At 61.1% G+C, this 55,359-nt stretch carries 55 protein-coding genes and 1 pseudogene (1 of these 56 running past the window's edge); 26 read left to right on the forward strand and 30 right to left on the reverse strand.

Annotation, left to right across the window (positions count from 1 at the left end):
• The first annotated feature begins 2 nt into the window (after window positions 1-2).
• Window positions 3-1,301: an NRAMP family divalent metal transporter gene (locus tag GR212_RS19260; RefSeq protein WP_163988358.1), complete on the forward strand. Its 1,299-nt coding sequence runs from the start codon at window positions 3-5 to the stop codon at window positions 1,299-1,301.
• Window positions 1,302-1,476: 175 nt separating this feature from the next.
• Here GR212_RS19260 and GR212_RS19265 read toward each other — a convergent pair whose 3' ends face one another.
• On the reverse strand, window positions 1,477-1,875 hold the full coding sequence (locus GR212_RS19265) for a RidA family protein (RefSeq protein WP_163988359.1): 399 nt from the start codon (window positions 1,873-1,875) through the stop codon (window positions 1,477-1,479).
• 310 nt (window positions 1,876-2,185) lie between these two features.
• Here GR212_RS19265 and GR212_RS37730 point away from each other — a divergent pair.
• Both GR212_RS37730 and GR212_RS19270 read left to right on the forward strand, forming a co-directional pair.
• A pseudogene (locus tag GR212_RS37730) lies at window positions 2,186-2,302 on the forward strand (glutathionylspermidine synthase family protein); the annotation flags it as partial.
• A gap of 198 nt (window positions 2,303-2,500) precedes the next feature.
• Window positions 2,501-5,302, forward strand: a complete 2,802-nt coding sequence (locus GR212_RS19270; protein WP_163988361.1) for a DEAD/DEAH box helicase family protein — start codon at window positions 2,501-2,503, stop codon at window positions 5,300-5,302.
• Between the two features lie 190 nt (window positions 5,303-5,492).
• On the opposite strand, the gene GR212_RS19275 is transcribed toward GR212_RS19270, so the two are convergent.
• The 8 genes from GR212_RS19275 to GR212_RS19305 form a co-directional block, all read right to left on the reverse strand.
• The gene (locus GR212_RS19275) at window positions 5,493-5,777 is read right to left on the reverse strand and encodes a copper-binding protein (protein WP_163988363.1); all 285 of its coding nucleotides are present in this window, start codon (window positions 5,775-5,777) and stop codon (window positions 5,493-5,495) included.
• A gap of 26 nt (window positions 5,778-5,803) precedes the next feature.
• Window positions 5,804-6,283 carry a cupredoxin domain-containing protein gene (locus GR212_RS19280; RefSeq protein ID WP_163988365.1) on the reverse strand — a complete coding sequence of 160 codons (480 nt, stop codon included), beginning with the start codon at window positions 6,281-6,283 and terminating at the stop codon, window positions 5,804-5,806.
• A gap of 28 nt (window positions 6,284-6,311) precedes the next feature.
• Window positions 6,312-7,658 carry a multicopper oxidase family protein gene (locus GR212_RS19285; protein WP_163988367.1) on the reverse strand — a complete coding sequence of 449 codons (1,347 nt, stop codon included), beginning with the start codon at window positions 7,656-7,658 and terminating at the stop codon, window positions 6,312-6,314.
• A 13-nt stretch (window positions 7,659-7,671) separates the two neighbouring features.
• The gene (locus GR212_RS19290; protein ID WP_163988368.1) at window positions 7,672-9,114 is read right to left on the reverse strand and encodes a TolC family protein; all 1,443 of its coding nucleotides are present in this window, start codon (window positions 9,112-9,114) and stop codon (window positions 7,672-7,674) included.
• Window positions 9,111-9,338 (reverse strand): hypothetical protein, encoded by a 228-nt coding sequence (locus GR212_RS37125; RefSeq protein WP_246725820.1) that lies wholly within the window; start codon window positions 9,336-9,338, stop codon window positions 9,111-9,113. Before GR212_RS37125 ends, GR212_RS19290 begins: the two co-directional genes overlap by 4 nt.
• A 93-nt stretch (window positions 9,339-9,431) precedes the next feature.
• Window positions 9,432-9,824: a hypothetical protein gene (locus GR212_RS19295; RefSeq protein WP_163988370.1), complete on the reverse strand. Its 393-nt coding sequence runs from the start codon at window positions 9,822-9,824 to the stop codon at window positions 9,432-9,434.
• Window positions 9,825-9,963: 139 nt separating this feature from the next.
• Complete coding sequence (locus GR212_RS19300) at window positions 9,964-10,548, reverse strand: tyrosine phosphatase family protein (RefSeq protein WP_163988372.1); 585 nt, start codon at window positions 10,546-10,548, stop codon at window positions 9,964-9,966.
• 105 nt (window positions 10,549-10,653) lie between these two features.
• Entirely contained in the window at window positions 10,654-11,442 is a 789-nt protein-coding gene (locus tag GR212_RS19305) for a metallophosphoesterase family protein (RefSeq protein WP_163988374.1), read from the reverse strand.
• Window positions 11,443-11,642: 200 nt separating this feature from the next.
• Here GR212_RS19305 and GR212_RS19310 point away from each other — a divergent pair, with 200 nt between their 5' ends.
• The gene (locus GR212_RS19310) at window positions 11,643-12,371 is read left to right on the forward strand and encodes an MgtC/SapB family protein (RefSeq protein ID WP_163988375.1); all 729 of its coding nucleotides are present in this window, start codon (window positions 11,643-11,645) and stop codon (window positions 12,369-12,371) included.
• 120 nt (window positions 12,372-12,491) lie between these two features.
• Here the strand turns inward: GR212_RS19310 and GR212_RS19315 are convergent, their stop codons facing one another.
• The gene (locus GR212_RS19315; protein WP_246725821.1) at window positions 12,492-12,767 is read right to left on the reverse strand and encodes a hypothetical protein; all 276 of its coding nucleotides are present in this window, start codon (window positions 12,765-12,767) and stop codon (window positions 12,492-12,494) included.
• A 76-nt stretch (window positions 12,768-12,843) separates the two neighbouring features.
• Window positions 12,844-13,167, reverse strand: coding sequence for a hypothetical protein (locus GR212_RS19320; RefSeq protein WP_163988377.1), 324 nt, complete (start codon window positions 13,165-13,167; stop codon window positions 12,844-12,846).
• Between the two features lie 271 nt (window positions 13,168-13,438).
• Here GR212_RS19320 and GR212_RS19325 point away from each other — a divergent pair, with 271 nt between their 5' ends.
• Window positions 13,439-13,777, forward strand: a complete 339-nt coding sequence (locus GR212_RS19325) for a hypothetical protein (RefSeq protein WP_163988379.1) — start codon at window positions 13,439-13,441, stop codon at window positions 13,775-13,777.
• A gap of 94 nt (window positions 13,778-13,871) precedes the next feature.
• On the opposite strand, the gene GR212_RS19330 is transcribed toward GR212_RS19325, so the two are convergent.
• Window positions 13,872-14,129 (reverse strand): DUF2934 domain-containing protein, encoded by a 258-nt coding sequence (locus GR212_RS19330; protein ID WP_163988381.1) that lies wholly within the window; start codon window positions 14,127-14,129, stop codon window positions 13,872-13,874.
• Window positions 14,130-14,267: 138 nt separating this feature from the next.
• On the opposite strand from GR212_RS19330, the gene GR212_RS19335 reads away from it, so the two are divergent.
• Complete coding sequence (locus GR212_RS19335; RefSeq protein ID WP_163988383.1) at window positions 14,268-14,729, forward strand: YbhB/YbcL family Raf kinase inhibitor-like protein; 462 nt, start codon at window positions 14,268-14,270, stop codon at window positions 14,727-14,729.
• A 98-nt stretch (window positions 14,730-14,827) separates the two neighbouring features.
• On the opposite strand, the gene GR212_RS19340 is transcribed toward GR212_RS19335, so the two are convergent.
• Complete coding sequence (locus GR212_RS19340) at window positions 14,828-17,203, reverse strand: phosphoketolase family protein (RefSeq protein ID WP_163988385.1); 2,376 nt, start codon at window positions 17,201-17,203, stop codon at window positions 14,828-14,830.
• Between the two features lie 19 nt (window positions 17,204-17,222).
• On the reverse strand, window positions 17,223-18,395 hold the full coding sequence (locus GR212_RS19345; protein WP_163988387.1) for an acetate/propionate family kinase: 1,173 nt from the start codon (window positions 18,393-18,395) through the stop codon (window positions 17,223-17,225).
• 454 nt (window positions 18,396-18,849) lie between these two features.
• Between GR212_RS19345 and GR212_RS19350 the strand changes: the two genes are divergently transcribed.
• Window positions 18,850-19,344, forward strand: coding sequence for a sigma-70 family RNA polymerase sigma factor (locus tag GR212_RS19350; RefSeq protein WP_163988507.1), 495 nt, complete (start codon window positions 18,850-18,852; stop codon window positions 19,342-19,344).
• A 36-nt stretch (window positions 19,345-19,380) separates the two neighbouring features.
• Here the strand turns inward: GR212_RS19350 and GR212_RS19355 are convergent, their stop codons facing one another.
• The gene (locus tag GR212_RS19355; RefSeq protein ID WP_163988389.1) at window positions 19,381-19,773 is read right to left on the reverse strand and encodes a response regulator; all 393 of its coding nucleotides are present in this window, start codon (window positions 19,771-19,773) and stop codon (window positions 19,381-19,383) included.
• Between the two features lie 173 nt (window positions 19,774-19,946).
• Between GR212_RS19355 and GR212_RS19360 the strand changes: the two genes are divergently transcribed.
• Window positions 19,947-20,219, forward strand: coding sequence for a DUF982 domain-containing protein (locus tag GR212_RS19360; RefSeq protein ID WP_163988390.1), 273 nt, complete (start codon window positions 19,947-19,949; stop codon window positions 20,217-20,219).
• 86 nt (window positions 20,220-20,305) lie between these two features.
• Here the strand turns inward: GR212_RS19360 and GR212_RS19365 are convergent, their stop codons facing one another.
• A complete protein-coding gene (locus GR212_RS19365; RefSeq protein WP_163988392.1) occupies window positions 20,306-20,653 on the reverse strand; it encodes a hypothetical protein in 348 nt (115 codons plus the stop codon).
• A 144-nt stretch (window positions 20,654-20,797) separates the two neighbouring features.
• Here GR212_RS19365 and GR212_RS19370 point away from each other — a divergent pair, with 144 nt between their 5' ends.
• From GR212_RS19370 to GR212_RS19380, 3 genes are read left to right on the forward strand one after another with little or no spacing between them, the layout of a single operon-like run.
• Window positions 20,798-21,448, forward strand: coding sequence for a UdgX family uracil-DNA binding protein (locus GR212_RS19370; protein ID WP_163988394.1), 651 nt, complete (start codon window positions 20,798-20,800; stop codon window positions 21,446-21,448).
• 57 nt (window positions 21,449-21,505) lie between these two features.
• The gene (locus tag GR212_RS19375; RefSeq protein WP_163988396.1) at window positions 21,506-22,651 is read left to right on the forward strand and encodes an HlyD family secretion protein; all 1,146 of its coding nucleotides are present in this window, start codon (window positions 21,506-21,508) and stop codon (window positions 22,649-22,651) included.
• Window position 22,652: 1 nt separating this feature from the next.
• Window positions 22,653-24,260, forward strand: coding sequence for a DHA2 family efflux MFS transporter permease subunit (locus GR212_RS19380; RefSeq protein ID WP_163988398.1), 1,608 nt, complete (start codon window positions 22,653-22,655; stop codon window positions 24,258-24,260).
• Between the two features lie 16 nt (window positions 24,261-24,276).
• On the opposite strand, the gene GR212_RS19385 is transcribed toward GR212_RS19380, so the two are convergent.
• From GR212_RS19385 to GR212_RS19395, 3 genes are all read right to left on the reverse strand, one after another.
• A complete protein-coding gene (locus GR212_RS19385; protein WP_163988400.1) occupies window positions 24,277-25,149 on the reverse strand; it encodes an NmrA family NAD(P)-binding protein in 873 nt (290 codons plus the stop codon).
• A 206-nt stretch (window positions 25,150-25,355) separates the two neighbouring features.
• Window positions 25,356-26,213 (reverse strand): helix-turn-helix transcriptional regulator, encoded by an 858-nt coding sequence (locus GR212_RS19390; protein ID WP_163988402.1) that lies wholly within the window; start codon window positions 26,211-26,213, stop codon window positions 25,356-25,358.
• Window positions 26,214-26,427: 214 nt separating this feature from the next.
• Entirely contained in the window at window positions 26,428-27,111 is a 684-nt protein-coding gene (locus GR212_RS19395) for an FCD domain-containing protein (protein WP_163988404.1), read from the reverse strand.
• Window positions 27,112-27,252: 141 nt separating this feature from the next.
• Between GR212_RS19395 and GR212_RS19400 the strand changes: the two genes are divergently transcribed.
• From GR212_RS19400 to GR212_RS19445, 10 genes are all read left to right on the forward strand, one after another.
• A complete protein-coding gene (locus tag GR212_RS19400) occupies window positions 27,253-28,389 on the forward strand; it encodes a cupin domain-containing protein (RefSeq protein ID WP_163988406.1) in 1,137 nt (378 codons plus the stop codon).
• Window positions 28,386-29,330 carry a fumarylacetoacetate hydrolase family protein gene (locus tag GR212_RS19405; RefSeq protein WP_163988408.1) on the forward strand — a complete coding sequence of 315 codons (945 nt, stop codon included), beginning with the start codon at window positions 28,386-28,388 and terminating at the stop codon, window positions 29,328-29,330. The genes GR212_RS19400 and GR212_RS19405 overlap by 4 nt, the downstream gene beginning before the upstream one ends.
• A gap of 22 nt (window positions 29,331-29,352) precedes the next feature.
• On the forward strand, window positions 29,353-29,988 hold the full coding sequence (locus GR212_RS19410; protein WP_163988410.1) for a flavin reductase family protein: 636 nt from the start codon (window positions 29,353-29,355) through the stop codon (window positions 29,986-29,988).
• 221 nt (window positions 29,989-30,209) lie between these two features.
• Window positions 30,210-31,262: a peptidase M29 gene (locus tag GR212_RS19415; protein WP_163988412.1), complete on the forward strand. Its 1,053-nt coding sequence runs from the start codon at window positions 30,210-30,212 to the stop codon at window positions 31,260-31,262.
• A 22-nt stretch (window positions 31,263-31,284) separates the two neighbouring features.
• The gene (locus GR212_RS19420) at window positions 31,285-32,595 is read left to right on the forward strand and encodes an acyl-CoA dehydrogenase family protein (protein ID WP_163988413.1); all 1,311 of its coding nucleotides are present in this window, start codon (window positions 31,285-31,287) and stop codon (window positions 32,593-32,595) included.
• A 5-nt stretch (window positions 32,596-32,600) separates the two neighbouring features.
• A complete protein-coding gene (locus GR212_RS19425; protein ID WP_163988415.1) occupies window positions 32,601-33,896 on the forward strand; it encodes an alpha/beta fold hydrolase in 1,296 nt (431 codons plus the stop codon).
• Entirely contained in the window at window positions 33,893-34,582 is a 690-nt protein-coding gene (locus GR212_RS19430; protein WP_163988417.1) for a TetR/AcrR family transcriptional regulator, read from the forward strand. The genes GR212_RS19425 and GR212_RS19430 overlap by 4 nt, the downstream gene beginning before the upstream one ends.
• Window positions 34,572-35,912: a glutamine synthetase family protein gene (locus GR212_RS19435; protein WP_163988419.1), complete on the forward strand. Its 1,341-nt coding sequence runs from the start codon at window positions 34,572-34,574 to the stop codon at window positions 35,910-35,912. Before GR212_RS19430 ends, GR212_RS19435 begins: the two co-directional genes overlap by 11 nt.
• Before the next feature lie 42 nt (window positions 35,913-35,954).
• Window positions 35,955-37,070 carry a LysR substrate-binding domain-containing protein gene (locus GR212_RS19440; RefSeq protein ID WP_163988421.1) on the forward strand — a complete coding sequence of 372 codons (1,116 nt, stop codon included), beginning with the start codon at window positions 35,955-35,957 and terminating at the stop codon, window positions 37,068-37,070.
• 86 nt (window positions 37,071-37,156) lie between these two features.
• Entirely contained in the window at window positions 37,157-38,614 is a 1,458-nt protein-coding gene (locus GR212_RS19445) for an APC family permease (RefSeq protein ID WP_246725813.1), read from the forward strand.
• A gap of 83 nt (window positions 38,615-38,697) precedes the next feature.
• On the opposite strand, the gene GR212_RS19450 is transcribed toward GR212_RS19445, so the two are convergent.
• From GR212_RS19450 to GR212_RS19460, 3 genes are all read right to left on the reverse strand, one after another.
• Window positions 38,698-38,973 (reverse strand): type II toxin-antitoxin system RelE/ParE family toxin, encoded by a 276-nt coding sequence (locus GR212_RS19450; RefSeq protein ID WP_163988423.1) that lies wholly within the window; start codon window positions 38,971-38,973, stop codon window positions 38,698-38,700.
• Window positions 38,973-39,242 carry a CopG family ribbon-helix-helix protein gene (locus GR212_RS19455; protein ID WP_163988425.1) on the reverse strand — a complete coding sequence of 90 codons (270 nt, stop codon included), beginning with the start codon at window positions 39,240-39,242 and terminating at the stop codon, window positions 38,973-38,975. Before GR212_RS19455 ends, GR212_RS19450 begins: the two co-directional genes overlap by 1 nt.
• Before the next feature lie 149 nt (window positions 39,243-39,391).
• On the reverse strand, window positions 39,392-40,165 hold the full coding sequence (locus GR212_RS19460; RefSeq protein ID WP_163988426.1) for an AraC family transcriptional regulator: 774 nt from the start codon (window positions 40,163-40,165) through the stop codon (window positions 39,392-39,394).
• Between the two features lie 94 nt (window positions 40,166-40,259).
• Between GR212_RS19460 and GR212_RS19465 the strand changes: the two genes are divergently transcribed.
• Together GR212_RS19465 and GR212_RS19470 are read left to right on the forward strand one after the other, a co-directional pair.
• Window positions 40,260-41,180 carry a DMT family transporter gene (locus GR212_RS19465; protein ID WP_163988428.1) on the forward strand — a complete coding sequence of 307 codons (921 nt, stop codon included), beginning with the start codon at window positions 40,260-40,262 and terminating at the stop codon, window positions 41,178-41,180.
• A gap of 317 nt (window positions 41,181-41,497) precedes the next feature.
• Complete coding sequence (locus tag GR212_RS19470; RefSeq protein ID WP_163988430.1) at window positions 41,498-42,058, forward strand: DsbA family protein; 561 nt, start codon at window positions 41,498-41,500, stop codon at window positions 42,056-42,058.
• 199 nt (window positions 42,059-42,257) lie between these two features.
• On the opposite strand, the gene GR212_RS19475 is transcribed toward GR212_RS19470, so the two are convergent.
• Window positions 42,258-43,442: an MFS transporter gene (locus GR212_RS19475; protein WP_246725814.1), complete on the reverse strand. Its 1,185-nt coding sequence runs from the start codon at window positions 43,440-43,442 to the stop codon at window positions 42,258-42,260.
• On the opposite strand from GR212_RS19475, the gene GR212_RS19480 reads away from it, so the two are divergent.
• The gene (locus tag GR212_RS19480; protein WP_246725815.1) at window positions 43,441-44,358 is read left to right on the forward strand and encodes an AraC family transcriptional regulator; all 918 of its coding nucleotides are present in this window, start codon (window positions 43,441-43,443) and stop codon (window positions 44,356-44,358) included. The two genes, GR212_RS19475 and GR212_RS19480, sit on opposite strands and share 2 nt — an antisense overlap.
• Before the next feature lie 61 nt (window positions 44,359-44,419).
• Here GR212_RS19480 and GR212_RS19485 read toward each other — a convergent pair whose 3' ends face one another.
• From GR212_RS19485 to gcl, 5 genes are all read right to left on the reverse strand, one after another.
• Window positions 44,420-46,048, reverse strand: a complete 1,629-nt coding sequence (locus tag GR212_RS19485; protein ID WP_163988434.1) for an MFS transporter — start codon at window positions 46,046-46,048, stop codon at window positions 44,420-44,422.
• Window positions 46,049-46,406: 358 nt separating this feature from the next.
• On the reverse strand, window positions 46,407-47,675 hold the full coding sequence (locus GR212_RS19490) for a glycerate kinase type-2 family protein (protein ID WP_163988436.1): 1,269 nt from the start codon (window positions 47,673-47,675) through the stop codon (window positions 46,407-46,409).
• Between the two features lie 117 nt (window positions 47,676-47,792).
• Window positions 47,793-48,677, reverse strand: a complete 885-nt coding sequence (gene glxR / locus GR212_RS19495; RefSeq protein ID WP_163988438.1) for a 2-hydroxy-3-oxopropionate reductase — start codon at window positions 48,675-48,677, stop codon at window positions 47,793-47,795.
• 5 nt (window positions 48,678-48,682) lie between these two features.
• Complete coding sequence (hyi, locus tag GR212_RS19500; protein ID WP_163988440.1) at window positions 48,683-49,498, reverse strand: hydroxypyruvate isomerase; 816 nt, start codon at window positions 49,496-49,498, stop codon at window positions 48,683-48,685.
• Between the two features lie 12 nt (window positions 49,499-49,510).
• On the reverse strand, window positions 49,511-51,295 hold the full coding sequence (gcl, locus tag GR212_RS19505) for a glyoxylate carboligase (RefSeq protein WP_163988442.1): 1,785 nt from the start codon (window positions 51,293-51,295) through the stop codon (window positions 49,511-49,513).
• 191 nt (window positions 51,296-51,486) lie between these two features.
• On the opposite strand from gcl, the gene bhcR reads away from it, so the two are divergent.
• Window positions 51,487-52,314 carry an HTH-type transcriptional regulator BhcR gene (gene bhcR / locus GR212_RS19510; RefSeq protein ID WP_163988513.1) on the forward strand — a complete coding sequence of 276 codons (828 nt, stop codon included), beginning with the start codon at window positions 51,487-51,489 and terminating at the stop codon, window positions 52,312-52,314.
• A 103-nt stretch (window positions 52,315-52,417) separates the two neighbouring features.
• Here bhcR and guaD read toward each other — a convergent pair whose 3' ends face one another.
• Both guaD and GR212_RS19520 read right to left on the reverse strand, forming a co-directional pair.
• Window positions 52,418-53,755, reverse strand: coding sequence for a guanine deaminase (gene guaD, locus GR212_RS19515; protein ID WP_163988444.1), 1,338 nt, complete (start codon window positions 53,753-53,755; stop codon window positions 52,418-52,420).
• Window positions 53,752-54,993, reverse strand: coding sequence for a urate hydroxylase PuuD (locus tag GR212_RS19520; RefSeq protein WP_163988446.1), 1,242 nt, complete (start codon window positions 54,991-54,993; stop codon window positions 53,752-53,754). The genes guaD and GR212_RS19520 overlap by 4 nt, the downstream gene beginning before the upstream one ends.
• Window positions 54,994-55,133: 140 nt before the next feature.
• Here GR212_RS19520 and GR212_RS19525 point away from each other — a divergent pair, with 140 nt between their 5' ends.
• Window positions 55,134-55,359, forward strand: the beginning of a protein-coding gene (locus GR212_RS19525; RefSeq protein WP_163988448.1) for a LysR family transcriptional regulator. 713 nt of this gene lie beyond the right edge of the window; 226 of the gene's 939 nt are visible here — the first part of the coding sequence; it begins with the start codon at window positions 55,134-55,136; its stop codon lies beyond the right edge, outside the window.

Below are 55,359 nucleotides of genomic sequence, written 5' to 3' on the forward strand. Positions count from 1 at the left end.
TCATGAGCGACGATCATTTGGTTGGCGGAACCGCACTGGCTGAATCGGCAAAGCCGCGATTCTGGGATATTCTCGGGCCTGGCCTCGTTACCGGCGCCTCGGACGACGATCCGAGCGGAATAGCGACTTATTCGCAGGCCGGCGCGCAATTTGGCTTCATTACCGGCTGGACATTGATCGTGGCCTATCCGCTGATGGTCGCCGTACAGATGATCAGTGCGCGTGTCGGGAGGACGACAGGCGAGGGATTGGCCGGCGCCATAGCCCGCTGCTATCCGGCCTGGGTCGGCGTGGCCGTTACCCTGCCTCTTCTGGTTGCCAATATCATCAATATCGGTGCCGATCTTGGTGCGATGGGAGATGCCGTGCATTTGCTGCTGAACGGCAGCGCGCTCCTCTATGTCGTTGGTTTTGGAGTAATCTGCGTTCTTCTGCAGGTCTTCCTCAAGTACAAGCGCTACGTCGTCGTTCTGAAGTGGTTGAGCCTGGCTTTGCTTGCCTATATTGCGACGCTTTTTGTCGTCCATGTGCCGTGGTCAAGCTTCGTACACGGACTTCTTGTGCCGACGTTCAAGGCGGATCCAAACTACTGGTCGATGATCGTTGCCATATTCGGCACGACGATCAGTCCCTATCTCTTCTTCTGGCAGGCATCACAGGAAGCTGAAGATCTGAAGGAGAAGCCCCGCGAGGAGGCGTTGATCGAGCATCCGCGCGAGGCGAAGGAAGCCAACCAGCGCATTGCATGGGATACGCTGATCGGCATGGCCGCATCGAATATCGTTGCGCTTGCAATCATCGCCACCACGGCGGCTACGCTCAACAAGGCGGGCGTGACCAATGTCGAGAGCTCGGTCGACGCGGCAAAGGCTATCGAGCCGCTGGCCGGACAATTCGCCAAAGTCATATTTGCCGCAGGCATTGTCGGAACGGGATTGCTGGCCGTGCCCGTTCTGGCGGGTTCGGCCGCCTATGCCGTTGGCGAGGCGGCGCGCTGGAAAGTCGGGCTGTCGCATGAGCCAGGCGAGGCAAAGGCATTCTACGCGACGATCGGGTTGGCCACGGTGGTGGGCGTATTGCTGAACTTCACGCCCATTCCGCCGATGAAGGCGCTGTTCTGGAGCGCCGTCATAAACGGCGTCGTCGCCGTTCCCGTCATGGCGATCCTGATGATGATCGCGTCAAATCATAAGGTCATGGAACAATTCGTCATCGGAAAGGGCTTGAGGGCGCTTGGATGGACAACCAGCATTGCCATGTTTGCAGCCGTCGTCGGCATGGCCGTAACCGCCACCTTGTAAAGGTCAATCCGGAAGCAAGCGGCCAGCTCTGTGTTCGGAGTGGCGGAGGCGATCAGCTCCCGCATCTCACTCCACCGCAAGCCGTCACACCGATCGCGAATGCCGACACGCGCCGAAAACTGACCTGGAGTCATCACTCGCTCGCGTGTCGGGTGGTCGCGATGAACGCCGCAGATCAGGCTTTGTCGGGAATACGGGCGATGACCTTGATCTCGAAATCGAAGCCGGCGAGCCAGTTCACGCCGATGGCCGTCCAGTTCGGATAAGGCGCCTTCGGAAACATCTCGGTCTTCACGGCCATGATGGTGGGGAACTGGTTCTCGGGATCGGTATGAAAGGTGGTTACGTCGACGAGGTCATCGAACGTGCAGCCGCCCGCAGCCAATGTCGCCCGCAGATTCGCAAAGGCCAGCCGGACCTGGTTTTCGAAGTCCGGTTCCGGCGCACCATCCTCTCTGCTGCCGACCTGCCCGGAAACGAAAAGAAGATCGCCCGAGCGGATGGCGGCCGAATAGCCGTGCTCTTCATAGAGCGCGTGCCTGTTCGCAGGAAAGATTGCGTCGCGATTTGCCATGTCTTCACCCTTCTCTATTGCGCGTCGCTGAAGCCCGGCCGGAACGGCACTCTTCCGCGGCGACTTCACGACTTGCCAATGATTCATATACGTTGCGTATGTAAATAACTAGGATACGCAGCGTATGTCAATTGAAATACGCCGCGTATGTGAAAAAAAGGAGGGCGGAGTTTCACATGGTTGCTGCCCGCAATATGTTCTTCTTGGGCAACAGGCACATTCCCGCGCTATCCCAACTTCCCGGTCGACGTCGTCAGGGACGATTCCCTGATGACGGACGCACAGTGCAGGCCGGCCATTGTGTTCAGCCGGTTTCGCGGCGCTTGGAAGCTAGGCTATCGCCGATCGTGCCTGCGCGCTCGGCGTCCGCGAAGGTCGCTTGCGTGTCACCGCCAACCGCTCCCGCTTCGTACCGCACGCCATAGTTTGCGGATGCGGCCAACACTGCGTCTGTCGTCCCGGCTGCGGTTCGAATTCGTCCGAGCCGTGCATGAGCTTGCGGCAAGACAGGCACCGGCTGTAAGAGAGATGTCGAGGAAGACTTAGGCTGTGTCGGCAATACAATGATCGGCGGGTACGTGTTGCACGCAATCTCCAAGGGTGTGAATTCAAAGGGTGGTCGCGCATGAAGGAGCTCGCTTTCCAGGGCAAATGGCGAACCTACCAGCAAAAAATCCTCGACAATCTCACGAGTCTCCTGGAAGACGATGGCTTACATATCGTCGCCGCGCCCGGCTCGGGCAAGACGCTTCTGGGCTTGGAAGTTATGCGCAGGATTGGCGAACCAACCCTGATTCTTGCACCGAGCCGAACCATTCGCGATCAATGGGCACAGCGGCTATGCGCGATGTTTCTGCCCGCCGGAGCCTCGCGACCCAAATGGATCTCGCATGACATTCGCTCTCCCGGAGATGTTACCATCATAACCTATCAGGCGCTCCATGCCGCATTTTCCGGCAGGGTCGTCGAAGAGGAAGATACCAATGTCGAGGATGAAAGCCTTGACGATGGTGAGAACACGCGGCCCAGCGAGGCGACGAAGCGGGAGACCGAGAAGCACGCAGGAAAAATCGTTGCGGGGCTGCGGGAGGTCAAGGTCCGTACACTTGTTCTGGATGAAGCACATCACCTTAGAAACGAGTGGTGGAAAGCCCTGACTACGCTCAAGGAGGCGTTGGCGAGGCCGACGGTCGTCGCTTTGACAGCGACGCCTCCCTATGATGTCGATCCTCAGGAATGGAGCCGTTATCAGGAGCTTTGCGGGCCGATCGATGATGAGATCTCCGTCCCTGAATTGGTATTGCAAGGAGATCTGTGTCCACATCAGGATTATGTCTACTTCAGCTTGCCAAACGCAGCGGAGGCGGAAAGGCTTGCGCGGTTGCGCCAGGATATCTCTGATTTCGTCAGCGGCTTATCGGAGAGCGCAGTGTTCAGGGATGCGATATTGCGTCATCCATGGCTTACAGATCCAATGGGGAAAACGGAAGCCATTCTGGATGATCCGTCATTTTTCTCCAGCATGCTGATCTTCCTGAAAGCACAGAATATCCAGCTTCCGCAGTCGGCGCTCGATATTCTTGGCGTCAAGGTTCATGACGTCCCGACTTTGTCGCTTCGTTGGATGGAAGTTCTCTTGAACGGCGTGTTTTATGGGCATCGAAATGACTTCGAAGCTGCGGAACAAGTGATTGGCTCGCAACAGAGCAGGCTGCGTCAAATAGGAGGACTTGAGCGTAGCAAGGTGCGGCTGGTGGATCAAAAGTCCATACAAAAGCTGCTCGCGTCAAGCGCGAGCAAGCTCAACTCGATCCTCGATATCGTCAGACTTGAAAGCGCATCGATGGGGGATGATCTGCGTATGGTCATCCTCTCCGACTATATCCGCAGGGAGGCTCTTCCTGCAGAACCGGGAAATCTACGCCCGATTGACCGGATGGGTGTTGTCCCCATCTTCGAGATCCTTCGGCGGTCCGGCTTTAAGCATTTAAGCCTTGGAATCCTAACCGGCAGCCTGGTTGTCATTCCAGCGAGCTCCAAGGGAATTCTCGGCAAGATTGCCGCCTCTCTTGGTATCGACGCGTCGAACATACGCTACCAGGAACTCGCATTCGATGCCGGGTTCGTAAGCGTCGAAATCATTGGCGGGGGGAATTCCGATATCGTACATATCATTACCCAGCTGTTTGCCCAGGGCGGAATAAAGGTGCTGGTCGGTACCCAGGCTTTGCTTGGGGAGGGGTGGGATGCACCCTGTGTGAATACGTTGATCCTGGCGAATACGGTCGGATCCTACGTACTCTCCAATCAGATGCGCGGACGTGCCATTCGCATCGATGCCATGAATCCCGAGAAAGCCTCCAACATTTGGCACTTGGCCGCCATTGACCCGGAAAAACTGAAATGGAGTAATTCTCATCCATTGAGTCCGATGGCAGCCGACGGCAGTGTCTCTCATTCCTCCGACGTAGTGACAGTTGACCTCGGCAGCGACTTTGATGCGTTGAAACGCAGGTTCCATGCGTTTGAAGGCTTATCCTTCGACACTCCTCCCGTCATCAAAAGCGGGTTCCAAAGATTGGCGCCGGCAATGGCGATGCAGAAAATGCTGAGCCTTCATGACGTCAACAGAACCATGGAGCAGCGAGCTTCCGACCGCAAATCGCTGAAAACACTCTGGCAGATTGCCCTGCGTGGCAACAGTGCCGCGCCGAGAATGCGGGAGATACTCCAAAGCAATTATGTCCCCAAGGGCCTGTTTCACTGGAAAACGGCGAAATATCTGCTCGTTGAGAGCTTGGCCCTCGGAGGACTGATCCTGAGCAGCATTTCACACCTCTTCCGTGTGCGCTTCCACTCGTTTGAGGAAATGGTGCCATTTCTTTTTGCAATTTGCTGCGTTCTGGCAGTTGTCTGTCTGCCGCAGACCCTTAAGGCGTCCTTCCTGCTTCTCCGCAACGGTTCGCTGGAGAGCCGAATGAGGCAAGTCGGCATCGCTGTCGTCGAAACATTGCACCATATGGAGGTCATAAGAACAGATCTACGGCAGCTAGTTGTCCACGCTGCTCTCGATGACAGCGGCGTAATCTTCTGTCAGCTCGAAGGCGCGACCGCGGTTGAGAGATCGTATTTCCTTGAAGCGATGCGGGAAATCCTCGTTTCCACACAGAATCCGCGCTACATCTTGGTGCGACCGTCGATGCTTTGGTGGCTGCGCCGCACAGATTTTCATGCTGTTCCGTCTATGATCGGTCAAAAGAAAGAAAATGCAGAGTATTTCGCGCAGCTCTGGAATCGCTACGTCGGTTATTCCGAACTTGTCTACACGCGCAACCCCGAGGGCCGGCTCAAACTCCTTCAATATCGCACAAAGTCATTTGCGTCTGCATTTACGAGGGAAATTGATAGGTTTAGCCGCTGGGAGTGAGAATAATTGGTGGTCGCAGCCAGCTTTCGCTGCTGGAACGCCTGACACTCTTGAATCGCTTGGATTGTGCTGTCTCTGCCGCGGAATGAGCGAATTATATTGAGTCCAAAGAGACATGACGGTCCATTGATCCTGAAGCCTGGAGATCATCGGCAAGCCGGGCCCCGACGTAGGGCCCGGCTGCAATCGGCTATTTCACCTGCGTTACCGTCAGCTTGCCGTTCACTCTTTCGGCAACGAACTCGATGCTGGCGCCTTCTTTCAATTTGGCGCGGATGGCGGGGTCTTCTATGCGGAACACCATCGTCATGGCCGGCATGTCGAGGTTTTTCAGTGCTTCGTGCTTGATCGTCACCTTGTTCGTCTTGGCATCGATCTTGTCGACCACGCCTTTGGTGAGCTCCTGCGCGTGGGCGCCTGCGGCGGCGGCGATGGCCAATGCGGTGACAAGGGCGATTCTAGTGAGATTTTTCATGCTGGTTTCTCCTGGTCTTCGAGGTCTCAGTTGGCTGCCACGGACACGTCGCCATGCATGCCGGCTTCGTAATGACCGGGGATGAGGCAGGCGAATTTGAACTCGCCGTCGTTGGTGAACTTCCAGACGATCTCGCCGGATTCGCCGGCGGCGAGGCGGATCGAGTTGGCGTCGGCATGTTCCATTTCCGGAAACTTCGCCATGACAGCTTTGTGCTCGAGAATCTTGTCTTCCCGGTCGAGCACGAATTCGTGGTCGGTTTGGCCGGCGTTCCTGAGCGCGATCTTCACCGTTTGTCCTTTACGGACCTTGATGACGGCCGGCTGGAAAAGCATCCTGCCGTCTTCGGTTTCCTTCATGGTCACGCGGATCGTCTGCGTCGCCTTGGCCTTGTCGCCGGGTTCGCCGACGGCGAGCTTTTCGTCATGGCCGCCGGCGTGGCTTCCCGATGCGTAGGCGGGGCCGGTGAGTGCGGCGAGCAGGATTGCGATTGCGAGTCTCTTCATTTCTGAAATCCTTTAAGGTTGCTGGTTGTCATTCTTTGGTCGGTTTGGGGGTAATCCGGGTCTGGGCATCATTCGCTCTGGTCTGCTCCGGCATCTCGCCGGTCCATTCCCAGGCCTGCGTTCCCGGCGGGTTCGCGTACCAGCCGGGATCGGCGTAATCGCCCGCGGAGATGCCCTCGCGGACTTTCACGACTGAGAACATGCCGCCCATTTCGATCGGGCCGTGCGGCCCCCAACCGGTCATCATGGGGACGGTGTTCTCGGGTATGGGCATTTCCATTTCGCCCATGTCGGCCATGCCCCTGGTGCCCATGGGCATGTAATCCGGCTGCACCTTGCGGATCGTGGCGGCGAGCTTCGATTTGTCGGCGCCGATGAAGGTCGGGATGTCGTGCCCCATGGCGTTCATCGTGTGGTGCGACTTGTGGCAATGGATCGCCCAGTCGCCCTCATGTTTCGCGTCGAATTCATAGGCCCGCATGGCGCCGACGGGGATGTCGACGCTGACCTCGGGCCAGCGCGCCTCGGGCCGAACCCAGCCGCCGTCGGTGCAGGTCACCTCGAAGTCGTAGCCATGCATGTGGATCGGATGGTTGGTCATCGTCAGATTGCCGACGCGCACCCGCACCCGGTCGTTTTTCGAAACGACGAGCGGAGTGATGCCGGGGAAGACGCGGCTGTTCCAGCACCACATGTTGAAGTCGGTCATTTCCATGACGCGAGGCACGTAGGAGCCGGGATCGATGTCGTAGGCATTGAGCAGGAAGACGAAATCGCGGTCGACCCGCATGAACGTCGGATCCTTGGGGTGGACGACGAAGAAGCCCATCATGCCCATCGCCATCTGCACCATCTCGTCCGAATGCGGGTGGTACATGAAGGCGCCCGATTTCACGAGATCGAACTCGTAGACGAACGTCTTGCCGACCGGGATGTGCGGCTGGCTGAGGCCGCCGACGCCGTCCATGCCCGACGGCAGGATCATGCCGTGCCAGTGGACCGTCGTGTGCTCGGGTAGCTTGTTGGTGACGAAGATCCGCACCCGATCACCTTCGACGGCTTCGATCGTCGGGCCGGGCGACTGGCCGTTGTAGCCCCAGAGATAGGCCGTCATACCCTCGGCCATTTCCCGCTCGACCGGCTCGGCGACGAGATGGAACTCCTTGACGCCGTTGTTCATGCGGTGGGGCAGGGTCCAGCCGTTGAGCGTGACGACCGGTTGATAATCCGGTCCCGACGTCGGATGGACGGGCGGCTGCATATCGGCCGAGGTCATGGAGGGTGCCTCGGGCAGGCCCATGGCGGATGTCTTGGTCCATGCGCCGGCGGCGAGCATGGCTGCGCCCGCGCCGAAGAGCTGTCTTCTGTTGAACATCGAAATTTCCTTTCTACTCGTCGGAGCCGGTTGCTGCGGCTTCTGGAGATCCGGAGGAGCCGCCGCCGTAGATGGCAGGCGCGAGATTGGCTTCAGCGAGCCAGAAATCACGCTTGGCGTTGACCGACAGCAGGATGGCGTTGATCTTCTCGCGAGTGTCGGTCAGCAGCTCGAAGGTGTTGGTGATCATGCCATTGTAGGTCAGCAGCGACTGCTCCTCGACGCGAGCGCGCAGCGGCACGATATTGTTGCGATAGTGACGCGCGATATCGAGGCTGGAGCGATAGGCTTCATAGGCCGAGCGTGCTTCCGAGCGGATGTTCACGGCCTTTTCGGCAAGCAGATTGGCCGAGCGCATGTACGCCAGTTCGGCTTTTCTCATGCGCGCCCTGCCAGTGTCGAAAATCGGGATGGCAAAGCTGATTTCCGCTGATGCTGCGAAGTCGGTCTTCTTCGTGCCGTCCTCGCGGCTGCGCTCTGCCTCGAGCCCGGTCATGAGTTCCAGGTCTGTGACGTAGCGGGTCGCTTCCGTCAGGCCGTAGGAGCGAGCCGACGCCTCAAGCTCCAGCCTTGCAACCTTCAGATCGATGCGATTGCGAAGGGCGTCCGCCTCGATGGTGTCGCGCTTTGCTATCGTCTTTGGCAGAGATGGCAGCCGGTCCGGTATCCGGTAGTCCATGTCCGAACCCCATAGTCCCAGGAGCCGTGTCAGGCTCTCCCTGGCGAGCCGGGCTGCCAGCCGTGCCTTGGCGGTTTCAGCGGCAAGTTCGGCCGCAAAGACATGCTCGCGCGCCTGTGCGCCTTTCGCCATAGCCCCTGTTTCACCCAGCTTCTCCGCGAGTTCCGAGGCCGCATCGGCGGCAATCTGGGCGCTCTGGAGCTGGGCAACATTCTCGTTAGCCGCCACCGCGATGATCCAGGCACGGCGCGTATCGGTGGCGAGACGAAGCGTCGCGACCGCCGCATTGAGCTGCGCCTGCCGGAAACGCGTATCGGCAAGCGCGACATCGCGCTTCTTGGTCATGAGGGAGAGGAGGTTGGCCGTGATCGCCCCCTCGACCGTCCTGAATGCTTCAAGCGCGGGTGTGCCGATGCCGTTCAGGCCGATGGAGGCCTGCGGATTGGGCAACATGGTCGTCTGCCATGCAGCGGCGGCGCTGTCGCCGAGATCGGCATAGGCGGCCTGAAGGCCCTTGTTGTTGAGGAGCGCGACCTGGACGGCCGTTTCGACATCAAGTATCTTTCCGCGGGAAAGCAGCGTCTTGACCTGTGAGGATAGCGACTTCGCCTGCTGCCGATTTTGAACCCAGGCGGTATCCTTCGCGATCGCAGATCCGGTCGTCGCGGACACGGTGGCAAAGCCGGCTTCCTTTCCGGCATAGTCGGTACTGCTGACGCAGCCACCGAGAACGATCGGAAATACCGCAGCCGTTGCCAGTTTTCGAATGGCGATCATGAGGCGTCTCCCTTAGCTGGAGACTGCCGATCGTTCTGTTGTCGCCAGGGCTTGGGATCGACCGGCTTGCGCGGCACATAGCCCGACAAAGGGGAAGTATATTGGAGGGGAACGACAGAACGCGTCTGTTCGATATCCGATGACGCGACGACGTCAGGAGGAAAAGTGGATGCGCAGCTGCCCACGAGCAGGGGCAGCCCCACCACGACTATGGAGGGTTTCATCTTTAGAAATCCGAATAGGAGATTGCCAATGGCGTTCGCCGGGAAAATCCCGACAAAAGCCATGCGAACCCGTCAAATACGGGTAAATCCTAATCAGATGTTCGGTGGGCGATCGAGATTGGGCTTTTCGCCAGGCGTGTGCCGGTCGTCGATGAACTGGCGGATGGAGGACACGGTAAATCCGCCGACATCGTGGCCATCGCAGATGATGCCGAAGCCGACACAGAAATCCTTGCAGCATTCCTGCTTGGCGACCTTGCCCTTCATGGGATCGGACGCACCGCTATGGTGGTTGTCAGCCGCATCGGCCCGCGTCACATGATGATTGCCGTGGTCGATCTGTCGTTCGGCGCGGATCTCGGGAAACGCAGATCCATGCATGGCCGCGTTTGCATTGGACAGCGTATAGCCCGCCAGCGATACGACGATCGCCAGCCGCACAAGAAGGAGCAATCTGCTCAGTGCGATTCGATAGGCTTTACCCATGGGGCGAGAGGTACAACCAAAGCCAATCCGGTTCAACGGGAATTTGTATCGTATCCGGTATCGTTTGCGTGAGGAAGCGGTGCGGACGGCGCGCACTAGTCAGCTCGACGAAGATGGCCGACGCCATCGAAGGCGTTCCTCAGCCGATGCTCGCCATCCTCAGCTCGGCCTCCCGGCCGAGGCTTGTCATCCATTCCACGAACTCCGGGCGTGCCTTGATCTGTCGGGCATAGTGGCGTGCGAGCGCGGCTTTCAAGTCGCCGTTCCTGCCGAGCTGCTCGTCGGCAAAGCCGATCATCTGCGAGTTCGGCCAGGCCTGCGGGCGGATGGCAACCAGGCGGGTGAACAGGCTTTCGCCGGCTTCATCCGGATTTGCCTGTGCCATCAGCGAAAGCATGGCCGCAGTCGAGCGTGATACGCCCATATGGCAATGCACCAGCAGATGGCTCGAGGCTTGCGCGTCTTGTTGTGCGTGGAATTCGGAGCCGAATTTCAGAATTTCTTCGAGATGTTCCGGTTGCGGCATCACACGTCCCTGAGCGGCGTCTATGATGTCGTGGAAGCGCAATGTCGTGCGATGATGCCCGGCATAGGAATGAAACACGTCCAGATCGGGATACTCGGGATCAAGCAGCGACAGCACATGCGTAACGTTTCGAGCGCGCTGGTTCGGTAGTTCCTCGATGCCACAAACCGTCAGTTCCGGAGAAAAAAGCACGCCCATTTCGCATTCCTCAAATCACGTCGCGATTCCCAGATATCTCGGCAGGATATAGTGTGATCGTCCCGAAGTGGAAGTGCTTTTCCCGTATGTGGTCATTGAGCCGCCTCAGATAACAGGTGCACCTGCCTGTGCCGCTGTAAACAGCACGACCTGCGTGCGGATCTCTTCGTCGTGTATCTCCAGAATGCGATAGCCGAATGTCTGGGTATCGGCTTGCAGACGTTCGGATTGCTTGACGATCTGATAGGAAACGGCGGGTGTGACATATTGCCGGACATTCGCCTCCTGCGCTTCGTCGATCATGTGGTAGTGGCCGCAGAACAGCGATATCTCGCAGCCTGTATTGATCAGAAGCGACCTGACCTCATTCCGGTCCCGCAGGGCTGCGCCGGTTCGGTCGACGGGCGTGTCGAGCGCCAGGATCGGGTGATGCACGAAGATCGCGGCGCGCTTTGCGTCTTCGAGCTCGCGGCCAAGCCAGGCGCGCTGGCGCTCGCCAAGCTCGTTGGCGGAGCTGTCGAGGAAGATGCGTTTCAGATGCCCATCGTCGTGTGAGAAACACAGCTTTCCATCCACAGCGGCGGCGCCAGCGCTATGATGCGCCGCGACATTGCCAAGCGTATCGTGATTGCCGAGGATGACCGACAGTTCGAAACGGTAGCCATGCAGAAGCTCGAAGAAGCCGGCGGCGGATTGCGGCGTACCGATATCGCCGCCGAAAACGACATGGGAAATACCCTTGCTTGCGATGTCGTCGAGAACCGTTCGCAGATGATTTTCGTGTTCTCCCGGTGTTTCCTCGTAGCCCATCCTGTCGCCGTTTATTTCGTTCCTGGCGACCTGTCGCTGGCCGAGATGGGTATCGGTGAAATGGGCGAGAACAATTTTCGTCATTGATGGATCCCGTGGCAGTAACTCTGATCCTACCCTAGCGCGACAATCCGTGCCGATGCTTCGATACACGCCGAAGTATGCAAGTTATTTCCGCGTCAGCGTGTTACCGGGGATGAGGGTGGTCCTCGAGTGGAACGAAAAGCACGCAGCACGGTTGTCACCGAAGAGATTGTCGTGAGCGATCTCCGCGGGAGGATGCCGTGCCAAATCTGATGGATAATATGCCCCTGGACCCAAGCTGGCTCGATATCGTCGTTCGGCTATCATTGGCGATCGCTGCCGGGGCGCTGATTGGTATCAACCGCGAAATCGGCGGCCATGCGGCCGGTTTTCGCACGACGATCCTTGTCGGATTGGCGGCATGCCTGATGATGATCCAGGCGAATCTGCTGCTCTCTACCTTGGGCAGGACATCGCAATCCTTCGCTTCGATGGATGTGCTGCGTTTTCCGCTGGGTGTGCTGACCGGGGTCGGCTTCATCGGTGGCGGCGCCATTCTCAAGCGGGGCGATCTCGTCACCGGCGTGACTACGGCGGCGACCTTGTGGATCATGACCGCGATCGGCCTTTGCATTGGTGGAGGACAGCTGATTGTCGGTTCGGCCGGCGCTGTCATCGCCTTTGTCGTGCTGTCGCCTCTCAAATGGTTCGACACGCTGATAGCGCGCAGACAGAAGGCGCGTCTCGTCATCGAGCTTCCCCGCGACGCGGCTGTAGCCGTCGCCGGCACGGAAGCGGCGCTCGAACCGCTTGGATATGCCTTCGCCTTCGTTGGCAGGACAACCGGTTCGACCGAGGCGACGGCTCATATTTCCTACGAGGTACGATGGAGGCGCGCGGGCTCCGATGGCGGCGGGCCGCAGCTGCTGACCATTCTTCAGGAGCATCACAAGGTCGTATCCTTCGAAATGCTGACGACAGGGGCGTGAAGGTGGATGCCGGGACAGGAACATTCCTCGGCTGCAAAGGTTTTTCCCTGATCGAGCAAGGATTCGACCGTTCCCAGCGGTCCGATCCAGCAACCGGAACCGAAACCGTAACGACGGACCTCATTTGCTGGGCTGCTGGTTGTTCCGCGGATCGCCTGGCTTGATCACAGGCGTCCTGCCGACCTTGGGAGCGGGCTTTTCCATTTGGCTGTCGCCGACCGCCGGTGGCTTGAGCACGCCGGCGCAATCCGACAGCTTTTTCCCTGAATTGCCGTCCGGCGTTGGGGCTGTCTGTCGATTGTCCGCCTGCCTGTTGTCCGTCTGCCGATCGGTATCGGCGGCTTTGCACCGGTCGTCGCTTGACGCCTGCTGTGCGAAGGCGGGGGATGATGACATGGCGGCCACTGTCGCCGCCATTAGCAGGATGCGGCGGCATGCGGACAAGCTCCGGCTCTTGAATAGGCGCGACCCGTCAAACCTGCGTCGAAATGATCGTGTCGACGCCGATGGAGCCCTCGACGACCCCACGTTCATGATAGTCCTTGCCATTGTTCACCTCGATGACGGTATAGAGCTTCTCGTTGCGAAAGACGCTTGCCATCTTCGTCGTCTTGTCTTCCGCCGGCGCCGCATCGACGTCCATGAAATCCAGCTCCCTTTCGGCGGCCACGATACGGGCATCGCCGGTCGTGCGGGCGGCAACGAGGACCTCGGCATGGGATTTGGCGCCCAGCCAGTTGGGATCGTCGTCAGCCGCTATCGGAACCAGGCGGTAAAGCTTGAGTTTCTCCTCCATCTTTCATCTCCTTTGACGTTGGAAGGCTGCAGATCGGATGGATAGGAAGCTCGTCTGCCGTTTCGTTGGCTATGGAGAGAAAACGGAAAAATCCCCATATTCTTCAGCACCATCGCGTCCGCTTGGCACGAACTGCAACCTCATGGGGCTAACGCCCCGTGGCGCGCATTGTTCCGGCTTGAGGCAACCAGCCGCAGACGCCGGGCGAGGGAACCATCTGCAAACCTTCTGGTTAGACCGGTATCAGTTTTGCAACGAACGGAGGCTTGCAATGGCACCCCAGGAACCAAAGAAGCCGCTTTCTGCGACCGAAGCCCGCCAGGGCATACGCGGCACGCATCTATTCGCGATCCTGGTTACCGCGCTGGTTCTGGCCGCAATCGTTTGGGTCGGCGTCGAAGTGTGGGGCCGCTATATCGAGCCGAACGGCTCGCAAAATCCGGCGCCGACCATCAGTTCTTCTTCCGGGCAGCCGCGGGGCGCCACGATCGACAATACCCCGCCCGCCGGCCAATCGGCCCAGCCGGCACCAACGGATCGATCGGAGAACAATCAGCAGGGCGCGAAGAGCACGCCAGCCCAGCCTAGCCGCGACGGAACCCAGAATTAGGCAGGCAACTTTTGAGCGCTGCCATTACGCATCCGGATGCTTATCGGCGAAGGCAGGCCTACTTTTCTCGGCGGGAGCTGATTGCGAGCGCACGCTATCCGACGTGACGGCCGTTGGGGCCATCGTCTCTTTCGGCTTCGCGTGCGTCATTCTCGGGTCGATGCATCGTCGTTTTCTGGTGCAGCTTTACGAGCACCTCCTTGCCATCGACGGATGCCCGCGTTCGCTCCATGATCTCACGTTCCTTGGCGGCCTGCTCCCAATGATGCTGGCTGCATCCCCAAGGGCGCCCGGCCGCTTCCCAAATGGCGTAGGACCGCTTGCTGATCCACTCGAACCGTTCATCCGTCATTTTTTCCTCCTTCGTGGACGTTTCGAACTGCGGGTAAGCGCGAATGTTCCCCGCGCGGAACAATAATGGTGCTGACGGGTTGCACCTTACGTTCCGAACTTCACAAACGCATGAATCCACGACAGAAAGGAGGACCTGATGGCTTTGACGTTGATCAGCAAGGTCTTTGCTGAAGACGAACCGATTCCGAGCAAATACGCGCTGGACGGCGAAAACATATTCCCGCCGCTGGCCTGGGGCGGCGCTCCCGATAAAACCCAGAGCTTTGCGCTGATTATCGAGGATCCCGATGCGCCCAGCGGCACGTTCCGCCATTGCGGCATCGCCAATATTCCCGCGCAATGGGGCGGCCTGGCCGAGAGCATCGATACGACGCAGGAGCAGGCGCTGCGCTTTTACAAGAACGATTTCGGCAATGCCCGCTACGACGGCCCGCAGCCGCCCAGCGGTGATCCTCCTCATCGCTATATCTTCCGGCTCGCCGCTCTCGATGTGCCGAGGGTCACGCTTCCCGAAGCCGCCGGAGCCGAGGCAATGTGGCAGAAGGTGAAAAAACACATGTTGGCCGAGGCAAGCCTCACCGGCACCTATCAGGCATAGACCGCTGTTCATACGCAGAAGCGACCGGTGCTTGAAAGCACCGGTCGCTTCGCCACCTGGCGAAGACGGCCGAAGCCGGCTTCAGATGACGGAATGCTCTATCGCTTCCATCGCCAATCGCTGATTTCCGGCATATCCTCACCGTAACGCCGGACATAGTCATGATGCTTGATGAGCTTTGCCTTGAGCGCGTTTATGACGTCGGGAACTTTTTCCGCCAGGCCCGGCACGCGATCGATCGCCTCCAGTGCAAGATGATAGCGATCGAGCTCGTTGAGAACGGTCATGTCGAACGGTGTCGTCGTCGTGCCTTCCTCGATGAATCCCCGCACATGGATGTTGTCGTGATTGGTCCGCCGGTAAGTCAGCCGATGGATCAGGTAGGGATAGCCGTGATAGGCGAAGATCACCGGTCTGTCCGTGGTGAAGATCTGGTCGAATGCCTGGTGATCGAGGCCGTGCGGATGCTGCGCGGGATCCTGGAGGGCGAGAAGATCGACTACGTTCACCGTGCGGATCTTCAGGTCCGGGATCGCCTCGTGCAGCAGCATGACGGCAGCCAGCGTCTCCATGGTCGGGACGTCGCCGGCGCAGGCCATGACGACGTCGGGGGCAATCGTGTTGTCCTCGTAGCTTGCCCAGTCCCAGATGCCGGCGCCGGCCTTACAATGGGCGATCGCCTCGTCCATGCTGAGCCACTGAGATTCCGGCTGCTTGCCGGCAACGATGACGTTGACCCGGTCGTAGGTGCGCAGGCAATGATCGCCGACCCATAGCAACGTGTTGGCGTCCGGCGGCAGGTAGATGCGCACCACGTCGGCCCTCTTGTTGGCGACGAGATCGACGAAGCCTGGATCTTGATGCGAAAAGCCGTTGTGGTCCTGCCGCCAGACGTGGGACGTCAGCAGGTAATTCAGAGATGAGATCGGCTTGCGCCATTCCAGTTCCCGCGAAACCTTCAGCCATTTGGCGTGCTGGTTGAACATCGAGTCGACGATGTGGATGAAGGCCTCGTAGCACGAAAAGAGCCCGTGACGGCCGGTCAGAAGGTAGCCCTCCAGCCAGCCCTGGCACAGGTGCTCGCTCAGGACCTCCATGACGCGCCCATCGCGGGCCAGATGGACGTCATAGTCCTCGATCTCTTCCATCCAGACCCGATCCGTGGCCTCGAAGACGCTGCCGAGCCGGTTCGATTCGGTCTCGTCCGGGCCGAAAATACGGAAGTTCTGCGAGGCATCGTTGAGTTTCAGCGTGTCCCGCAGGTAATGGCCGAGGATCTCGGTCGATTGCACCTGCTTGCTGCCGCGCTCGCCTATCTCGACGGCATAGTCATGAATGGAGGGGACCAATAGTTCCTTGCGCAGCAGGCCGCCATTGGCGTGTGGATTGGCGCCCATGCGCCTTTCGCCTTGCGGCGCAAGCGCGCTCAATTCAGCCTTGAGCCGGCCGTCACCGTCGAAGAGATCGTCCGGGTCGTAGCTGCGCATCCAGTCTTCCAGGATCTTGCGATGACCCTCGTCGCCGCGGCAATTGGCGACCGGCACCTGATGCGCCCGCCAGAATCCTTCCACCTTCTTGCCGTCGACCTCCTTCGGTCCGGTCCAGCCTTTCGGGCTGCGCAGAATGATCATCGGCCAACGCGGCATCCCATCGGACGATGCGTTCTCCCGCGCGTTCCGTTGTATGCCGCGGATGCGGTCGAATACCCGGTCGAACGTATCGGCCATCGCCTGATGCATCGCGGCCGGCTCGTGTCCTTCGACGAAGAAGGGCTCGTAGCCATAGCCCGAGAACAGGTCGCGCAGGTCCTCGTCGCTCGACCGCCCGAGGATTGTCGGATTGGCGATTTTGTAGCCGTTGAGGTGGAGGATCGGCAGCACTGCGCCATCCCGCGTCGGATTGAGAAACTTGTTGGAATGCCAGCTTGCCGCCAGGGGGCCGGTTTCGGCTTCGCCGTCACCGACGACGCAGGCAACGACGAGATCGGGATTGTCGAAAGCGGCGCCATAGGCGTGCACGAGCGCATAGCCGAGTTCGCCGCCCTCGTGAATGGAGCCGGGCGTTTCCGGGGCGGCATGGCTTGGAATACCGCCGGGGAAGGAAAACTGCTTGAACAGCTTTTGCAGTCCGCTCGTCGTCTCGGATATGTCCGGATAGATTTCGCTGTAGGTGCCTTCGAGGTAGGTGTTGGCCACCATGCCGGGACCGCCGTGGCCGGGGCCACACATATAGATGATGTCGAGGTCGCGCGCCTTGATGACGCGGTTCAGGTGGGCATAGATGAAGTTCAGCCCCGGTGTCGTTCCCCAGTGCCCCAGCAGTCTCGGCTTGATGTGTTCCGGCTTCAGCGGTTCGCGCAGCAGCGGATTCTCCATCAAGTAGATCTGGCCGACGGACAGATAGTTGGCTGCCCTCCAGTAGCGGTCGATCAGAGAGAGTTCTTCTGGCGAAAGCGGTGTGGTGACTGCGTTCATTTCCGTCTCCTCGTTTTCGTCACATGATGAGAGCCATAGCCTCGTCGGCAATCACCTGTTCCTCATCGGTTGGAATTACAAATAGCTTGGCATTGCTGGATGCCGCGTTGATCGAGGTCAAACTGCTCCCGTTCGCGTCTTCATCGATCTCGATACCCAACCATTGCAACCTCTTTGCGACGCGGGTCCTGATCTGCGGCTGGTTTTCACCGATCCCCGCAGTGAAGACGAGAGCGTCGAGGCCGCCGATCGTCATGCTCAACCGGCCGATCTCGCCGGCGATGCGCAGACAAAACAGGTCTATGGCCTCTTCCGCTTCCGGCCGTTTGTCTTCGAGCAAAACCCGCGTGTCGCCACTGATGCCCGAGACGCCAAGCAGGCCGCATTCATGATAGAGGAAGTCCTCTATGGTTTCGGGCTGCCGCATTCCGCGTCTCATGAGATAGAGCAGGGCGCCTGGGTCCAGCCATCCAGGGCGGGTTGCCATCGGAATTCCGTCGAGCGCGGAGAAACCCATGCTCGTGTCCCGGCTGATACCATTTTCCATCGCGCACAGGCTGGCGCCGCTGCCGAGATGGCATGCGATGACCTTGCCCCCGGCGACAGCCGGATCGATCTTTCGAAGCCGTGAGGCGATATATTTGTAGGAGAGGCCGTGAAAGCCGTAGCGGCGTACGCCGTCGTCGTGCATGCCGCGCGGGATTGCCAGCCGTCGCACGACGTCGGCTTGCGACGAATGGAAGGCCGTGTCGAAGGAAGCGACTTGCCGGACCTCCGGCCGAAGCGTTTCGATCGACCGGATGACGCGCAGGGCCTGCGGCTGATGCAGCGGGGCAAGCGGAACGAGCGCCTCGATCCGCCCGATCGCGGCATCGTCCAGCAGCGTCGCCTCGTGAAAGACCATGCCGCCATGCACGACGCGATGGGCTACAGCGCGCAATCTGCCTGGAAGATGCGCGAGCATATGCTCCAGGGTTTCGGATATGACGGCGACGAAATTCGCGTCATTGTCGCCCTTGACCGTCTTTTCATATCTGTCCTGCCCGACGGAATAGCGAAGCTTCAGCGGGCTTTGGTCGAAATCGATCTTCCCCCGGCCGACATTTCTTGCCAGGCCGGACTTCAGCTCGAAGATCCCGATTTTCAAGGTCGAGGATCCGGCATTGAATGTCAGCAAGACATCATCGGTCATGTCAGCCTCGGACTACGGGTTTCGACTACCGCAAGTTAGTGCATTCGCAGGCAGAGGCAACCGCGAAGACGGTCTCGTGCGACTCTTTATCGCTGGCATCGGTTTCACCGGCTGCGGGCAGGCGTTTTGCGGGCGATCAGGGTCCCTTTGGGCTGCGTAGGATCGGACACTCGCATCGCCCCTGCCGCCCGACTGCGGCATTTTGCGATTTTTGTGAACTGCAGGGAACAAGCACGGTAGGCAGCCGTTCCCCCCGCAATGCAACGAGCAATCTGCGACCGGAAGGTCAATGCGAGGCATCGCGAGAACGTATCGCGACGCTCGGAATGACGATGTCTGTTCAAATCACGATCAACGTTGGCTTTCTTCGGCGACAGGCGGACCAGGCGTTGCAAGCCAACGCCGCTGGGAAGGCACCCTCGCCGTTTTCCCAAGGAGAAAAGTTGTGAACGATATGCCACGATCAGCCGGTCTGCAGTCTGAAATAGTGGACCTCATTCCGGCCCTTCGCGCCTTCGCGCGCACCTTCCACAGAAACGCCAACGATGCCGATGACCTGGTCCAGGAGACGCTGGCGAAAGCGCTGGCCAACCTCAACCAATTCGATCGCGGAACCCGGCTGAAATCCTGGCTGTTCACGATCATGCGCAATACGTTCTGCACCAGGTTCCGCATTGCGAAGCGGGAGGCGCCCGGCAACAAGAAATGCATCTCGGGAGAGGGGGTCGCTCCGCCATCGCAGGAATGGACCGTCAGGGCGAAGGAGCTTCAGCAGGCCTGCGATCTGCTGCCGGAGCATTACCGGGTCGTGCTCGAATACGTCGTCATAGAAGGCCGCTCCTATGACGATGCTGCGGAAAAATTCGGCTGTGCAATCGGCACCGTCAAAAGTCGGGTCAATCGTGCCCGTCAGCAATTGGCCGCCCGGCTTGACGAAGAGGTCCGGTGACGGCGCCTCTAGCCTTCGCCGTCCTCGGGCGCTCTTCTAAATATCCCGCTTTCGGCCGCCGAACAGCGCCTCGGCAATATGCTCGATTGCGGCCGGTCGTTCGCACAGCACAAAACCGGAAAATCCCGTGGCGATACCCTGATGCTCCCGACCGATCGCGAAGATGTAGGGAAACTTCCGTTTCTCGAGCCGCTCCACGAGGGCGAACGCGCGCTCTGCCGCGAGATGCAGATCCAGGATCGCAGCATCCGCTTCGTCTGCCTCGACCAGGTCCGCCGCATGTTCGATATCGCTGACGGGGCCGATGACGGTGGCGCCGAGGATCTGCAATTTCCGGCGCACTTCGTCGGCGAGGAAATATCCGTCCTCCACGATCAAAAGCCGCTTGCCCGATAACATCCGGCTGAAGGGATTCGTTGAGTTACGCATCCATCGGTCCATGGTTGGGCCTCGTTATAGGCGGCAGCGCGTGAACCGGAAGTGAACCGCAAGAATGGAGGCGCGGCCGGCCTTTGCGGTTTCCGCCGGCATCGGGAACAATCGCCGTCGCCCCGTGTTCGGTCATAGCGGGAGTGGCAGTCTTTGCGGCATGGGAGAATCAAATGCGCGACGTCATCGATGTCGAATTCAAAATTCTCTGGACAGCGCCGGTTCGACTGGGGACGGGAAGTCGGGATATCCACGCGGTTCAAGGGCCGGAAGACGCGATCTATTTCCTGTCGCGGCGATGGCCGGGCGAAAAGGGCGTGTCATATGCTCACGCGAAGGAGAGATGTATCGCTGCCGTTTCGCACAGAATTCCGGTCGAAGCCTCCAGAGAGGCATTTGTGACTGCCTGTCTGGATGCGCGGCTGATGTCGATGAAGGGCTATTGACCCTGAAAGCCGCTGCATGCTGTCGACCGGCCCCTCACCGGCTCACTGCCTGCCGCAACCAGGCGGTGAAACCGGCGTTCGTCGCCTCAGGACTCCCGCTCGTTGAGATCGATCTGGCCTTTCTCGGCAAGGATCGGCAGCGCGATATCATGCTGCGTTTCGTTCATCTCTTCCACGGTGACGAGCGTTCCACCCTGTTCGAGGGCGGCGGCATAGGCGGCGCGCTGCTCTTCATGAAAGAAGATTCCGCTCAATGCGTCCAGAAAACCCATGTGATCGATTGGTGACGCATCGGGCCGATTGCCGGGCGTCATGGTAATGGCGTCTCTGGGTATGCCGGCATCGATCAATGCCTGGGCTGCCGCTTCCGCGTCGTATTCATCGTTGAAAAATGCGCTGAGCGCAAAAGAGCCGATTTTATTTTCGCTGTTCATGGCGGTTCCTCCATTCTCCAGGTCTCCTTGCCTAAACGAGCACCGGAAGACCGGGTTCCCTGTTCGGCGACACTTTCACGCGTGGAACAAAGACAACGGTGATTAGTTGAGGTTCCATAGTCTGGAACCATTGCGAGCCCACAAATGCTCGAGAAATTTCCTTCGGCCGGCGCGGGCCCTTCACTGGCGTATGAGCATGCGGACGCGAATACGCTTGCCGAACTGCGCGACGATGCTCAATCCTGTACACGGTGCGATCTCTATCGCAACGCCACCCATCTTGTTTTCGGCGAGGGTCCCGGTGCAGCCGATATCATGCTTGTCGGCGAACAGCCGGGCGACCGGGAGGATCTGGCCGGGCGGCCTTTCGTTGGGCCGGCGGGCAAGCTCCTGGATCAATGCCTCGACGAAGCCGGTATTGATCGGGATCGGTGCTACGTCACCAATGCGGTCAAGCATTTCAAATACCAGATGCGCGGCAAGAAACGTCTGCACGCGAGGCCCAACGCCGGAGAAGTGCAGCGTTGCGCCTGGTGGCTCGGCGCCGAGCTCGAACTTCTGAAACCGAAACTGGTCGTCGCGCTCGGCGCGACAGCGGTGTCCTCGTTGCTCGGCTCGAAGATCAAGGTGATGCGGGATCGTGGCCATATTCTGCATCCCGCGGGAAAGCCGGATGTTCTCGTCACCATCCATCCCTCGGCGCTCCTGCGGATCAGGGAGGCGACCGAGAGGGAGAAAGGCAGATTGGCCTTCATCCGGGATCTGACGAAGATCCCACGTTTTCTGCGGCGTTAACCCCTCTTCGAACTGGCGGGCGGGAGCCCACGTCCACGATCAAGCAAAGGTCATGTCATGGCTGACAATCAACCTGATACCATGGAAACCAGGCCGGATCGGCCCAAGCGGCAAGCACCCGCCAAGATTGATCGGCGGGAGACCGCGCCGCCGGAGCCAAAACGGCCTTCCTTTGTTCGCCGGCATCCCTTCTGGGTGCTTTTCGGCATTGTGGTGCTGGCGGCTCTGCTCGTTGCCGCGTGGTTCGTCTGGAAGATCTATTTCTATCCGTACGAATCGACGGATGACGCCTTTGTCGATGCGCGCAGCTTCTCGGTCGCCGCCAAGGTCTCCGGCTATGTGGCCGATGTTCCGGTGACCGACAACCAGCATGTCAAGGCCGGGGATGTCATCCTGCGGATCGAGCCGCGCGACTATCAGATCGCGCTCGATCAGGCGAACGGGCAGGTGGAGGTCGCCAAGGCCTCCATCGATAGTGCGAGCGCGCAGATCGAGGCGGCCAACGCTTCCGTCGATGTCGCGAGAGCGCAGCAGAATTCCGCCAATGCCGCGCTTCAATATGCCCAGCAGGAGGCCAATCGCCAGCAGCAGCTGGTCAAATCCGGATCCGGCAGCGTGCAATCGGTGCAGCAGGCAACCGCGACCCTTCAGCAGGACCAGGCCGGCCTCGCTCAGATGCAGGCGAACGTGACTTCGGCGTTGAAGAACAAGTCCGTGGCAGAGGCGCAAAAATCCAGCGCGCTCGCAAGCCTCAAGCAGGCGCAGGCGCAGGCCGAAGAGGCGCAGCAAAACCTGAACTACACGACGATCATCGCTGTTCAGCCGGGCCGTATCGTTCACCTGACGGGTGCCAAGGGGCAATTCATCGATGCCGGCCAGGCGATCGCGACCTTCGTGCCCGACGAGGTCTGGATCACGGCAAACTTCAAGGAGACGCAACTGACGGATATGAGGCCGGACCAGCCGGTAGACGTGACGATCGATGCCTATCCGGATCATACGCTTCACGGCAAGGTGGCGTCGGTCCAGCCGGGTTCCGGCACCGCCTTCTCGCTGCTTCCGGCCGAGAATGCGACAGGCAACTATGTGAAGGTGACACAGCGGGTGCCGGTCAAGATCATCGTCGACAAATGGCCCGCGGATGTCGCCATCGGTCCCGGCATGTCCGTCGTGCCGACGGTGACGGTGCGCCCGAGGAGCTGATATGAGCGACGCAGGCGCAATGGCAGGCGGCGCAGAGGCGCCTTCCACACAAGCCACCAACCCCTGGCTGATCGCAATCGTCGTGTCGCTGGCGACCTTCATGGAGGTGCTGGACACGACGATTGCCAACGTCGCGCTGCGCTATATTTCCGGCGGCCTCGCCGTCAGCTCCGACGAGGCCTCCTGGGTGGTAACGACCTATCTCGTCTCGAACGCCATCGTGCTGGTCGCCAGCAGCTATTTCTCCGAACGTTTCGGGCGCCGACGGTTCTATCTTCTATGCCTGGCAACCTTCACGGTCGCCTCCATCCTATGCGGCTTGTCGTGGAATCTCGAGACGCTGCTGATCTTCCGCATGATCCAGGGCTTTGCCGGCGGCGGCATGGTGCCGACCTCGCAGGCGATCCTTGCGGATGCCTTCCCGCCGGCAAAGCGCAGCCAGGCATTTGCCCTCTTCGGCGTCGCGGTCGTCGTCGCCCCGGTGGTCGGGCCGACTTTGGGCGGCTATCTCTCCGACAATCTTTCCTGGCACTGGTGCTTTCTCATCAACGGCCCGGTGGGGGTCTTCGCCTTTGCCCTCGTCTATGCGTTGCTGAAGGAAACGCCAAAGACGAAGCAGATGCGGGAGGAGTACCGCCGCAAGGGCGTGCGCTTCGACATTGTCGGCTTCCTGCTGATTGCGACCTTTCTCGGCTCGCTCGAACTGACGCTCGATCGCGGCCAGACCGACGACTGGTTCGGCTCCAGCTTCATCATCATGATGACGGCCATCTGCGTGCTTTCGTTTCTGCTGGCGATCCCCTGGGTACTGACAAAAGCCAATCCGATCATCGATGGCCGGCTGCTGGGCACCCGGCAATTCGGCGCGTGTTTCATTGTCATGATGGCAATCGGCGCAATCCTGATCGCAACGACGCAGTTCATTCCCCAGGTGGTGCAGCAGAACTACGGATACACTGCGACATGGGCCGGTCTGGCGCTATCGCCGGGCGGCCTGGTGACAATGGTCATGATGTTCGTCGCCGGGCGTATCAGCTCCCTGGTTCAGCCGAAATATCTGATTGCCATCGGTGCCGCGATCATCGCCGTGTCGATGTGGCAATTGACGGAGCTTTATCCCGGGCTGAACTTCGGCTTCTTCGTCTGGTCGCGCCTCTATATCGGGCTGGGCCTGCCGCTGATCTTCATCCCCATCACCTCCGCTTCCTACTACGGCCTGAGGCCGGAGCAGACCAACCAGGCTTCCGCGATGATCAATGCCGCCCGCAATATCGGCGGTTCGATCGGCGTGTGTGTCGCGTCCAATGTCCTGGCCCATCGCGAGCAATGGCATCAGAGCCGGCTCGTCGAGCACGTCACGCCATCCTCGCCCGCCTATCACGAGACACTGCAGACCATGACGCGCTATTTTGCCGAGAGGGGGGCGACGACGCCGGATGCGCAGGCGCAGGCAACCGCCTGGATCGGCCAGCAGGTGCAGACCCAGGCGAGCTATCTGGCCTATATCGATGTGTTCCATGTGCTGATGCTGATCGTGCTCTGCGCCATTCCGCTCGCCTTGATCCTCAGCAACGTGGATCTCAAGGAGGGCGGCGGCGGCGCGCATTGAGAGCGGAATGCCGACCTCATGTGGCGAGAAGCCGCCGCAGCACGTCCACCAGCTCGGTCTTGCCGCGGCGGACCTCGCCGACATCGCTCTCCACATCTATCCGGCCGGCATTGTGGGCGCCGTAGAGTTCGACCAGCAGGCGTGCATAGTCCTCCGATAGGCCGGCCCGCAGCAGAACGGCCTGCCAATCGGCCTCGGGTAGCGGCTGAGCGATGACCTCGCGACCGGCGATCGATCCTATGGCCGCGGCGACATCGTTCGGCGTGTAGCGCCGTGGTCCCTCGACATGGACTACCCTCTCAGGCGCGTCCTTTCCGTCCAGAAGCAGTTCGGCGGCGATCGAGCCGACGTCGGAGGCGGAAACAGTGGGAAGGAGTTTTGTCAGCGGATGGTAGAAGCTCGGCAAACGGCCATGCTCTGCCGCCGCCTTTGCCAGGCGAGCCCAGTTCTCCATATGCTCGGCCGATCGCAGCAGAACAAGCCTGGAATCCAGCGTTCGCAGACGCCTTTCCAAGGCATGAAAGATCACGGTGACACCGGTTCCCGAACTGTGCTGCGCGCCGTAATCGGAAATGGCGAGTATGGTTTGCGGCCTGGCGGCTGCCAGGGCGTCGCCGAGGATGTCGATCGATCGGATCAGGCTTGAACGTGTCTGGGACGCGCGCACATCGACCGGGCAGATGACCTGGATGGCGCTGGCCCCTTTCAGCGCGGCAGCCAGCGTTTGATGATCATTCACGTCGGCGATGGCGATCTCGCAGCCGAGTTCGGAAAATTCCTGTGCTTTGGCGGGGTCTCGCAGGACTGCGCGAACGGGAACACCGGCCTTGCGCAGTGCTGCGATGGTGGTGCGGCCAACTTTTCCGCTGGCACCCAGAATTGCATGCATGATGTCTTCTCCTGTCGATCTTGCCGCAGCGTATCCGTCCATGCTCATCGGATCGCGCATGTTCGGATGATCCATTGCAGGTTCGGACGACAATCGAAGGCTCGGCATGTCGCGCGAAAGTGTGCAGCGGTTTTGCGGCCACGACATGAGCAAGATCAAAGAGAGCTAAAGGGCGAGAAGCGAATCTGAAAAGATCGCGACGCGCCTCAGGAGTGCAGTCGGTTGAGCATTCCGGGGGTCAGGCCCAATATGCGCCGCATCCAGTGGGTCATATGGCTCTGATGGGCAAAGCCCGTCGCCAATGCGATCTCGGCCAGCGGCAGGTCCGCGGACAGGATGAGCAGTCTTGCCCGTTCGACCCGGCGTGCCAGGATGTATTGATGAACAGGCATTCCGAATGTGGCGCGAAAGAGCGGCTTCAGATGCGACACGCTCAGCCCGGCAACCGTAGCTAGATCGCCGAGCGACAGAGATTGATCGATATGCATTTCGACAAACTCCGTCAGGCGGCGTCTTTGCCTGTCCGTCAGCGTCGCGCCCACGGTGGCGGTATCCGCCGTGGTCTTCCCGTCGCCGTCAACCAGGCGGATTGCCAACGCCAGTCCCAATGCCTCGGCATAGGTGCGGTCCGACGGCACGGATGCCTCGATCTCGGCCTTGATGGCCCAGGCGATCGATTCGAGCCCGGCATCCCGAAGCTGGAATTTGGGTGTGAGCGAAACGGTATCTGGATCCCGGCCAAGCGCGGCGGCCGCAGATTGAAGGAGCTCCGGTCGAATATTCAGGCGCAGGATGGTGCAATCGCCATCATCTTCCCACCAGCCATCCAGGCCTGCGGGAACGATATCGATATCGCCATGCTTCTGTCGGCGGCGATGCTGCCGGCCGTCGCACTGGCAAAACGCATTCACGGCTCGCCCGAAGTGAATGCCCAGCCGGTGTGTCTGCGATCCCGGCACATGGGTACGTCCGGCCTGGATGTGGAGGAAGCTTGCCTCCAAACCTTCCCAGCCGCGGCCCTTGCTGGAAAGAAGCGTCGTGGCGGCGCTGTTGAGCTGATCCATGATTCCGTATTCCCGGCAAATCCACCGACCCGAAATGGTGGCGATCTCGATCCCGGGAGTATAGAGAGGCCCGCATGTCCGGTCGAGCCGTCTCGGATGCGTGCCGTCCATCCGCTTCTGGCGCGGCGATGCCGACATTCCGTTCGGCATTCCACCATGGTCCGGATGACCGGTCTGGCATTGCGGATCGATCGCATTGATCGCGACATTTCCGTCAACCGGCGGCGGCAGTCACCTCATCCGGCCGCTTCGTGCCGAAAACGGTGGTCAGGTGGCTCGCCGTCTTGCGGTAGTGAGCCTCCAGAAGCGCTGTCGCCTTGTCGGCATCGCGCGCGAGCGTTGCTTCGGCAAGCGCGCCATGTTCCGCCTGCACATCCCGCCCGGCGGAATGGGTAGACGCCAGCAACACGGGGATGCGATAGCGTTCCGTTGCGGCATAGAGACGCTCGAAGAATTCCAGCGTCCAGGGCGAGTTGCAGGCGGTCAGCAATGCCCGATGAAATGCGTAATGCCGGGCCTCGAGCGTCCAGATATCGGCATCCGGGCCTGTTCGGCCAACCTGCAGGTTAAGCGCATAGAGAGCCGATACGATTCCCGCTGCCCAATCGTCGTCGCCGAGCCGGATCGACGCTCGCAGGGCATCGCTTTCGATCTTGATACGCACGTTGACGGCGTCGTGCAGCTCATCGATCGACAGGGGCGCGACGCGGAAACCACGCAGGGATTCGGCCGTGACCAAACGTTCCGCATGCAGCCGGTTCAGCGCTTCTCTCAAGGGCGAGAAGCCCATATCGTAGCGCTCGCTCAGATCCGAAAGCCGCAGCGGCCGGCCGGGCGGAAGCTCTCCGCGGATGATGTCGTGACGCAGGGCGTCATATGCCTTCTCGGCAAGAGTCATGCTGATGGTCCTTTGCTTGCGCGAACAATAGTGCATCCACCCATTTGTCGGCAATTCCAAATATTTTCGAAAATATTTATTGCTTTCGCAAATATGATCGCTCATCTTGTCCCTCAACGGAATGACGGAGAGGAGGGTTCGATGACAAAGCCGCATGAGAACCATCGGGAGAATGTCGCCGGTCGCGCCAATGTCGAGGATACGCCGGAGCTTTTGGCCTATTACGGCGACCTCGAACGGTTCAGCGCCGGTGCGCTCTGGACCGTGGCAAACAAGATCGAGCCGTGGGAGCCGAAGTCGCAATCCGTGCCTGTCGTCTGGCGCTACAAGGATCTTCGCGACCATGTGCTGCGCTCGGTAGAGCTGGTGACGCCGGAAAAAGCCGGCCGTCGCGTCGTCTATCTCAACAACCCGGGACGGAGCGATGTTGCGGCGGCGGTTGGCTGGCTCTATGCCGGGTTGCAGGTGATGAATCCGGGCGAGGTCGCCAGCGCGCATCGCCATTCCGCCTCCGCGATCCGTTTCATCATGGAGGGGACGGGCGCCTATACGGTCGTCGATGGCCACAAGATGACGCTAGGGGCGAACGACTTCGTCCTGACCCCCAACGGCACCTGGCACGAGCATGGCGTCGAGGCGTCGGGTTCGCCCTGCATATGGCAGGATGGGCTGGATATTCCGTTCGTCAACGCGATGGAAGCGAACTTCTACGAAGTCCATCCCGATCTCTCGCAGGCGGTCGGCTTCGCGGTCGACGACATGACCAAAACCTGGGGCAACCCGGGGCTGACGCCGGCCGGACAGGCATGGAACAAGGGCTACAGCCCGATGTTCAAGTACGAATGGGCGCCCACCTACGAATCCCTGGCAAAATATGCCGGCTGCACGGACGGATCGCCCTACGACGGCGTGCTTATGGACTATGTCAATCCGGTCACCCACGGGCCGGTCATGCAGACCATGGGCGCGAGCATGCAGATGCTGCGTCCGGGCGAACATACCAAGGCGCACCGTCACACCGGCAGCGGCCTTTATCACGTCGCCAAGGGGAGTGGTCACTCCATCATCAACGGCAAGCGCTACGACTGGCAGGAGCACGATATCTTCTGCGTGCCGTCCTGGGCCTGGCACGAGCATGTCAATGGCTCGGAGCGGGACGATGCCTGCCTGTTCTGCCTTTCGGATCTGCCTGTCATGCGGGCGCTTGGTCTCTACCGCGAACAGGCGTTCGGCGACAATGACGGTTTCCAGCCGCTTCTCCAGGGAAAAACGATATGAAACTTGTGACTTACCGAGCCTCCGTCGAGGCCGCGGCGCGGCTTGGCGTGATTGTCGACGATCTGGTTGCGGATGTTGCAGCATTGGCTGCATCGCAGGGCGAAGACCTGCCCGATACGATGCTCGGCCTGATCGACAGCGGACGACCCGGCATCGAGACTCTGCGTGCCTGTCTGAGCAGAGCCAATGGGCAGTTTCCGGCCGGCGTCGCCACGGCGCTTGCCAATGTGAAGCTGCTCGCCCCGATCCCGCGGCCGCGCAAGAACATTTTCGGCATCGGGCTGAACTATGTCGAGCATGTCGCCGAAAGCGCGAAGTCGCTCGATACAGCAAAGGATCTGCCCAAGCAGCCGGTCATCTTCTCCAAGCCGCCGACCACCGTGATCGGGCCGGGCGAGGGGATCGAGCATAACGGCAAGATCACCCAGCAGCTGGATTGGGAAGTGGAGCTGGCCGTCATCATCGGCACGACGGCCAGGCGGGTCGCCAAGACGGAAGCCTTGCGCCATGTCTTCGGCTATTCCGTGATGATCGACGTTTCGGCGCGCGACAACAGGCGGGCTGGCCAATGGATCTTTTCCAAGGGACAGGACAGCTACGCGCCGTTCGGCCCCTGCATCGTTACGGCCGACGAAATTCCCGACCCCCAGTCGCTCGATCTGTGGCTGACAGTCAACGGCGTCGAAAAGCAACGCTCGAATACGCGCCATATGCTGTTCAAGGTCGACGATCTGATTGCCGATATTTCATCCGGCATTACGCTGGAGCCGGGCGATATCATTGCCTCGGGCACGCCGGAGGGGGTGGGCGCCGGCCGCGACCCGCAGGAGTGGATGTGGCCGGGCGATGTCGTCGTCGCCTGCGTCGAGGGGATCGGCTTGCTGCGGCATCCGGTGGTCGATGCGACGCCGGACCAGGCCCATGGCGCGATCCCGCGGTGATGATATCGGGGTGTGAAACCTGATGCGCTTCGACCTGCACGAAGTCGGAAGCCAGAATGCCTACAAGCTTTTGGCCGCCACCGTCATGCCCAGGCCGATCGCCTGGGTGGTGACGCTCGATGCACAGGGCCGGCTGAATGCGGCGCCCTACAGCTTCTTCAACGTCATGGGGCCATCGCCGCCGACCGTGGCGATCGGCATCATGGCCGATCCGGAAAGAGGCTTCAAGGATACGGCGCGCAACATCCTCGACACCGGCGAGTTCGTCGTCAATCTCGTGCCCGAGCGGCTGGTGCAGGCGATGAACGTCACCGCCATCGATGCGCCGCGCGGCGTCGATGAGCTGACGCTGGCGGGACTTGCGACCGCGCCGTCGGCCCATGTCCGTCCGCCGCGGATCGCCGAAAGCCCCGTCGCTTTCGAATGCGTATCGCTGTCGTCGGTCGTCACCGGCCCGGCGCAGGTGGTGGTGATCGGCCGCGTACTTGCCGTGCATGTCGCCGACGATTGCGTGCTGGACGCCGAGCGCGCCCATATCGATACGCCAAGGCTCGATCTCGTCGCTCGCTCCTACGGCAGCGATTACGTGCGCAGCCACGATACCTTCAGTCTCGTTCGCCCGAAATGGAGCGACCGGCACGGACCGAAGCCGGAATAAGTTTGCTTGAGACCATGCCTATCGACCGGTATCGGCGCTACCCGCGCCGGGGCCGGTCTTTTCCTGCTTTTGTCTGGATGTAGCAGTCAAACAGAGCAATCATCGAAATATTCAATATTTTCGAAAATCTCCGTTGACAGTTCGAGGGAAGTGAAAGAAACTTAACTCGGGAGTTAAGAAATTCACCAAATTGGTGGTTCGTCAAGGGAGGAAATGCCGCGATGCTGCAGGAGCGCGTCGAAGGTCGCTGGCTGGATTCGTTCCGCCGCGTCTTCAGATTGAACGGCATCGGCCAGGGCACGCAGGTTGCCATTCTGTCCGAAACCCAGTCGCGGCCGGTTCTCGTCCATCTTTCGGATCTGGCTCTGCATGATCTGGGGGCGGAATACTGCATGATCCAGATGCCGACGCCGCGCCAGACGGCGCCGGTTCCGGTAAAGTCGACCGGCACGTCCTGGGCGATCCAGCAGAACCGCGCCGTCATCGAAGCTCTGAAGCGCGTTGAGGTCATCGTCGACTGCACGGTGGAGGGGCTCATTCACGCGCCGGAATGGCCGGAGATCGAAGCGTCCGGCAACACGCGGCTCCTCGTCGTCTGCAACGAGCATCCGGAAATCCTCGAGCGCACCGAGCCGACGGCGGAACTTGGTCCCAAGGTAGCGCTCGGCGTCGAGATGCTGCGCGCGGCGAGCGAGATGCGCGTCACGTCGGCTGTCGGCACCGATCTTCTGATCGACCTGCGTGGCGCTCCGTGCGGCGGCACGCCGGGCTTCGGCACCAAGCCGGGCGACGTGGCGCATTGGCCGGGCGGTCTTTGCCTCGCCTTTCCGGGCCGGAACTCCGTCAACGGCCGCATCGTCATGGATGTCGGTGACATGAACCTGACCTTCAAGACGGCGCTCACAAGCCGCATCGATTTCACCGTCGAGAATGATTTCGTCACCGCCATCGAGGGCGATGGCATCGATGCCATCCATTTCCGCGAATACATGGAGGCCTGGGACGACCGGAACGCCTACGGCATGAGCCATGTCGGCTGGGGCATGCACCCGCGCGCCCGCTGGGTGTCGGCCGCCATGTACGACAAGCGGGACATGCAGGCGGTCGAATTCCGCGCGCTCGCCGGTTCCTTCCTGTGGTCCACGGGCGCGAACCAGTATGCGGGCCGCTACACGCTCGGCCATTTCGATCTGCCGATGCGCAATTGCACGATCGAACTCGACGGAAAGGTCGTCGTGAAAAACGGCGTCCTGCAGGGTGAACTGGCGCTTTGACGCCTTCGAAGAGAGAAGAAGCATGAGCGAAATTGCCGATTACTACGACCTCTCCCGCATCCGGCCGGAAGTCCAGAAAGTCCTCAACCGCGTGAACGAGCTTGGCCGCGAACGCTTCGCCCTTCGCGCCAAGGCTGTCGATGACGACGCTTCCTTCCCGGTCGAAAACTATAGGGATCTTGCCGAGGAGGGCTTCCTCGGGCTCTGCATCCCGCAGGAGTTCGGCGGCTGGGGCTTTTCGATGTTCGAATACGCCATGGTCGGGGCTGAGATCGGCAAATATTGCGGCGCCACCGCGCTGACCTTCAACATGCACAACTCCTCGATGGCCTGGTCGCGCTTCATGTTCGAAATGCCGAACCTGACGCTCGAGGAGAAAGCGACTTTCGCACCCTTGCGCGAACGCCAGTTCCGCCGCGCCATTGCGGAAAGAGCCATCTTCTCGCAGCCGATTTCCGAAGGCGGGCAGAACTGGACCTCGAAGCCGAACCAGACCCAGTGCCGCAAGGTGGAAGGTGGCTGGAAGATCAACGGTTTCAAGAAGTTCGCCTCGCTTGCCGGCTATTGCGACTACTACACCATCGTCTGCACGGAGACATTCGAGGGCCAGGAGCCGCGCCACGAGGACACGATGCTGTTCGTCGTCCACAAGGATACGCCCGGCCTGACCGTCAAGGGCGAATGGGACCCGCTCGGCATGCGCGGCACCAACAGCCGCGACCTTATTCTGAAGGATGTCTTCGTCAAGGCCGACGATCTCCTGATGCCGCGCGGCATTTTCAACAAGACCCTGCCCAACTGGCCGCACATGATGATTACGCTGTCGCCGACCTATATGGGCGTGGCGCAGGGCGCCTATGATTTCATGGTGGACTATCTCAAGGGCAAGATCCCGGGCCAGCCGCCGATCGACCGGCGCATGTATGCCACCAAGCGCATTGCCGTCGGCAAGATGTATGCGCGTCTTGCCAATATACGCGCCCTGTGGTGGCAGGCTTTCAGCGAGGCCAAGGGTTTTCCGAACAAGGCGGAAGTGCTGCGCATGTATGCCGCGCAATATAACGTCATGGAGGGTGCGGCCGAGATGACCTCGATGGCCATCCGCACCTGCGGCGGCCAGTCGATGCTGAAGTCGCTGCCGCTGGAGCGCATGTATCGCGATAGCCGCTGCGGCGCGCTGATGCTGCCCTTCACCTCCGAGATCATGGAGGATTATCTCGGCGTGCTCGCGCTCTACGAGATGGACGAGCTCGATCACGCTCCCGGTGACGAAGGCGGCGCCCGCACGTCGCTCTGGCGCGGCGATGCCGGCGGCGCGGGTGGGGTGAGGTAATTCCGATGCCGCGCGACCGGGTTCAGATTGTCGGGCAATGCCCAGCCTCTCCCGAGGCGGTCTGGGCCATCGCCGGCGACTTTTGCGGAAAATGGCATCCCGCCATTGCCGGCATCCGCGCCGAACACGATGCGCGCGGCAGCCTTATCCGCGCCTTCACCGTGCATGGCGAGGATACGCTCTACCGCGAGCAGCTCACCTGGTTCAGCGATAGCGACCACTCGCTTGGCTACAACCATCTGGACGGTATTTCCGGCGTCGATCGCTACGACGGCCGCATGACCGTCTCCGGCGATGGTGACGGCGGCAGCATTGTCGAATGGACTGCCGAAGTCGATGCCCCGGACGCGGCGCGTCTGGCCGGTATCTGCCAGGGCACGAAGGCGATCTTCGAGGCTGGCATCGCAGCCCTTTCGGATCGGGCCCAACGCCGTGAGGCGGTTTCGTCCCGGCAGCAATCCCCGGCGCCGGTCACCTTCGAGGAAGTATCGCTCGGCGAGCGGCCACGGCTGGCGTTGACCGTAACATCCCAAAAGGGTGGATCGCTTTGCCTCTTCCTGCACGGTATCGGTGGCGGGCGGACCAATTGGCTGCCGCAGCTTGCCGCTACGGGGACCGTCATGCGCGCGGCCGCTCTGGACCTGCGCGGTTATGGCGACAGCACGCTCGGGACAGGTCCGTCGACGGTCGAGGATTATTGCGCCGACATCTTGCGTATCCGCGAGGCGCTGGGTGCGGAACGGCTGGTTCTGGTCGGCCTGTCCTATGGTTCGTGGATCGCCACGTCTTTCGCCATGCGGCACCCCGATCTGCTGGCCGGACTGGTGCTTTCCGGCGGCTGCACCGGCATGTCGGAAGCGTCTCACGAGGAGCGCGAGGCGTTTCGCCTCAGCCGCCGGGTGCCGCTCGATGCCGGGTTGGCGCCAGCGGATTTTGCGCCCGATGTGGTGAAGGTGCTGGCCGGTCCGAACGCTTCGGACGAGGTGAAGGAGCAATTGCTGCGCTCCATGGCGGCGATCCCGGCCGCAACCTACCGCGACGCACTGATGTGTTTCACCAACCCGCCGGAGCGCTTCGATTTTTCCCGCCTGACCATGCCAGTGCTGATGATGACAGGCGAACATGACCGGCTGGCCGCGCCGGACGAGATCCGTGGCGTGGCAAAGCGCATCCATGCCGATGCCGCCTTGGCCGACGTTCGCTATGAAACAATCCGGGATGCGGGCCATGTCTGCAACGTGGAGCAGCCCGAAGCCTACAATCGCATTCTCCTCGACTTCCTTGGAAAGCTCCCGAAATGAATGATCTTCCCCGCCGCCAGCAGAACAGGATCATTCGTGAGCGGCGTATTCTGGATGCCGCCCTGAAGGTGTTTGCCGAGACCGGCTATTCGGGCGCGACCATGGACGCGGTCGCCATCGAGGCGGGCCTGTCGAAACCCACGCTCTACCAGTATTTCTCGTCGAAGGAGGCGCTCTTCTCGGCGATGATGCTCGGCGAGCGCGACCTGATGCTGGAGTTTTTTCAGCATCCTTCCGGCAAGGGGATGGTGGCCGACCTGCATGGCTTTGCCTGGGACTATGCCGACACGGTGATGCGCCCCGACCTGCTGTCGCTCGCCCGCCTGATCATCGGCGAGGTGCAGCGCTTTCCCGAGATCGGCCGCGCCTACCAGGAATCCGGTCCTGACCGGCTCCTGCGCGGGATCATGGACTATCTGGAGGGACGACGGACCGCCGGACAGCTCATCTTCGAGGATGCGGAGCTGGCGGCCCAGGATCTTTGGGGCCTGATCCTTTCGGCGCCTCGAACCCAGGCTCTCTACATGCCGGACCACCCGCCGGGGCGGGCCGAAATCGCGAGATATCTGAACAATGGCCTCAGGGTTTTCCTGAAGGCCTATTCGACCCAGCCAGAGGCGGATCTGGCCAAATTAGAGGCGCTGATAAACGCCCATTCCCTTCAGCAGGTGGAACATGACGATTGAAGACTATCTGGCCGATCCGGCCAGTCGATTTGCCACGGTCGCGATGACCGACACGAACGGGCTTCTACGCGGGCAAATGGTGTCCGCCGGCAGTCTCAAGGGGATCGCGAAAAACGGCATGGGCATGTCGCCCGTGACGCTGGCGCTCGATCCGACCGACGTGGTGCTGACCATCCCCGGCGTCTCCGACGGCACCTCGGACTTTCACGACGATCCGCTGATCATCGACCCGGCGACCGCTCGCCGGCTGCCATGGTCTAAGCCGGGCCACGATCTGCTGGTTCTCTCCAATTATTCCGGCGGCACCTCCGAATTGTGCCCGCGCTCCATCCTGAAGCGCGTGCTCGAGCGTGTCGGCGATGCGGGATATGCGCCCCGCTACGGCATGGAGCTTGAATATACCCTCTTCGACGAAACGCCGGAAAGCGCCCGCACCAAAGGCTATCGCAACCTCAAGACGGCCACGCAGCACAACAGCCACGATCTGGTGCTCTATCAGGTGCAGCAGACCGAATGGTACGAGGCGGTCGCCGCGATGTGCGAGCCTCTGCGGATCGATCTTGCCAAGATGCACGAGGAAATTGGCGGCGGCTTTCTGGAGGCGTGCATCGCGGCCGGAGAGGGGCTGGAGCCCGCCGACCAGCTCGTCATTCTCAAGAATTTTCTGCGTTCGCTGGCGCAAAGACAGGGCAGGTGCGTCACCTTCATGCCGCGCTGGACCGAGGCTGCGGACAGCCAGTCGATCCATGTGCATATCTCGCTCAAGGACCGCGACGGCCGGCCGATCTTCCATGATCCCGCGCAGAAGAACGGCGTGTCGCAGACGTTCCGTCATTTCATCGGCGGCTTGCAGACTTACGTCGGCGACATGACGCTGCTCTTCCAGCCGACCGTCAATTCCTACCGCCGCTTCGCGCCGGGCACGTTTGCGCCACCCGGTCTTAGCTGGGGTTACGAAAATCGTACGACCTGCTTCCGCATCGTCGGCCACGATGCCGGTTCGCTGCGTGTCGAAAATCGCCTGCCGGGCGCCGACACCAATCCCTATCTGACCGTGGCCGCCACGGTCGCGGCCGGGATCGTCGGCATCTTGGAGCAGATAGAGCCGGAGCCGGAGACCATCGGCAACGGCTATGCGCAAGAACCGGCGCGAGATTTCGCGCGTTCGATGCCCGAGGCGATCGAGCGGCTGCGCGGCTCCGATTTCGCCAAGGATTGGCTGGGGGCCAGGTTTGTCGAGGCTTTCGCCTCGACGCGCGAAAGTCAGCACAACGAGTTCCGTCGCAAGATTCCCGATGTGGAGTTGGAGCGCTTTTTCGATTTGGGGTGAAGGCACATGGATGCAGATCTTCGCGGTCTTTTTTTGGAGAGCATGAGCCGGGTTGCCTCCGCCGTTACCGTGGTGACGACGGATGGCGAGGCGGGCCGCTTCGGCGTCACCGTCTCGTCCATGACGTCGGTCTCGGCCGATACGAGCCGACCTTCCTTGCTGGTCAGTATTCATCACTTGAGCCCCGCCGGTGAAGCGATCCGGAAGAACAAACGGTTTTGCGCCAATGTGCTCAGCGGCAACCAGAGCTTCGTTTCGGACCTTTTCTCCGGTCGCCTCAAGCATCTCGCCGACGACAGGTTCGCGGCGATCGGCTGGCATAGCAGCGCGACCGGATCTCCCGTTATCGACGGCGCCATCGTTTCACTCGACTGCGAGCTGAAGACGGCCCTGCTTTGGGGCACGCATTTCATTCTCATCGGCGAGGTGGAGCGGATCGAGCTGTCGCGACAGCGCTCGCCGCTTGTCTACGCCAATCGGAGCTATCGGCGCGCCATTCCGATCGCGCCGGACGATGACCAGCCGCATAGCCCGGAAAACCAGCTGCGCGTCGGCTTTTTCATCACGCTCGGGCCGGAATTCGTGCCGCCGCTCGTCGCCGATTTCGCCGGCCAGACGCCGGGCGTCGATATCCGGCTGCTCGAAGCGGACCACGACGATCTCATCGAGCAGATGCGTGCCGGCAAGATCGACGCTGCCGTCACCTTCGGATCGGTCGACGAGCCGGAGCTCGACAGCGAACTTTTGTGCGTTCCGGCGCCGCATGTGCTGCTGAGTGCGGATCATCCGCTTGCCGCGAAGTCCAGCCTTCGGCTTGCCGACATCGCCGATCTGCCGATGATCCTGCTCGACTATCCCTCCGTTCGCGGCGCGATCGCCGCGCTCTTCAAGCGCAACGGGCTGAAGCCGGTCATCCGCCTGCAGTCGCCATCCTTTGCCATGGTTCGCGGACTGGTGGCCCAAGGGCTGGGATATTCGATCGTTCCACAGAAGCCCCAGAACAGAACAGGGCCAGATGGCCGCGAGATTCGGGCCGTGCCGCTAGGCGAGGAATTTCCGGAAGGCGCTGTCATTGCCGTCACACAGAGGTCGGATGGCCAAAGCCAGCTGGCAAAGGACTTCATCTCGAAATGCAGGATATCGTTCAAGCGCGCCTGACGGGGAGGGACGGCGCGCGGACCGGAAATTGACGGGAGAATACCGCAATAGACGCCGCCAGGAGCGGCAGAATGGGAGAGGGGAATATGGCTCAGGAAGAAGCTATCGATATGACTGGTGCAGGGAGTAACCAACTTCGTAAAAACTCGCTCGGGCTGATCGCCGTCACCTTCATGGTGATTTCGGCGGCGGCGCCGCTGACGGGTGTTGCCGGCGCGATGCCGCTGGCTTTCATGCTGGGGAACGGGGCGGGCATTCCGGCAACCTTCGTCTTCGTGACGCTGGTGATGCTGGCCTTTGCCGCAGGCTACGTCACGATGTCGCGCTACGTCACCAATGCCGGTGCTTTCTACGCCTATGCGGCGCGTGGGCTTGGCGGCCGTGTCGCCGGGGCGGTCGCGGTCACCGCATTGGTCGCCTATAACGCCATGCAGTTCGGGCTCATCGGCCTGTTCGGCGGCATCGCAGCCGGCATCTTCGGTTCGTTTGGGCTGGTGTTGCCCTGGTGGATCTGGAGCCTGCTTGCCATCCTGCTGGTCGGCTTCCTTGGCTATCGCCAGGTCGACCTGTCCGCCAAGGTGCTCGTCTTCGTCGTAGCCCTGGAATATCTGGTGGTGCTGATCGTCGATTTCGCCATTCTGGGCAAGGGCGGTGCGAACGGGCTTGCACTGAATTTCTTCGATGCAAATGCCGTCTTTTCGGGTTCGCTGACCGCTGCGGTCCTCTTCTGCCTGGGCTGCTTCATCGGTTTCGAGGCAACGACCATCTACGCCGAGGAAGCGCGCGATCCGGAAAAGACGATTCCGCGGGCCACCTATCTGTCGGTTCTGATGATCGGCATCTTCTTCATCTTCACCACATGGCTGATGATCGTCGGTATCGGCGCCGACAAGCTGCTCCCGACGATCCAGGGACTGCCTGATCCGTCGACGTTCTTCTTCGACCTCGCCGGTCAATATGCCGGCGGCACGATCGCGAATATCGCCGGCATCCTGCTGGTCTCCAGCCTGTTTGCCGCACTTTCGGCCTTTCATAACTACATCGCGCGCTACAGCTATGTCGCCGGCCGCGAGGGATTGCTGCCGGCGGTCTTCGGCCGGACGCATGATATCCATCAAAGCCCCCATGTCGGCTCGGTAACGCAGACGGCGGGAGCCTTGATCGTCCTGGCATTCTTCGCCGGGCTCGGCCTGGATCCGGTTCTCAACATGTTCACCTGGATCAGCCAGATCGGCACGCTCGGCGTTCTCGGCATGATGACGGTGACTTCGGTCGCCGTGATTGCCTTCTTCCGCCGCACGGATCACACCGCATCGGCGCTGACGACACTGATCCTTCCGCTGGTCTCCGGTCTGGTGATGGCGGCGCTGTTCGTCTACATCTTCCTGCATTTCGGCGATCTGACCGGAACGACCGGCGGCGTGCTCGGCATCGTCCTGCCCTCGCTGATCCCGATCGCGGCGATCGTGGGCTATCTCGTCGCCATGCGTCTGCAGCGCGTCGATCCGGCCCGCTTCGCCCGCATGGGGCACAATCAGGGCTGAGGCCGCTTATGCTTGCGGGATGCCGGCTTGGGCCGGCATCCCGTCCTGGATCCGGTTCGGGGGCCGATGAGAAATTCCGCCGCCTAACGATCTTCCCGCGTATGCCACAACCTCAGGATATAGATCGTTGACTGCTGAATTTCGTAGCGTATCTCATAGTGGCCGACGAGCAGGCGCCTGACCTCGCGTGGGTCGAATTCAAAGAGTCGCTCGCCAATTCTTGGGTTGGCCAGCAGAATAGTCGGCGCTTTGGTCAGGGACTGCACCGCGCGAACGGCTGCCGGCTTGTTTACAGCCGCCAGAAATTCATAGAGACGACTGAGGTCGGATAGCGCCTTGCTGGTCCATTTTGCTTGCATCAGCGAGGAAGCGGCAAAGGTTCGTCGCTGCCGAGGCTATCGGCCCATGCCTGTACCGCCTGATGGTCGATCACGCGGCCCGCGTCTACGTCCAGAAGCGCTTCCCGGGTGAGCCTCTCGCGCTCTTCTTCCTGGTCGAGCCAAGCGGTAAGAGCCTGCTTCATGATCCAGCCGCGAGAACGCTCAAGCCTTTCAGCCATCAAATCGACTTTCTCGGCCAAGGAGAGTGGGACATGCGCGGTCAAGACTTTGGTGCCGGAACCTGACATGCGATCATCCTTTTCATGAGGTTCGATTTATTCCTAATCATAGTGATTAATCTTGAATCGATCAATGACGCCCGTCGATTGGACCGAGCTGGCGGCTTTGTCTTTCCGACGAGACATCCAGCGGCAAACAGATATGCGATGGAGAACACCTAACGGTAGAACTCCGATGGCGGCTTGCCAAAATGGCGGCGGAACATCGCGGTAAAGGCGCTCTGGCTGGCGTAGCCGCAATCGAAGGCGACGTCGATGATGCGGTCGCCGCTCGCCAGTTTGCGCAGCGCAAACAAAAGTCGCGCCTGTTCTCGCCATTGCGCGAAGCTCATGCCGGTTTCCTTGACGAAGAGGCGATGCACCGTCTTGGCCGTCACGCGAAGGCGTTCGGCCCATTGGCTAGCGGTCGACGTATCGGAAGGATGTTCGGTGATCGCTTCGCAGATCAGCTTGAGGCGCTCGTCTTCCGGCATGGGAAGATGCAGGGGCAGTACATCGGAGACACGTACTTCGTCCACGAGCAGCTGCATGAGGCGATCGTCGCGGCTGCCTTCCGCATAATCGAGGGGCACGCGAACGGCGGCGACGATGAGCTCGCGCAGCAGCGGCGAAACCTCGATGACGCAGCTTCCCGCCGGCATATGGCGGATCGCCGTCGCGTCGATGAAGACCGTGCGGATCTTCACTTCGCCGGCCATCTTCACGTCATGCTCCAGCCCGGCCGCCAGCCATAGCGCCCGGCTCGGCGGCACCACCCAGGACCCCTCCACCGACCGCACGATCATCACACCCTCGATCGCGTAGAGCAGTTGGCCGCGCGGATGCGAGTGCCAGCCGGTGGAGGCCCCGTCCGGATAGTTGACGTCCATCGCCGCCATGGCGCGATGGGTATCGTGAAAATCGAGATGTTTTCGCGTCGGGTCGTTCTGCATGTCCCAATCTCTACAGTCTTGGTCACCATAAAGCGATACGGACCGATATCGAAGCAGTAAGCCGGGGTCTCGAAATGATCCATGGGTATCGCATATGAAAAACAAGCTCGCATTTCTCTATCCTCTCGTCGCCATCATCCTCTGGTCCGGCAACGTGATCGTTTCCCGAATGTCCGCGCATACGATCGGACCGGAGGCGATCACCTTCTATCGCCTGCTGCTCGCCGTCCTGCTGATGAGCACCTTCGTCGCCGTCCCGGCCTGGCGAAATCGCTTCGTCATCTGGCCGCACCTGGGGCAGTTCGCCATTCTCGGTTTCCTCGCCATGTGCTTCTTCCAGAGCCTGTCCTATCTGGCGGCGGAAACGACGACGGCGACGAACATGGCCGTGTTCACGGCGCTGACGCCGCTGCTCACGGTGGCCTTGAGCGCCTTCGTGCTGAAGGATACGCCGACTGTCGGAATGGTCGGCGGCGGCGTCCTGTCGCTTGTCGGGCTCGTTTATCTGGTCAGCGCCGGCGATCCGGCAGCGCTCGCGCGTAATGGCGTGCATCTCGGCGATCCGCTGATGTTCATTGCGGCGCTGAGCTATGCCGTCTATGGCGTCCTGCTCAAGCGTTGGAACCTGCCCGTCGCCGGCTGGCAATCGACCTATATGCAGGCGATCTGCGCTCTGGTGATCATGTTTCCGGCATTTCTTGCCACGCCAGCGCCCTTGCGTGCGCTGAATGCCGAGACCTTGCCGCTCATTGCCTATGCCGGTGGCCTCGCGTCCGTCGTCCTTCCGTTTTTATGGGTGCGCGGCGTTCATATCCTCGGCCCCAACCGCTGCGCGGCCTTCATGAACCTGTTGCCGGTGTTCACCGCGCTCGGCGCCATTGTGATGCTTGGCGAACCGGTACGGGCCTATCACGTCATCGGCGGTGGTGCCGCGCTCGTCGGCGTTGCCTGCGTGGAGCTTTTCCGCCGGCCCTTGCGCAGCGCGCCACCGGCCATGCCCGAAATTGTCGACTAAGCGAATGGACTGCCGCGAACGGACGCGGCTTTCTGCATTGAAATCACGCCCGGGGCAGGCATGAGAGCTCTTCGGGGGAAGCGCGAGCCGCGCAAAATCCTGGGGGTGACTTTGAGCCCCCAATTTGCAGCGGCGAAAAATGGGCCTTTTGCTCTGCTGCTCAAGAACGGGGTATGGAGCATCCATCAACTTTACGGCACCATGGACATCAAGCTCTTCTGAGCGCGGTCTTTCCTCTCTCCAACGTTGACCGGCCAAGCGGAGCGCGTCTAGTTTCCGTGTCACGACAGGATTCGAGATCGAAGAGGAAAACCGGCATGACCCACGTCGCCTGGCGCGCAGATCCATTGAGCTGGGGCCACGGGCCGCGCATTTTTGAAATCTTCCTGGAACCCACTTGCCCGTATTCGGTCAGGGCTTTCAACAAGCTCGACGATTTTCTGAAACAGGCAGGCGAGGATAAGGTTACCATCAAGGTGCGCCTGCAATCGCAGCCCTGGCATATGTATTCCGGCGTCCTCGTGCGCTGCATTCTTGCGGCTTCGACGCTTCCCGGAGGCAAGGAGACGGCGAAGAAGGTGATGGCTGCGATCGGCGTCCATCGCGAGGAGTTCGAGTTCGCTCATCACGCCGGCGGACCGAACATGGACGTGACGCCGAACGCGCTGATCGAGCGGCTGGAGAATTACAGCGGCATCCAGCTGAAGGAGGCCTTCGCGATCCCGGACCTCGACCGCGAGATCAAATGGCACTGCAAATACGCCCGGCAGAACGGCATCCACGTATCCCCGACCTTCATGATCGACGGGCTGGTGCAGGCCGACATGAGCAGCGGCGACAACATAGAAGCCTGGGTCAAGAAAGTATCGGCGTCGTAGGAGGCGGGCACAATCGCCCTCCCGATTTGCCGATCGCCGGGCAGCGGCCGGTTTGACACTTGAAGTCTGCGGCCAACGGGTCAACGCCCGGCTTCGGCGTGAGGAATGTTCGGGCATGCGATCCGAGCGCCCATCGTTGCCGGCAATTTGGAAAGGCGGCGATGCTTCCGCATCGGCGCCTTTGCCACTTGCTATGCCGTCAGTCTTCCACGTTGGGCAGCAGGATCGTCAGAAGCCCGATCAGCGGCAGGAAGGCGCAAAGTTCGAAGACGAACTCGATGCTCGTATGGTCGGCAAGCACGCCAAGCGCCGCCGCCCCGATGCCGCCCATGCCGAAGGCGAAGCCGAAGAACAGGCCCGACACCATGCCGACGCGGCCGGGCAGCAGCTCCTGCGCATAGACGACAATCGCAGAGAAGGCGGACGCGATGACCGTGCCGATGATCGCGCTGAGGACAATCGTCGTTTCGAGATTGGCGTGGGGCAGGACGATGGTGAAGGGCAGGATGCCGAGGATGGATCCCCAGATGACCTTCTTGCGGCCGATGCGGTCCCCAACCGGGCCGCCGACCATCGTGCCGACCGCGACGGCGGCGAAGAACACGAACTGGCAGAGCTGCGCCGTCCGTTCGGTGACGCCGAACCGGGCCATCAGGTAGAAATTATAGTAGCTGGTGAAGCTCGCCAGATAGAAATACTTCGAGAAGATCAAGGCGATCAGGACGGCAATGGCAAGGCCGACGCGGGCGCGCGACAAGCTCAGCGCCTTGTGGGTCTTGCCGGTCTTGGCCGGCGCGCGCAGGTGCCCGCCGTTTACCTGATACCAGCGGCCCAGCCCTCCGAGGACGAGGATGCCGATGAAGGCCAGGCTCGCGAGCGCCGCCATTCCATGCTGGCCGTGCGGAAGAATGAAGAAGGCGGCCAGCAGCGGCCCGAGCGACGTGCCGAAATTGCCGCCGACCTGGAACAGCGACTGGGCAAAGCCGTGCTTGCCGCCGGATGCCAGCCGCGCGATGCGGGATGCTTCGGGGTGAAAGATCGAGGAGCCGAGGCCGAGCAGCATCGCGCCCATCAGCAGGGTCGGATAGTTCGAGGCCATTCCGAGCGTAATCATGCCGGTACAGCTGCAGGCCATGCCGAACGGCAAGGAATAGGGTTGCGGCCGCCCGTCCGTGTACCACCCGACGAAGGGCTGCAGGATCGAGGCGGTAATCTGGTAGACGAAGGTCAGGACGCCGAGCTGGGCAAAGCTGAGGTCGAAGCCGGTCTTCAGCACCGGATAGCTCGCCGGCAGCAGGGACTGGGTGACATCATTGATGAAGTGGCCGAGACTGGCCACCATAATGACCGGATATATCGTCGCCGCCGCGCGAGGCGGGTTCATGACCTGGCTCATGGCTCTCACTTTCAAATCGTTCGCCGCGCTGATATTAGAAAAGACAATCGCCCGCTACCGCGATAAGGCGCAACTACTACGAGACTGGGCCAGAATGGTCAGGAACAGCCGCATAGATCCATTCATCGATGTCGACCGGCCTCTCATTGCCCTCGGCAACGAGTATAGGGACGGGCATCGTGTCGATCCGCACCAGCATCGGCGCGCGCAACTTCTATACGGCTTTTCCGGCGTAGTCGTGGTGACCACTCCGGATGGTACGCTCGTCATGCCGCCCGAGCGCGGCATGTGGATCCCTCCGGGCGTCATCCATAGCGTGCGTATGCTCGGCAATGTCAGCATGCGTAGCGTCTATATTCAGCCGCAGGCAATCAAGACGATGCCCGATCATTGCCAGGTTGTCGAAATATCGCCCCTGTTGCGCACGCTCATTGCGGAGGCCGTCGATATTCCGGTCGACTATGACGTCAACGATCGCGCCGGTGCCTTGATGACCTTGCTTCTGCACGAGCTGGCAAGGCTGAAACCGCTGCCTTTATCCTTGCCGATCCCGCGCAACAGTGTGCTTGCCCAGAAGTGCCAGGATTTCGTGCGGCAACCGACGACGCACGATACGATCGATGTCTGGGCGAATTACATGAGCATGAGCCGGCGTGCGTTTACCCGCATGTTTCGTCTCGAGACGGGCCTCAGCTTCGTCAAGTGGCGCGAGCAGGCCTGCCTTCATGCCGCGCTTCCCCGGCTCGTCGCGGGGACGCCGGTGACGACGATTGCAATCGACCTCGGCTACAAGAACCCGGCCGCCTTCACGACCATGTTCAAGCGGGCCTTTGGCTATTCGCCGCGCGAGATCACGCGCCAGCATGCGCGCAACGGTTCCCCGAGTGCTGGCCTCCAGCCTTGAAGGTCATTGCGAGCCGCCGAGATGATCGCCACAGAACGCGGGAGACTCATGGCATGACCCGTCAGGTCGCGTCGAGATAGGGCTTCAGAGGCATATCGTCATGCCTCGGCACCGTTTGCCGTTCGATCATGTGGTGGATGACCGGCGGCTGGCCGCCGCGATGCAGGGCATCGAGACGCTCCGCGACATCGATATCGGCATGCGTCTGGCGCTGGCTATGGCGAACATAGTCGATCCAGGTCGGCAGATGGTAGCTTTCCGTCCATGTGTTCGGCTTTTCCAGATCGCGCAAGAGCGACCATTGCTTCGCGCCATCCCGGATTCGCATCCGGCGCCGCTGGGCCATGACGGCCAGAAACTCCGGCACGTCATCCTGATCGATGTCGTAATCCACCATGACCAGGATCGGACCGCTTCTGGATCGCAGGTCAAGCTGCAGTTGCGGTTCGCTGAACGTGTTCGTCGGATCGAGATTGAGGGATTCGAAGTCCGGCTGGCGCAACAGAAGGCCAAGCAGGCCGCCTATCGCCAACGTGACGCTTGCGATGCAGAGAGCGCCGGTGACGCCATGGGCGTCGGCCAGTTCGCCCCACATCCAGCTTCCTACGGCCATGCCGCCGAAAGTCGCCGTCTGGTAAAGCGAAAGGGCGCGACCGACGACCCAGCGCGGCGTGGAGAGCTGAACGGTGACGTTGAAGAGCGAAAAGGCCTGCACCCAGGCAACACCGGCCGGCATGAGAAGAAGACAGCTCAGCCACACCTGATGGCTGAGCGACAGGAAGAAGCAGCTGACCGCCAGCGTGAAGAATGCGCCGCGGATCACCCATTCATTGCTCAGGAGGTCACGAATGCGGCCGATCAGCAGCGCGCCGCAAATGGCGCCGAAGCCGAAGAAGCCGAGCATGATGCCGTAGGTGATCGCCGTGCCATGCACATGATCGCGCGCGACGAGAGGCAGCAGCGCCAGGATGACGATCGCCGTCAGGCCGAAGACGAAGCTGCGGCACATCACCTTGAGTAGGTTCGGCGACATCAGGACATAGCGGAACCCGGCCGACATCGCGCTTGCGAAAGGCTCGCGCGGCAGCGCATTGCGGGCGGGGGCCTTCTTCCAGCGCAACAGCGTGAGAATGAGAGCGAAATAGCAGAAGACGTTGAAGAGGAATGCGAAAGCCGCGCCCGCGGCCGCGACGATGACGCCGCCGATCGCCGGCCCGATGCTGCGCATCAGATTATAGCTCATGCTGTTGAGCGCAACGGCGCCGGGCAGATGTTCGCGCGGGACGACGTCGCCCATCGAAGCCTGCCATGACGGATTGTGAAGAGCGCCACCGCAGCCGATCAGGAAGGTGAAGCAGAGCAGCAGCCAGGGCGTCAGGGCATTGCTGTAGGAAAGTACGGCCAGCGTCGCGGAGACTGAGAGCATCAGCGTCTGCGCGATCAGCATGATCCGCCTGCGGTCGTAATTGTCGGCCAGTGCCCCGGCCGCAAGCGAGAAGATCATGACGGGCAGGGTGGTGGAGGACTGCACCAGCGCGACCATGCCGTGGGAGGTCGCAAGGCTGGTCATGAGCCAGGCCGCACCGACGCCTTCGACCAGACCGCCGAGATTGGAAATGAGCGTTGCCGACCAGAGCGAGCGGAATGTCTTGGATTGAAACGCGACGAGCGGAGAGGTTCTATTGAGCATGTCGGCTTTTCTTCACAGGATTGTCTTGCTCGACGGGCGCGGAAAATTCGCTCGAAGCCTATGCGCGGTCGAGTCGGTCATAAGCCTATAGTGATTTGCTAATTTCCGAAACGATCTTGGAATAAAATTCTCGCCGATGACGGCGGATTCGGCCGTCGGATCCTGAAAGCATCTCCCGGGAGACTTGCGTGGTCAGAGCTCGCTTCCTAGTTCGCCCCGGAGCGGTCGACGTATTACGAAGATGGCTTGGTTCGCGGCGGTAATGGTGGAGTGACATCGCGCACCACCGTTGCCCCTGTCCACTGACAGCGAACCTGGAAGATCTCTCAAGGCAAGGCGGTAGGGACTCTTCGGCGCCCTAACGGATAAGGATCGCGCGAAAGTCGTTGACGTTCGTGCCGGTGGGGCCGCTCACGAAAAGGTCGTCGAGCGCGGAAAAGGCCGACCAGCTGTCGTTCCGGTCCAGGAATTCGGCGGCGTCCTTCCCCTGGTCGGCAAGGCGCGTGGCGGTGCTGCCGTCGGCAAAGGCGCCGGCATTGTCCTCGGAGCCGTCGATACCGTCGGTATCCGCAGCGAGGGCCGAGACGCCCGACTGGCCGGAGATGGCGCAGGCGAAGGAGAGCAGGAATTCGCTGTTGCGGCCGCCCTTGCCTTTACCCTTGATCGTTACGGTCGTCTCGCCGCCCGACAGAACAAGCACGGGCCCCTTCGATGCGAGGCCCCGGCGGGCGATCTTCGCCACGATCGCGGCGTGTTCGCGGCCGACCTCGGATGCTTCGCCCTCGATGGCGTCGGAAAGAACAATGGGCTCGACGCCGGCTTTGCGCGCGACGTCGGCCGCCGCCTCCAGCGCAATGGCGGCGGAAGCCACGAGTTTCACCTCGTTGCGGGCGAAGCGAGGGTCTGACGGCAGCGGCGGCTCGTCTTCGCCATTCTCAAGATGGCGCATGACGGCTTCCGGCAGGTCGAGGCGATAGCGGTCTATGATCCCAAGCGCGTCGGCGCGCGTGGCCATGTCGGCAATCGTCGGCCCGGAGGCGACGAGGGCGGGATTGTCTCCCGGTATGTCGGAAACCACGAGCGAGACGACACGGGCCGGATGCGCCAGTGCGGCGAGGCGGCCCCCCTTGATCCGTGAGACCTGCTTGCGTACGGCATTCATGGCGCTGATCGGCGCGCCGGAGGCAAGCAGGGCCCGGTTGACGGCGATCTCGTCGGCAAGCGTGAGATCGCCGGCGGGAGCCGGCAGCAATGCCGATCCGCCGCCGCAGACAAGGGCAACCACCAGATCGTCTTCGGTGAGGCCGCTCACGGCGGCCATCAGCCGGTCGGAGGCGCGCAGGCCGCTTTCATCCGGCACAGGATGGGCGGCTTCGAGGACTTCGATGCGCTCACAAGGCACGGCATAGCCGTAACGCGTGACGACGACGCCGGAAAGCGGCGCATCCCACAGGCGCTCGAAGGCGCGTGCCATCTGCGCCGCCCCTTTGCCGGCACCGACCACCACCGTCCTACCCTTCGGCTTTTCCGGCAGATGGGCGGCAAGCGCCTTGTCCGGATCGGCGGCCGCAACCGCCGCGTAGAACAGCTTTTCCAGAAAGGCGCGGGGATCGGCGATGGTCGGCATCGGGTTTCTCACATGTTAGAGCGTGTCCGCTTTTCTTCCGAAACGCGAAAACGCTCTACGTTCTGTTTCTGGAGGCATTCCGGACGGAAAGCCGCTTCGCACTTCTCCTGGAAAGCTCTAGGCGACGGGATGGTTCGCCATCCGCTCCAGCGCCTTGACGAGACCGGAGTGATCAAGCCCGCTGTCGCCATTGGCGGCGCATTGATTGAAAAGCTCCTGTGTCGATGCCGTGTTGGGCAACGAGACGCCCAGCGCCTTGGCGCCCTGCAAGGCAAGGTTCAAATCCTTCTGGTGCAGCGATATGCGGAAGCCGGGCTCGAAGGTGCGCTTGATCATGCGTTCGCCATGGACTTCGAGGATGCGCGAGGATGCAAAGCCGCCCATCAGCGCGGAGCGCACGCGGGCCGGATCCGCCCCTGCCTTGGAGGCAAAGACGAGCGCCTCGGACACGGCCTCGATCGTCAGCGCGACGATGATCTGGTTGGCGACCTTGGTGACCTGGCCGTCGCCGCAATCGCCGACGAGGGTGATGTTCTTGCCCATCAGCTGGAAGAGCGGCAGCGCCCGCTCGAAGCTGGCCTCCGATCCGCCGGCCATGATCGACAGCGAGGCGTTTTTGGCGCCGACTTCGCCACCGGAGACGGGGGCGTCGATATATTCCGCACCTGTCTCGCGAACCCTCCGGGCGAATTCCTTGGTCTCGATCGGTGAGATCGAGCTCATGTCGATGACGAGCTTGCCCTTCGAAAGACCAAGGGCAACACCGTTCTCGCCGAAGAGCACATCCTTGACCTCCGGCGTATCCGGCAGCATCAGGATGATCGTATCGACGGTTTCGGCGAGCGCTCTCGGCGTCTCGACGAATTGAAGGCCGTTGTCGAGCAACTCCTGGCGCGGCGCGGCGGAAAACTTGGACGTGATGACGGTATGGCCGGCATCCTGCAGGTGGCGTGCCATGGGTGTGCCCATGATGCCGAGGCCGATAAATCCGATGTGTGCCATGGTTGTTAGCTCCTGATATTGAGAATGGCTGCGCTTTCGCTGTGGCGGCCGGTAGCCGCAAACCAGCCAAGCCCCGCTTCCGTCGTGGTCCGCGGCTTGTATTCGCAACCGATCCAGCCGTCGTAGCCGAGCGCATCGAGCGCATCGAAGACGAAGGGATAGGCGATCTCGCCGGTCCCCGGTTCGTTGCGGCCCGGATTGTCGGCAAGCTGCACATGGGCGATCTGCGCCTGGTGCTTCTTGAACGTGCCGATCAGTTCGCCCTCGGTACGCTGCTGGTGATAGAGGTCGTACTGAATGAACAGATTGTCGCTGCCGACCTCGGCGATGATCGAGGCTGCCTGATCGGGCGTATTGAGATAGAAGCCCGGAATGTCGAAGCGATTGATCGGCTCGATCAACAGGCGGATGCCGTGCTTGCCCAGTTCGGCTGCGGCATATCTGAGATTGACGACGAAGGTGGTTCGCAGTGTTTCATCGGATATGCCCGCTGGCGCGATGCCGGAAAGGCAGTTGACCTGGCTGCAACCGAGCGCCGTCGCATAGTCGATCGCGGCGGCGACGCCACGGCGGAATTCGTCGATGCGATCGGGCAGGATCGCGATGCCGCGCTCGCCGCCGGCCCAATTGCCGGCCGGCAGATTGTGCAGCACCTGCGTCAGGCCATGACGATCGAGTTCGGCGCGGAGGGCTTCCTTCGTAAAGTCATAGGGAAACAGATATTCGACACCGTCGAAGCCTGCCTTGGCGGCGAGTGCGAAGCGCTCCAGAAAGGGCGCTTCGTTGAAAAGCATGGTCAGATTGGCCGCAAATCTCGGCATGATATCTCTCCTTCAATCCAGCAGGGCGAGGATCGCGGTCGGGGCATCCTCGCCGCGCTCGGCAAGCTCCTCGAACTCGACGACGGCGTTGATGTCGGCGCCCATGGCGATGTTGGTGACGCGTTCGAGAATGAACTCGATGACGACGGGAACCTGGTGTTCCTTCATGAGCTTCTGTGCGGTGGTGAAGGCTTCCTGGAATTCGTTCGGGCTGCGGACGCGGATCGCCTTGCAGCCGAGACCCTCGGCAACCGCGACATGGTCCACGCCGTAGCCCGGTTCCGCGTCGCCCGATGCGTTGATGTTGTCGAAGGCGAGGCTGACCTCGAAATCCATGTTCAAGCCGCGCTGGGCCTGGCGAATGAGGCCGAGATAGGAATTGTTCACCACCACATGCAGATAGGGGAGCTTGTGCTGGGCGCCGACCGCCAATTCCTCGACGAGGAACTGGAAATCATAGTCGCCGGACAGGGCGACGATCGGGCGATCCGGGTCGGCGGCGCGCACGCCGAGCGCTGCCGGCAGCGTCCAGCCAAGCGGGCCTGCCTGGCCGCAATTGATCCAGTTGCGCGGCTTGTAGACATGCAGGAACTGCGCGCCGGCGATCTGGCTGAGACCGATGGTCGAGACATAGCAGGTGTCGCGGTCGAAGGCCTTGTTCATTTCCTCGTAGACGCGCTGGGGCTTCAGCGGCGTCTGGTCGAAATGCGTCTTGCGCAGCATGGTGCGCTTGCGCTCGCGGCATTCCCCCGCCCAGGCGGACCAATCGCGCAGCTTGCCAGCCGTCTTCCATTCCGTTGCAACGTCGAGGAACAGCTTCAACGCCGCGCCGGCATCCGAAACGATGCCGAAATCCGGTGCGAAGACACGGCCGATCTGGGTCGGCTCGATATCGACGTGGACGAAGGTGCGGCCCTCGGTATAGGTCGAGACGTTTCCGGTATGGCGGTTTGCCCAGCGATTGCCGATACCGAAGACGAAGTCGGAGGCGAGCAGCGTGGCATTGCCGTAGCGATGCGAGGTCTGCAGTCCGCACATGCCGGCCATCAGCGGATGATCGTCGGGGATCGTGCCCCAGCCCATCAGCGTCGGGATGATCGGAACGCCGGTGATCTCGGCAAATTCGACCAGCAGGTCGGACGCATCGGCATTGATGATGCCGCCGCCCGCGACAATCAGAGGACGCTCCGCCGCATTCAGCATGGCGAGCGCCTTCTCCGCCTGCGCCCGCGTCGCTGACGGCTTATAGGGCTCGAGCGGGGCATAGGTGTCGATGTCGAACTCTATTTCAGCGAGCTGGACGTCGACGGGCAGATCGATGAGGACCGGGCCGGGACGACCGGAGCGCATCGTATGAAACGCCTTCTGGAAGACGTAAGGGACCAGCGCCGGCTCCATGACGGTAACGGCCCATTTGGTAACGGGAGCCGCGATCTTCGCGATATCGACGGCCTGGAAATCCTCCTTGTCGAGACGCGCACGCGGCGCCTGCCCTGTGATGCAGAGGATCGGGATCGAATCGGCCGAGGCCGAATAGAGGCCGGTGATCATGTCGGTGCCGGCTGGACCCGAGGTTCCGATGCAGACGCCGATATTGCCGGCCTGCGCACGGGTGTAGCCCTCTGCCATGTGGCTCGCGCCCTCGACGTGGCGGGCAAGCACATGGCGGATCGAGCCGCGCATCTTCATTGCCGAGTAGAAGGGGTTGATCGCAGCACCCGGAACGCCGAAGGCGCAATTGACGCCTTCCTTTTCCAGAACCAGCACTGCGGCATCGACTGCACGCATCTTTGCCATGGGACTTTCTCCGTTTCTGAAGAGAAAGTACCGCATTCATTCCAGGGCGCAATCATAAAATGGAAATCAATCTCATCATGTGGAAATAAACATTTTCAACGAATCTGGAACAAATGAAACGAAGCGGATATGTCATGAGGCCCAAGCGCCGCGCCAAAATGCGCGGCGCATTCGAGTCAGAAGTGAGCGTCATGGCGGAAAATCGGGAAAAGACGAGGGGCAGGCCGGGCCGGAAACCGGCCGAAAACGCGGCGGCTTCGTCCGTGCAGGTGCTCGATCGCAGCTTGAAGCTATTGGAGCTGGTGGCCGAAGCCGACGGTGCGGTGTTGACCGACCTTGCCGATCAGTCGGGCATGGCGCCTTCCACCGTGCACCGGTTGCTGACCTCTCTTGCCCAGCACGGCATGGTGACGCACGACGGAGAGACCGGCGCCTGGACGATCGGGGTCAAAGCCTTCGAGATCGGAACGGCCTACCTGCGCTTCCGCAAGCTCGGGACAATCAGCCGGCCTTTCCTGAAGCAATTGATGGAAGAGTCCGGAGAAACCGCCAATATCGCCATCGAGGACGACGGCGACGTCGTGTTCATCTCCCAGGCGGAAAGCCATGCGCCGATGCGCGCCTTCTTTCGGCCCGGCCGGCGTGGGCCGATCCACGCTTCCGGCATCGGCAAGGCGATTATTTCCACCTGGCCCGATAGCCGGATCGAGGCGGTTCTCGGTGGGCGCGCGCTGCAGCATTTCACCGAGAAGACTCGCGATACGCTTCCCTCGCTGCTCGAAGATATGGCCCGGATCCGGGCGCGGGGCTGGTCGATCGACGACGAGGAGCACACGCTCGGCATGCGCTGCGTGGCGGCGCCGATCTTCGATGAATATGGGGACGCCATTGCCGGCATTTCCATCTCGGGCCCGGCTGTGCGATTGCCTGACGTCAAGGTCGCCGCCCTGGGGCCTGTCGTGCTGGCGGCCGCGGAGGAGTTGACGAAGGCGATGGGTGGGAGGGTGAAGCGTTTCTGAACGGCTTTGCGAACGACCGGTTCCAATGAGAAGCGCCACGACAGAAACCGTCGAAGCCGCCTTCGATCTGAAGACGGCGTCGACGGATCGTGGCGTCAGTCGATCAAGCGAGTTGCAGCGATTCGCGTAGAACGGCTTTCGGCTTCCTGGTCTTCATCGCCTTGCCGGCGACGTAGACTTCGGCGACACAGCGATCGTCGCCCATGGTCTGCAGGATGAAGAGTTCCTCGGCCAGCGACGTTGCCGTGCGCATTCGGAATTCCATCGCCGACTTGGCGGTGGAATCGAGCACGACAATATCGGCGTCTGCGCCCGCCTGCAGCGACCCGATCCGTTTTTCGAGGCCAAGCGCCAGGGCATTGCCGCGCGTCATGCGATAGAAGGAATTGAACGGCGTCAGCCGCTGCCCCTGCAGGTGCAGCACCTTGTAGGCCTCGTCCATCGTTTCCAGCATGGAAAAGCTGGTGCCGGCGCCGACATCCGTCGCGACCGACCAGCGCGCGCCAAGCCTGTCGAATTGGGCGGCATTGAAGAGCCCGGAGCCGAGGAAGAGGTTCGACGTCGGGCAGAACACGCCGACCGCGCCGGTTTCGGCCAGCACGGCAACTTCCCGCGCGCTCATATGAATGCAATGGCCGAGCAGCATGCGAGAATTGAGCAGGCCGTAACGGGCGTAAATATCAGTGTAGTCCTTCGCCTCGGGATAAAGCGAGGTGGCAAAGGCAATCTCGTCGCGGTTTTCGGAAAGATGGGTCTGGACGTAGCAGTCCGGATGCTCGGCGACGAGCGCCTTGCTCATATCCATCTGCCCGGGCGTCGAGGTGATCGCAAAGCGCGGGCTGATCGCATAATGCGCGCGGCCTCGGCCATGCCATCGTTCAATCAGCCGCTTCGTCTCGTCGTAACCCTGCTGCGGCGTATCGCGCAAAGCATCCGGCGCGTTGCGGTCCATCATCACCTTGCCGCCGATCATGCACATGCCGCGTGCTTCGGCCGCTGCGAAATAGGCATCGACGCTTTCGGGATGGACCGAGCAATAGGCAACCGCCGTCGTCGTGCCGTTCGACAGGAGCTCGTCCATGAAGCGGTCGGCCACCTCGGCAGCGTGAGCGGCACGGGCGAATTTCTGCTCCTCGACGAAGATATAGGTGTTCAGCCATTCGAGCAGCTGTGCGCCATAGGAGGCGATCGCCTGCGTCTGCGGGAAATGCAGATGCGTATCGATAAAGCCGGGGAGGATGAGGTTCGGACGATGATCGGCGAGCTTGGTATTGGAGCGCACCAGCTTGCTCATGTCGCCATAGGAGCCGATCTCGACGATCTTTCCGTCGCGCACGAAAACGGCGCCGTCCTCGATATAGCGATAGGAGGCGGTATCGTCGATGCCCTGCGGCTCGGCGAGGAATGTCAGAACGCGACCGCGGATCAGGATTTCGTTCATTGGGTCTTCTCCCCGTTGACGGCGCTCTCGTACCAGGAGACGAGCAGGCGGCGCTCCTCGTCGGTGATATGCGAGGCATTGGCCGGCGGCATGGCGTGGCTGCGGCCGGCCTGCAGATAGATCTCGCGGGCATGGGCGGCGATGTCGCGGTCGGTCTCGAACATCACGCCCTTCGGAGGCGCGATGATGCCCTCCCAGCTCGGCTCTTTCGCATGGCACATGGAACAGCGTCCCATGATGGTATCGCGAACCTTCGGAAAGGCCTGGGCCGTGACGAAGGGCTGCTGGGTGGCGGAGAGTTTAGGCTCGGCCGGTTCTCCCGTGAGGATCTTCGGCACCGTGGAGAGCCACATGATGACAATGAACAGGACGACGGTGACGATCCAGGTCCAGGTCGGCTTGCCGGCATCGGCGTGGCGGGTGTTGAACCAGTGGCGGATGGTGACGCCCATCAGGAAGACCAGCGAGGCGATGATCCAGTTGAACTGCGTGCCGAAGGCCAGCGGATAGTGGTTCGACAGCATCAGGAACAGCACCGGCAGCGTCAGGTAGTTGTTGTGCGTCGAACGCTGCTTGGCGATCCTGCCGTATTTCGGATCGGGCTTGCGGCCGGCGAGGAGGTCGGCGACGACGATCTTCTGGTTCGGAATGATGATGAAGAACACGTTGGCCGACATGATCGTCGCGGTGAAGGCGCCAAGATGCAGGAAGGCGGCGCGGCCCGTAAACAGGTGCGTATAACCCCAGGCCACCGCCACCAGAATGAAGTACAGCGCCACCATCAGCCGCGTATTGTCGTTGCCGAAGGGCGACTTGCAGATCAGGTCGTACATGAGCCAGCCGCCCGCGATGGAGGCCAGCGAAATGCCGATCGCCACCGGCTTGGAGACGTCGAGCACGGCCGGATCGATCATGTAGAGGTCGGCGCCGGCATAGTAGACGAGACACAGCATGCCGAAGCCGGACAGCCAGGTAACGTAGCTTTCCCATTTGAACCAGACGAGATGGTCCGGCATGTTGGCCGGCGCCACCAGATATTTCTGGATATGGTAGAAGCCGCCGCCATGGACCTGCCATTCCTCGCCATAGGCGCCCGGCGGCAGGGCCGGATGCTTTTTCAGGCCCAGGTCGAGCGCGACGAAATAGAATGACGAGCCAATCCAGGCGATTGCGGTGATGACGTGCAGCCAGCGGACGGCAAATGTCAGCCAGTCCCAGGCGATGGCATATTCGTACATGGGAACTCCCTCCCGATCTTCACGGGACTGTTTGCCATCGCTTGATTTTCTCGGAAATCCCGGTGAATCCGCAACACTTTCAAAAAAAACTATAAGATACCCCCCGGTTTGTTCCGCACGGCGATGTGGTAGAAAGGGCCATGTCCTATCTTGATAACGTGCGTGTCTTCGTTCGCGTGGTCGAACTCGGTACCCTCTCGGCAGCAGGGCGTGACCAGCGTGTCACGCCTGCGGTCGCGAGCAATCGCATCAAGGAACTCGAGCGTCATCTCGGCGTGCGTCTCTTCAACCGCACGACGCGCAAGCTCTCGCCGACCGAGCACGGCCGCGTCTTCTACGAGAAGGCCGTGAAGATCATCGAGGCTG

Source organism: Martinezella lusitana (assembly GCF_010668395.1).
Classification (GTDB): Bacteria; Pseudomonadota; Alphaproteobacteria; order Rhizobiales; family Rhizobiaceae; genus Rhizobium; species Rhizobium lusitanum_A.

What these genes read in the sequence shown, in the direction of transcription:
- GR212_RS19260 (WP_163988358.1), top strand. Translation starts at nt 3, where the DNA reads ATGAGCGACGATCATTTGGTTGGCGGAACCGCACTGGCTGAATCGGCA.
- GR212_RS19265 (WP_163988359.1), bottom strand. Translation starts at nt 1,875, where the DNA reads ATGGCAAATCGCGACGCAATCTTTCCTGCGAACAGGCACGCGCTCTAT.
- GR212_RS19270 (WP_163988361.1), top strand. Translation starts at nt 2,501, where the DNA reads ATGAAGGAGCTCGCTTTCCAGGGCAAATGGCGAACCTACCAGCAAAAA.
- GR212_RS19275 (WP_163988363.1), bottom strand. Translation starts at nt 5,777, where the DNA reads ATGAAAAATCTCACTAGAATCGCCCTTGTCACCGCATTGGCCATCGCC.
- GR212_RS19280 (WP_163988365.1), bottom strand. Translation starts at nt 6,283, where the DNA reads ATGAAGAGACTCGCAATCGCAATCCTGCTCGCCGCACTCACCGGCCCC.
- GR212_RS19285 (WP_163988367.1), bottom strand. Translation starts at nt 7,658, where the DNA reads ATGTTCAACAGAAGACAGCTCTTCGGCGCGGGCGCAGCCATGCTCGCC.
- GR212_RS19290 (WP_163988368.1), bottom strand. Translation starts at nt 9,114, where the DNA reads ATGATCGCCATTCGAAAACTGGCAACGGCTGCGGTATTTCCGATCGTT.
- GR212_RS37125 (WP_246725820.1), bottom strand. Translation starts at nt 9,338, where the DNA reads ATGAAACCCTCCATAGTCGTGGTGGGGCTGCCCCTGCTCGTGGGCAGC.
- GR212_RS19295 (WP_163988370.1), bottom strand. Translation starts at nt 9,824, where the DNA reads ATGGGTAAAGCCTATCGAATCGCACTGAGCAGATTGCTCCTTCTTGTG.
- GR212_RS19300 (WP_163988372.1), bottom strand. Translation starts at nt 10,548, where the DNA reads ATGGGCGTGCTTTTTTCTCCGGAACTGACGGTTTGTGGCATCGAGGAA.
- GR212_RS19305 (WP_163988374.1), bottom strand. Translation starts at nt 11,442, where the DNA reads ATGACGAAAATTGTTCTCGCCCATTTCACCGATACCCATCTCGGCCAG.
- GR212_RS19315 (WP_246725821.1), bottom strand. Translation starts at nt 12,767, where the DNA reads ATGTCATCATCCCCCGCCTTCGCACAGCAGGCGTCAAGCGACGACCGG.
- GR212_RS19320 (WP_163988377.1), bottom strand. Translation starts at nt 13,167, where the DNA reads ATGGAGGAGAAACTCAAGCTTTACCGCCTGGTTCCGATAGCGGCTGAC.
- GR212_RS19325 (WP_163988379.1), top strand. Translation starts at nt 13,439, where the DNA reads ATGGCACCCCAGGAACCAAAGAAGCCGCTTTCTGCGACCGAAGCCCGC.
- GR212_RS19330 (WP_163988381.1), bottom strand. Translation starts at nt 14,129, where the DNA reads ATGACGGATGAACGGTTCGAGTGGATCAGCAAGCGGTCCTACGCCATT.
- GR212_RS19335 (WP_163988383.1), top strand. Translation starts at nt 14,268, where the DNA reads ATGGCTTTGACGTTGATCAGCAAGGTCTTTGCTGAAGACGAACCGATT.
- GR212_RS19340 (WP_163988385.1), bottom strand. Translation starts at nt 17,203, where the DNA reads ATGAACGCAGTCACCACACCGCTTTCGCCAGAAGAACTCTCTCTGATC.
- GR212_RS19345 (WP_163988387.1), bottom strand. Translation starts at nt 18,395, where the DNA reads ATGACCGATGATGTCTTGCTGACATTCAATGCCGGATCCTCGACCTTG.
- GR212_RS19350 (WP_163988507.1), top strand. Translation starts at nt 18,850, where the DNA reads ATGCCACGATCAGCCGGTCTGCAGTCTGAAATAGTGGACCTCATTCCG.
- GR212_RS19355 (WP_163988389.1), bottom strand. Translation starts at nt 19,773, where the DNA reads ATGCGTAACTCAACGAATCCCTTCAGCCGGATGTTATCGGGCAAGCGG.
- GR212_RS19360 (WP_163988390.1), top strand. Translation starts at nt 19,947, where the DNA reads ATGCGCGACGTCATCGATGTCGAATTCAAAATTCTCTGGACAGCGCCG.
- GR212_RS19365 (WP_163988392.1), bottom strand. Translation starts at nt 20,653, where the DNA reads ATGAACAGCGAAAATAAAATCGGCTCTTTTGCGCTCAGCGCATTTTTC.
- GR212_RS19370 (WP_163988394.1), top strand. Translation starts at nt 20,798, where the DNA reads ATGCTCGAGAAATTTCCTTCGGCCGGCGCGGGCCCTTCACTGGCGTAT.
- GR212_RS19375 (WP_163988396.1), top strand. Translation starts at nt 21,506, where the DNA reads ATGGCTGACAATCAACCTGATACCATGGAAACCAGGCCGGATCGGCCC.
- GR212_RS19380 (WP_163988398.1), top strand. Translation starts at nt 22,653, where the DNA reads ATGAGCGACGCAGGCGCAATGGCAGGCGGCGCAGAGGCGCCTTCCACA.
- GR212_RS19385 (WP_163988400.1), bottom strand. Translation starts at nt 25,149, where the DNA reads ATGCATGCAATTCTGGGTGCCAGCGGAAAAGTTGGCCGCACCACCATC.
- GR212_RS19390 (WP_163988402.1), bottom strand. Translation starts at nt 26,213, where the DNA reads ATGGATCAGCTCAACAGCGCCGCCACGACGCTTCTTTCCAGCAAGGGC.
- GR212_RS19395 (WP_163988404.1), bottom strand. Translation starts at nt 27,111, where the DNA reads ATGACTCTTGCCGAGAAGGCATATGACGCCCTGCGTCACGACATCATC.
- GR212_RS19400 (WP_163988406.1), top strand. Translation starts at nt 27,253, where the DNA reads ATGACAAAGCCGCATGAGAACCATCGGGAGAATGTCGCCGGTCGCGCC.
- GR212_RS19405 (WP_163988408.1), top strand. Translation starts at nt 28,386, where the DNA reads ATGAAACTTGTGACTTACCGAGCCTCCGTCGAGGCCGCGGCGCGGCTT.
- GR212_RS19410 (WP_163988410.1), top strand. Translation starts at nt 29,353, where the DNA reads ATGCGCTTCGACCTGCACGAAGTCGGAAGCCAGAATGCCTACAAGCTT.
- GR212_RS19415 (WP_163988412.1), top strand. Translation starts at nt 30,210, where the DNA reads ATGCTGCAGGAGCGCGTCGAAGGTCGCTGGCTGGATTCGTTCCGCCGC.
- GR212_RS19420 (WP_163988413.1), top strand. Translation starts at nt 31,285, where the DNA reads ATGAGCGAAATTGCCGATTACTACGACCTCTCCCGCATCCGGCCGGAA.
- GR212_RS19425 (WP_163988415.1), top strand. Translation starts at nt 32,601, where the DNA reads ATGCCGCGCGACCGGGTTCAGATTGTCGGGCAATGCCCAGCCTCTCCC.
- GR212_RS19430 (WP_163988417.1), top strand. Translation starts at nt 33,893, where the DNA reads ATGAATGATCTTCCCCGCCGCCAGCAGAACAGGATCATTCGTGAGCGG.
- GR212_RS19435 (WP_163988419.1), top strand. Translation starts at nt 34,572, where the DNA reads ATGACGATTGAAGACTATCTGGCCGATCCGGCCAGTCGATTTGCCACG.
- GR212_RS19440 (WP_163988421.1), top strand. Translation starts at nt 35,955, where the DNA reads ATGAGCCGGGTTGCCTCCGCCGTTACCGTGGTGACGACGGATGGCGAG.
- GR212_RS19445 (WP_246725813.1), top strand. Translation starts at nt 37,157, where the DNA reads ATGGCTCAGGAAGAAGCTATCGATATGACTGGTGCAGGGAGTAACCAA.
- GR212_RS19450 (WP_163988423.1), bottom strand. Translation starts at nt 38,973, where the DNA reads ATGCAAGCAAAATGGACCAGCAAGGCGCTATCCGACCTCAGTCGTCTC.
- GR212_RS19455 (WP_163988425.1), bottom strand. Translation starts at nt 39,242, where the DNA reads ATGTCAGGTTCCGGCACCAAAGTCTTGACCGCGCATGTCCCACTCTCC.
- GR212_RS19460 (WP_163988426.1), bottom strand. Translation starts at nt 40,165, where the DNA reads ATGCAGAACGACCCGACGCGAAAACATCTCGATTTTCACGATACCCAT.
- GR212_RS19465 (WP_163988428.1), top strand. Translation starts at nt 40,260, where the DNA reads ATGAAAAACAAGCTCGCATTTCTCTATCCTCTCGTCGCCATCATCCTC.
- GR212_RS19470 (WP_163988430.1), top strand. Translation starts at nt 41,498, where the DNA reads ATGACCCACGTCGCCTGGCGCGCAGATCCATTGAGCTGGGGCCACGGG.
- GR212_RS19480 (WP_246725815.1), top strand. Translation starts at nt 43,441, where the DNA reads ATGACCTGGCTCATGGCTCTCACTTTCAAATCGTTCGCCGCGCTGATA.
- GR212_RS19475 (WP_246725814.1), bottom strand. Translation starts at nt 43,442, where the DNA reads ATGAACCCGCCTCGCGCGGCGGCGACGATATATCCGGTCATTATGGTG.
- GR212_RS19485 (WP_163988434.1), bottom strand. Translation starts at nt 46,048, where the DNA reads ATGCTCAATAGAACCTCTCCGCTCGTCGCGTTTCAATCCAAGACATTC.
- GR212_RS19490 (WP_163988436.1), bottom strand. Translation starts at nt 47,675, where the DNA reads ATGCCGACCATCGCCGATCCCCGCGCCTTTCTGGAAAAGCTGTTCTAC.
- glxR (WP_163988438.1), bottom strand. Translation starts at nt 48,677, where the DNA reads ATGGCACACATCGGATTTATCGGCCTCGGCATCATGGGCACACCCATG.
- hyi (WP_163988440.1), bottom strand. Translation starts at nt 49,498, where the DNA reads ATGCCGAGATTTGCGGCCAATCTGACCATGCTTTTCAACGAAGCGCCC.
- gcl (WP_163988442.1), bottom strand. Translation starts at nt 51,295, where the DNA reads ATGGCAAAGATGCGTGCAGTCGATGCCGCAGTGCTGGTTCTGGAAAAG.
- bhcR (WP_163988513.1), top strand. Translation starts at nt 51,487, where the DNA reads ATGGCGGAAAATCGGGAAAAGACGAGGGGCAGGCCGGGCCGGAAACCG.
- guaD (WP_163988444.1), bottom strand. Translation starts at nt 53,755, where the DNA reads ATGAACGAAATCCTGATCCGCGGTCGCGTTCTGACATTCCTCGCCGAG.
- GR212_RS19520 (WP_163988446.1), bottom strand. Translation starts at nt 54,993, where the DNA reads ATGTACGAATATGCCATCGCCTGGGACTGGCTGACATTTGCCGTCCGC.